Genomic DNA, 57671 nt, shown 5'->3' on the forward strand with positions numbered 1-57671 from the left:
TACCCGTTGCAAAGCTTCCGGCGACAATTTCCCTTCCAATGGCTCGACCGCCATTTTTAACAACCGCTTACGGTTGCCACGGACCAACTTCTCTTCATTATTCGGATTACTTCTGTTATCAGCCCATTGTTGCAATGACAAATGCAGTGCGGCACGTAACACACCTTCATGTTGCAACATGCGCGGATAGGCAAAAGAGAGTAATTCAGCAATGCGCTGCCTTGCATCCGGTTGTGTCGGTTGCCATGCCAATATGGGGCCGAGACTCTCATCGACCATGGCCGAAACCAGTGCACTTTGCGTCGGAAAATAGCGATAGGCCGTCGCTCGGGAAAGCTGGGCAGCAATGGCGACCTCGGTGATCGACGGAAATGCGCCTTGTTCATACATCGCCATTGCAGTATCGATCAGTAACCGCTGGGTTCTGGCCTTGGTGCCAGTTAAGGGTGGAGAGGCGTTGTCTTGCTTATCCTGATGTTTCACGGTCACTCCAGAATCTACAGATCGTCTTTGGGCCCACTATAACAAACCGCCTGCACAAATCTCTATGAAAGCCTTTCACGTGAACATTAATTTTGAGACTGTAGTCTCATATTTGTTCATTGGGCTTTGCAGAAATGATACGCTAGTCTCAATATGACTCCATCTTAACCAGTTCGCTGCTTTGTTCGTCACTAAATAATGATCTGTCACTCAATAATCGTTCGTCGGTAAGTAAAAGAATAAGCGTCCAAATAAAGTGAGCTGCTGACCATTTTTGCGACATTCCGCATTCATAGAAGGATGTTTAGATGCCTCGTCATATTTTTATCGCGACTACCACAGATACCAAAGGCGAAGAGCTGGCCTATGTCAGCGCATTGATTAAAGCCACAGGGTTAACGACCGTTACGGTTGATTTATCGACGAAAGAAGGCATACGCGACGGTGGCGCGGATATCACGGCTGAGACGGTGGCAAGCTATCACCCAGAGGGGCGTCAGGCGGTATTTTGTGGTGATAGAGGTCGGGCGATCAGTGCCATGGCGACCGCTTTCGAACGGTTCATTGCCAGCCGTGATGATATCGCCGCTCTTTTGGGATTGGGGGGCTCCGGCGGGACGGCGCTGGTCACGCCGGCAATGCAAAGCTTACCTATCGGTATTCCTAAGCTAATGGTTTCAACCATGGCGTCCGGTGATGTTTCTGGTTACATCGGTGCCAGCGATATTGCCATGATGTATTCCGTAACTGACATCGCGGGGCTAAATCGTATCTCTCGGCGGGTATTGAGCAACGCCGCTCACCAAATTGCGGGCGCGGTTTATTTCGCCAAAGAAGAGTCGCCAGTCGAGGACAAACCGGCACTGGGCTTGACCATGTTCGGTGTGACCACTCCCTGTATTCAGGCGGTCAGTGCTGCATTATCAGCAGACTATGATTGTCTCGTTTTCCACGCGACAGGCAGCGGCGGCAAAGCCATGGAAAAACTGGCTGAAAGTGGCTTGCTGGCGGGCGCCCTTGATCTCACGACGACAGAAGTCTGCGACCTGTTATTTGATGGCGTATTGGCGTGTGGCCCAGATCGCTTCGATGCCATTGCCCATAGTGAGATTCCTTACGTCGGGTCTTGCGGTGCGTTGGATATGGTTAACTTCGGTAGCCCAACCACCATTCCGGCTAAATATGCCGACCGCCTGTTCTATAAGCACAATGCGCAGGTCACGCTGATGCGCACCACCGAGCAAGAAAATATTCAAATGGCACGCTGGATTGGCGAGAAGCTAAATCGTTGCCAAGGAGAGGTACGCTTCTTAATCCCCGAAGGGGGGTTCTCTGCACTGGATGCACCGGGCCAAATTTTCTGGGATGAAAAGGCGCTGAATGCCTTTATCCATACGCTGGAAGAAACCGTCATTCAGACTGATAAACGCCGCTTGGTTCGTTATCCGTACAATATTAATGACCCTCAGTTCGCACAAGCAGCGGTAGAGAACTTTAAAGAAATTACGAAGAGCCCGTCCTTATAGGGCCAGTTTAATGTGGAGAAGCAGATGCCAAAATTTCAACGCCAGGCCATCTTGGCCAAATTTCGGGAAATGATCGCTCGCCGTGAACCTATTATTGGTGGCGGTGCGGGAACAGGGCTATCGGCCAAGTGTGAAGAGGCTGGTGGAATTGATCTCATCGTTATTTATAACTCAGGCCGCTATCGTATGGCGGGCCGCGGTTCGCTGGCCGGATTGTTGGCCTACGGCAACGCCAATGACATTGTGGTCGATATGGCCAAAGAAGTGCTGCCGGTAGTGAAAAATACGCCAGTGCTGGCAGGGGTGAATGGTACTGATCCATTCTGCCAATTTGACCACTTCCTCGACCAACTGAAAGACTTGGGTTTTTCTGGCGTACAGAACTTCCCTACAGTCGGTTTAATCGACGGTAACTTCCGTGCCAATCTGGAGGAAACCGGCATGGGTTACGGCTTGGAAGTGGACATGATCCGTCTGGCTCATGAAAAAGATTTGCTGACGACACCCTATGTTTTTAGTGCCGCAGATGCTGTTGCCATGACGCAAGCCGGTGCCGATATTATTGTTCCTCATATGGGCTTGACCACGGGCGGCAATATTGGTGCAGATACCGCGCTCAAACTCGCGGATTGCGTACCTTTGATTAACGAATGGGCTGCAGCAGCCAAAGCGGTACGTGACGATGTGATTGTGTTGTGTCACGGCGGACCTATCTCTACACCTGAAGATGCCCAATATATTATGGATAACTGCCCGCAATGTGATGGTTTCTACGGTGCCAGTTCAATGGAACGGTTACCGACAGAGATTGCACTGACGGACACGACCAGACAGTTTAAAAAAATAAAACGCTAATATTCTTACCAACACCAATGGGAAAGCCTGTATATGAATTTGGCGTAATAATCGACTAAATAGTAATGCAGGATACGCAAAACCGAAGTCAGCGATGGCTTCGGTTTTTTTTGATCATCATTCAAATAAAAAACAATAAAGCTCAGATAGTCGCGATGTGAGTATAGTTTTAGTGCGTAATTGTAAATAGACGAAAGTAAATTCATTCAACGACTATTATTGTGAGGATGATATGACGAGAATGATTAAGAAAGTACAATGTGATGGTAAACCGCTAATGAGTATTATCACCGGTTTATATTTATACCCAATCGCAATACTCGCACATCATTTTGGTGTTTTTGAACACATCGCTAAAGGAAATAAAGGGCTATCAGATGTTTGTGCATTTTTGAGTATAAAAAGCAGGGCAGCCAAAGCCATGATGGAGGTTATTCGCGCCTTGGATCTGGTCAAAATTGAAAATAACGTCTACAAATTAACAATGTTAGCCGAAGAGTTTTTACTTAAGAAAAGCCCAAACTATTGCGGTGATGCGTGGGACTTAATTTATACCACGAGCGATAACTTTTCTTTGATACATCTAGAAAAGGTGATGAGAGAAACTGATACCCCAGTTAATCAAGAAACGACATTATTTGAAGAAAGTCTCTATAACGCTGAAAAGGCAGAGGCTTTCACCCACGCCATGCATGGACTCAGTATCGGGGCTGCCAGCGTGTGGCCGGATAAGCTAAATTTAGCTGATTACCATTGTATGTTAGATATTGGTGGTGGTTCAGGTGCACATTCTATTGGTGCCGTGACCCGTTGGCCGCACCTTCGCGGGATTATTCATGATATTGCCGAGGTCAGTCGCGTGGCGGCGAAGGTGATCAAATCCTATGGATTAGAAAAGAATATCTCAATTCATATTGGCGATATGTGGTCTGAGCCATTTCCAGACGCTGACATTCATTTTTATTCCAACGTATTTCATGATTGGCCTGAGCAGAAAGTCATCTTCCTGATCCAAAAAAGTTACGATGCCTTACCTCATGGGGGGCGGATGATTATTCATGAAATGTTATTCAATGATGATGCGCCGGGGCCACTGACGGTCGCAGGATTTAATGTCACGATGTTGAGTTGGAGCCAAGGAAAGAAATATTCTCGCTCAGAAATAAACAAACTGCTTGAGATGGCAGGCTTTTGCGATATCGAAATATTACCTGTGTTTAGCGATTTCAGTATTATGACTGGCGTGAAACCTTAACATCAGGCCTGCGTACTTTTCCCCCTAACTTCCCATTAATTTTTTGTGACGGCCATGCCAAGTTTTTCTGAACGGGGTCGCTTATTCCGGCCCCTATTACCGTCGAGCGGCCGTGATGTTCAGCAATATCAGTATGAACGGGGCAGAATTCCTAACACTCTGTTGACAGTCTTTTTCTTCTCGGCGTAACATGCGCGCACTATTCTTGATGAGGACATTCGCCTTGGACACACCCAGTAGATACTGGCTCAATAATCTGTGCATCAGGTGCAACTTCTAAGGCTATCCTCCTTCTGCTGATAGCCTTCGTGGTTGTCAGCGACCCCCTAAGCTGTCGCTGTGAGTCAGATCTCCTTATGGTCTGAAACATAGAGTATTTCGCAATACCGACGTGTTTCTGTGCTTCAATGCGTTATCCCTATCCAACACCCTAAGGGAGTTTTGGCACATGCTGAGCGCATTTAAATTAAGTAACAATCGCTTATCCCGTTTGGAGCTGGATGAATCAGATGATCTGACCACCTCACTTTGGGTTGATTTAGTCGAGCCAGAAGAGGGAGAGCGTGAGCGTGTCCAGTGTGAGTTAGGGCAGAGCTTGGCGACCCGCCCCGAGCTGGATGATATCGAAGCCTCTGCGCGGTTCTTTGAAGATGAGGACGGCCTGCATATCCACTCCTTCTTCTATTACGAAGATGCGGAAGACCACGCTGGCAACTCAACAGTGGCTTTTACTATTCGTGATGGTCGCCTGTATACCTTGCGTGAACGTGAATTACCGGCTTTTCGTTTGTATCGCATGCGTGCCCGTAACCAGACATTGGTGGACGGTAATGCCTACGAGTTACTGCTGGATTTGTTCGAAACCAAAATTGAACAGCTAGCCGACGAAATCGAGAACATTTACAGCGATTTGGAAGCGTTAAGCCGTGTCATTATGGAAGGACAGCAGGGCGATGAATATGATGCCGCGCTGTCTACGTTGGCAGAGCAGGAAGATATCGGCTGGAAAGTACGATTGTGTCTGATGGATACCCAGCGAGCGCTGAATTTCTTGGTGCGTAAAGCCCGCTTACCGAGTGGCCAGTTGGAGCAAGCGCGTGAGGTTCTGCGAGATATCGAATCCTTGCTGCCCCACAATGAATCCTTGTTCCAGAAAGTTAACTTCTTGATGCAGGCCGCAATGGGCTTTATCAATATCGAGCAGAACCGCATCATCAAGATCTTCTCGGTGGTCTCGGTGGTCTTTCTGCCGCCGACGCTAGTGGCTTCTAGCTACGGGATGAACTTTGAGTTTATGCCGGAATTGCGTTGGTCATTTGGTTACCCAGGGGCGATCAGTTTGATGATTATTGCCGGCCTAGCGCCGTATCTCTATTTCAAACGCAAAAACTGGCTATAAGCTTTCTATTGGCTAAAAGCGTCCAATTGGCTATAAACATCTCATTGGCTACAAACCATCCCCACGATGGCGCCAATACAAAACGCCCGCTGATTACGTCAACGGGCGTTTTGCTTTATGAGTGGCGACTTCTACGTTGGGTGTAGAGTGCATCCAGCGTGAACAACAGCAGAGCCGCCCAGATACAGGCGAACGTCACCATCTTGTCACTGCCAACCGTCTCACCGTAAAACGTGACAGCCAAAATAAACATCAATGTCGGCCCGAGATACTGGAAGAAGCCCAGCGTCGACAGCTTTAAGCGCGTGGCGGCGGCGGTGAAGAACAGTAGTGGGATTGTGGTGATCACCCCAGCAGCGGCCAACAGCACATTCAGTGACCAAGCATTGGCACCCATGTGACTGGTTGGGCTATCGGCAATAAAGAACAGATAAATTGCCGCGACCGGCAATAGCCACATGGTTTCAATCAACATGCCTGTTTGGGCATCAACCCCCAGTTTTTTGCGTATCAAACCATATAACGCGAAGGTGATCGCCAAACTTAGCCCAATCACGGGCAGTGAGCCAAACTGCCACAGTTGGATCAACACACCACCAAATGCTAATGACACGGCAACCCACTGCATGCGGCGAAAGCGCTCGCCAAGAAATAGCATACCAAATAGCACATTCACCAGCGGGTTGATGAAATAGCCCAAGCTGGCTTCCAGCATGTGATTATTGTTCACCGCCCAGATAAAGATGAGCCAGTTACTGGCGATCAATACCGCCGTCACCGCCAGTAATAGCACCCGTTTACCATGCCGAAAGGCACTGCGGACTTGTGGCCAATTTCTGCTAACCGTCAGCAGAATCAGCATAAAGAAAAATGACCAAATGATGCGATGGGTCAAAATTTCATCTGCCGGCACTTCTTGGATGAACTTGAAATAGGCAGGGGCAATACCCCAAATAAAATAGGCAGCCAGAGCAAAAAAGATGCCCTGACGTGTTCGTTGTTTATCCATGATGTGGCTCAGAACAAGAAAGGAGATGCGGTGAGTGTACTCAACTTCAGCCTACGAATCATCACCGCTGAAAAGCGAATTAGCCTACCAGATAGGTCGCCGTTGCGCTGGCAATATGCATTTGTTGGTCATTGTGCAGCTCAACACGGGCAACAGAGACCTTATTGCCACTGCGTAAAATACTGCTGCTGGCGATAAAATGCTCACCACGGCCCGGGCGCAGATAGTCGACACGCAGGTCAATGGTCCCCATTTTGGCTAATTTCATTTGTAATTGTTCTTTAATCAGCGGTTCATGACGGACCAAACTATTGCCGACACAAACTAATCCCGCCGCAACATCCAGCACTGCGGCGATAACACCACCGTGCAAAATACGTTGCGCGATATTACCCACCAGTTTGTCATGATTATCGAAAGTGATTTCTGCGTAATCTTGCTCGAAGCGGGTTAACTGCAGCCCTAACTCACGGTTAAAGGGCATGTGATATACAAAAACTTCACCAATCATCTGGCGAGCTTCATCTAATGTTAAGGGAGTGACAGACATTGCGTGCGATTCTCTTCGATACTACCTTTGGGTAACATCGGTAATAAGTTAACTGATTGTTTATTTTATGCGCCTATTTCGTTGCTTTCCAGTCATTAACTCATAAATCTAAACAATACTAAAACCACATAACATTTGTGTGTAGAATGAGCTGTTTTCATTACAAATAGAAATGATTCGTAAAGGGATAGGGGGATGATAATGGGTAGATTTTTGCGGATATTAATTGGGTTATTACTAGTTCCAACATTAGTACAGGCGGAACCTGCGAAGGTTGAGAAAATTCATGATGCACCGGAAGTCCGCGGCAGTATTATCGCTGCAATGTTGCAGGATCACGATAATCCATTCCTGCTTTATCCGTATGAAACAAACTATTTGTTATATACCTATACCAGCGATATCAATAAAGAAGCGATTAGCTCTTATGATTGGGCTGAACATGCCAAGAAAGATGAAGTTAAATTTCAGTTGAGCTTAGGCTTCCCTATTTGGCGCGGTATTCTCGGTGATAACTCGTTACTGGGCGCGTCTTATACTCAACGTTCTTGGTGGCAGGCGTCCAATAGCGATGAGTCCTCGCCATTCCGTGAAACCAACTATGAACCACAGCTATTCTTGGCATGGGCCACGGATTATGAAGTGGCAGGTTGGACGTTCCGTGAAGTGGAGTTTGGTTACAATCACCAATCTAACGGTAAGGCAGACCCGACTTCACGTAGCTGGGATCGGATCTATACTCGCGTGATGGCACAGCGCGGTAATTTAGAGATTGACCTGAAACCTTGGTACCGCCTACCCGAAAATGATGAGAAAGATGACAACCCCGATATCAATAAATATATGGGTTATTATCGCCTGAAAGTGGGTTACGCCTTGGGCGACAGCGTATTCAGCATCGATGGTCACTATAACTGGAATACCGGTTTCGGTGGCGCGGAAATGGGTTGGAGCTATCCCATCACGCGTCATGTTCGCTTCTACACCCAAGTATTTAGTGGCTATGGTGAGTCAATGATTGACTATAACTTTAGGCAAACACGGGTGGGTGTGGGTATCATGTTGAACGATGTCCTTTAACGTCATCCGGCGTTAGAAAAGTTTCAGACACAGGCCGGTTAACCGGCCTGTGCAGATCTTATAGTTGGGGAACAGTGTGTCGACCGCAGCAGTGATAAATCGGGAATTACTGGCAGTGCAAGTTTTGCGAGATACTTTCGGCTATCAGCAGTTCCGGCCCGGACAACAAGAAATTATCAACGCCACTTTATCAGGGCAAGACTGTCTGGTCGTGATGCCCACTGGCGGGGGGAAATCCTTGTGTTATCAGATTCCGGCACTGGTAACCGACGGGCTAACGCTCGTCGTTTCGCCCTTAATCTCTCTGATGAAAGACCAAGTTGACCAACTGCTCGCCTACGGTGTTGGTGCGGGGTGCTTAAACTCATCTCAAACGCGCGAACAACAATTGGCGGTGATGGATGGCTGCCGCACGGGTCAAATTAAGCTGCTGTATATCGCCCCTGAACGGCTAGTGATGGAAAGTTTCCTCGATCAACTGCATCAATGGCGTCCTGCGTTGTTGGCGGTAGATGAGGCACATTGCATCTCCCAGTGGGGGCATGATTTCCGCCCTGAGTACCGCGCCCTTGGGCAATTGAAGCACCGTTTCCCGAATTTACCGGTCGTTGCACTGACCGCCACCGCTGATGAAGCGACGCGTGGTGATATTGTGCGTTTGCTCAATCTGGACCAGCCATTAATTCAGGTCAGCAGTTTCGACCGGCCCAATATCCGCTATACCTTGGTGGAGAAGTTTAAACCGCTCGATCAACTCTGGCGTTTTGTCCAAGACCAACGTGGCAAAAGTGGCATTATTTACTGCAATAGCCGCGCGAAAGTGGAAGACACCACTGCCCGTTTGCAAAGTCGCGGACTTAGCGTTGCTGCCTACCACGCAGGGTTGGATAACGAACGGCGAGCACAGGTGCAAGAGGCTTTTCAGCGTGATGACTTGCAAGTGGTGGTGGCGACGGTCGCTTTTGGCATGGGGATTAATAAGCCCAATGTCCGTTTTGTGGTGCATTTTGATATCCCGCGCACCATTGAATCGTATTATCAAGAAACAGGGCGTGCAGGGCGTGATGGCTTACCAGCCGAGGCAATGCTGCTGTATGACCCGGCAGACATGGCGTGGTTACGCCGCTGTCTGGAAGAAAAACCCGCGGGTGCACAGCAAGATATCGAGCGGCATAAATTAAATGCCATGGGCGCGTTTGCTGAAGCACAAACCTGTCGTCGGCTGGTGTTGCTCAACTATTTTGGTGAGGGCAAACAGCAATCATGCGGTAACTGCGATATCTGCCTTGATCCTCCTAAGCGCTACGATGGATTGGCCGATGCACAAAAAGCGCTTTCCTGCGTGTATCGGGTCGGTCAGCGTTTTGGTCTCGGGTATATCGTCGAGGTATTGCGTGGGGCGAATAACCAACGTATCCGCGAATTCGGCCATGACAAACTGTCGGTCTATGGCCTAGGCCGTGAGCAAAGCCACGAACACTGGGTGAGCGTCTTACGCCAACTGGTTCATCTGGGGTTATTGAGTCAGAACATTGCGCAGTTTTCTGCCTTACAACTGACCGAGGCCGCGCGTCCGGTCTTGCGAGCTGAATTGCCGTTACAATTGGCTGTGCCGCGCATTCAAAGTTTGAAAGTGCGCAGCAGTGCCAATCAGAAATCCTATGGTGGCAATTACGACCGTAAATTGTTTGCCAAATTGCGTAAGCTGCGCAAATCTATTGCTGACGAAGGCAACATTCCGCCTTATGTCGTATTTAATGACGCCACCTTGCTGGAGATGGCAGAACAGATGCCGATAACGGCCAGCGAACTGTTGAGTGTCAATGGCGTCGGGCAACGTAAACTGGAGCGCTTTGGTGCACCGTTTATGGCGATGATCCGCGACCATGTGGACAACAACGATGATTAACGCCCCATTTTTACTGTCATGAGAGTCTCTCCATGCTAATGCTATTTCTGACCGTTGCACTGGTTCACTTGGTCGCACTAATGAGTCCTGGTCCTGACTTCTTTTTTGTCTCGCAAACGGCCGCGAGTCGATCACGTAGTGAAGCGATGAAAGGCGTGATAGGGATTTCCCTTGGCATCGTGGTCTGGGCGGGAGTGGCCCTCATGGGGCTGAATCTTATTTTGCAGAAAATGGCGTGGTTGCATCAAATTATCATGGTTGGCGGCGGGCTATATCTGTGCTGGATGGGTTGGCAACTGCTGAAGTCTGCTCGAGCCAAACGCCATGGGACCGAAAGCGGCGAGCTAGTAGAGCTGCCCGCTCGTGGACGGACTTTCCTGCGGGGTTTCCTGACCAATCTTTCGAACCCGAAAGCCGTTATCTATTTCGGCAGCGTGTTCTCACTTTTTGTGGGCGATGATGTCAGTGCCAGTGTGCGTTGGGGCTTGTTCGTGCTCATCGTGGCTGAGACTTTTATCTGGTTCAGCGTGGTGGCTTGCGTGTTTGCTCTACCGGTCATGCGCCGAGGCTATCAGCGGTTATCTAAATGGATTGATGGGCTGGCGGGGGTATTGTTCGCCGGTTTTGGTATCCACCTTATCCTTTCCCGCTAATGAATATCGCGCCGAAAATGCCCCAATCAGTGGTTTTTACCGGTTGGGGCATCATACTTTGAGCGGTGCTTTACACTTTTCTGGCGGTCGCTAATAGCGCGCCGATCAGCATGAATAAGCCACCAAAGATGCGGTTTAACAATTTCATTTGATGGGGTGATTTTATCCAGCCAGCAATACGTGTGGCGAGGGTGGCATAACCAATCATCACAATGATATCGACGATCACGCTAGTACTGCCGAGAATCAAGTATTGTGCGACTTGTGGTTGATGCGGCAAAACAAACTGCGGAAACAACGCCGCCAGAAAAACAATGCTTTTGGGGTTGGTCAGGTTCACAAAGACAGCCCGCTTAAACAGCTTTCGCCGAGGCATGCTATTGGCCAGTGCATGTAAATCCAGTGCGCCAGCGGCTCGCCATTGCTGAATACCTAGCCAGATTAAGTAGGCCGCCCCCAGCCATTTTAATATTTCAAATGCGAGCAGGGACTGTGAAATGAGGGCGCCAAGGCCCACGCCAACCAGTACAATATGCACAGCCAGCCCCAGTTGTAAGCCACAAATTGAGGCAATGACCCCGCGCGTACCGTGGCTAATGGTGGTGCTCATGGTGTTAATGGCACCAGAACCGGGCGATAGACTGAGGATAAGGGTTGTAAGTAGATAGGTTAACCACCAGTCTAAGGTCATCGGCAAAGTTCCCTGAACGTGTCATTTTATGTCACAATACTCCATTGCTAATCATTGTGCTATGGCTCACAAAATCGTAGCTTTCACCAGTGACAGGATGCAATCAATCACACCATGCCGTTAGACAACCAAACATGCCATTAGATAACCAAAAAATGCCATCAGGGAATCACATGCATCATTGGCTTAATCGCGAAGCGCAGTTTGCCGCTTTTGTGAATGGGCCATTATTGGATTTCTGGCAGCAGCGGGATGAAGCCGAATTTATTGGGGTCGATAATATCCCCATTCGTTATGTCCGCTTTCGTGCGCCGCAACATACGAGTGTGGTGGTGGTGGTGCCTGGCCGCATTGAAAGTTACGTTAAATATCCTGAAGTCGCTTATGATCTGTTCCAGCAAGGCTATGATGTTATTGTGCTGGATCATCGTGGGCAGGGCCGATCAGGGCGAATGCTTGACGATCCCCATCGCGGCCATGTGATTAAGTTCGATGATTATATTGAGGATTTTGCGCAGTTAGTTCAGCGTGAAATCACCAGCAGTCATTATCAGCATCGGTTTGCGCTTGCCCATTCAATGGGCGGTGCCATTTTGACCCGCTTTTTGGCGCGAGAACCGAACGTATTTGATGCGGTCGCATTATGTGCGCCGATGTTCGGTATCCATTTACCCATGCCGGGTTGGCTAGCACACCGCATTGTCGATTGGACCGAACGGCATCAGGCGCTGCGTAATTATTACGCAATAGGGACAGGGCAATGGCGGCCACTGCCCTACTTGGTGAATATGCTCACCCACAGCCGTGAGCGATATCGCCGCTATTTACGCCAATACGCCGACGCACCTGAAATCCGTGTAGGTGGGCCAACCTATCATTGGATCCGTGAGAGTCTGCTGGTGGGAGAGCAAATCATTGCGCAGGCAGACAAAATTACGACACCGGTACTGTTATTACAGGCCAGTGAGGATCGGGTCGTTCATAACCCGGCCCAGAATGCATTTTCTCAGGCAATGACGCTGGCGGGGCACCCTTGCGAAGGGGGGCAGCCTAAGGTCATTCAAGGCGCACGCCATGAGATCCTGTTCGAGCGGGACACACTGCGTGCCGAGGCGTTAAGCGCCATATTGCGCTTTTTTGCGCAACATCAATCATCAGTCGGCCATGAAGGTTCCGACGCCACCAGAGGTTAGAACATACCGCTATGTATCATGTCGTTGCTTCCGATTTAGATGGCACGCTGCTATCACCTGACCACCTTTTGACGCCATATACCAAAGAAACACTTAAGTTGCTGACTCAGCGTGATGTGCACTTTGTGTTTGCCACCGGCCGTCATCATATCGATGTAGCGCAAATCCGTGACAGCTTGGAGATCAGCGCTTTTATGATCACCTCCAACGGCGCACGCGTACACAACACGGCAGGGGAGCTGATTTTCAGCCATAACCTCGACGCGGATATTGCCCGCGATTTGTACAACATTGAACACCATAATACGGATATCTTGACCAACGTTTATCTGAATGATGAATGGTTCATGAACCGCGAAAGTCCTGCGCAGAAAGAATTTTTCCGCGAATCGGTCTTTAACTATCAAGTATTTGAACCGGCGTTGCTGCCAACGGAAGGGGTATGCAAGGTTTACTTTACTTGCGAAGATCATGACAAGTTATTGATTTTGGAAGAGGCCATCAACGCACGTTGGGGCGATCGCGTGAATGTCAGTTTCTCCTTCCCAACTTGCTTAGAAGTGATGGGCGGTGGTGTCTCTAAAGGCCACGCTCTCGAGCAAGTGGCAAAAATTATCGGTTATTCGCTAAAAGAATGCATCGCCTTTGGCGACGGCATGAATGACTTAGAAATGCTGTCCATGTCAGGTAAGGGCTGCATTATGCAAGACGCTCATCAGCGTTTAAAAGACATGCTGCCAAACTTAGAAGTGATCGGTTCGAATGCGGATGATGCGGTACCACACTATCTGCGTAAAATGTTTTTAGGCACAGATAAGTAAGCATCAGCATATAAAAAGTGGGGAGATAACCGTTATCGCCCCACTTTTTTTACGTATTAATGTTAGCTTGCGGACATTAAGTTACTGATGCTGCCCCTGCTTTTGCAGGAACTGCACGCCAGTATCTGGGAAGTCAGTAAACACCCCATCGACCTGTGCTTGGTTGTAGATGATATCGAATAGCTGATTAACATCAGTAGCGTATTTAGGCAATCTATCCGTGCGGATCGTGAACGGATGAACCATCATGTTGCTGGCATGGGCTTCCTTGACCATATTTGTCAGCTTGATGTTATTTGGCGTGGAGCTTTCGACCACCAGCATATGGTAGTCAGGGCCAATACCATCAGCATATTGCGCCACTTGTTTCATCGCGCCGGGTTTGAACATCCAGTCATAGTTGTAATTCACCCACTTACCATCAGGTTTTTGTTCGTAGGTTTCATTCCAATCGGTATAAGCCACCAGTTGAACCAGTTTCAGGTCCATACCCATCTTCGGTTCCAGCTCATTCTTAATGCGTTTGAGTTCATTGGCATCAAAACATTGCAGATAAACTTTATCGGCTTTGCTGGTGTAACCGTACTGCTTGAGCACTTCCAACACCTTGGTGGAGATGTCTTTGCCTTCTTGTTTATGGAACCAAGGCGCTTTGATTTCAGGATAAATACCGATGTTCTTACCGGTCGAATGATTCAGCCCTTGAACAAATTCAATCTCTTCCTGGAAGGTATGCACACGGAAGTCAGATTTGCCCATCGGGAAGCGACCCGGATAGCTCTGCACTTTGTTACCGTTTTTATCAATATCGAAGCCTTCGGTAAATTTCAGTGACTTAATTTCTGGCAGCGTAAAGTCGATAGCGTAATAGCGGCCATCTTGACGTGCGCGATCAGGGAAGCGATCGGCGACATCCGTCACTCGATCCAGATAATGGTCGTGCAGAACCACTAACTCATTATCTTTGGTCATGACCAAATCTTGCTCTAAATAATCAGCGCCTTGCGCGTAAGCCATGGCTTTGGCGGGCAGCGAGTGCTCAGGTAAATAGCCACTGGCACCGCGATGCGCGATAACGACTTTGTTTGCAGAAGGTTTGGTCAGTACAGATTTATCCGCAGTTGCTGACTCTGCAGCTTGCGCCATGCCAGCGACAGAGGATGCCAGAATGATACTCGCTACCAGTGTTTTGATTTGGGTTTGCATTGATAGTGCTCCATTTGTCCCTCCATTTCTCAAGTTGCAACGGTGTAAACGGCATCTTGAAATCTTTTGGGTGTAGGTTCTGGGGTGTAAAAAAGGCTATGTCGCTATCTAATCCATAAATAACGGCACAGCCTGTGTACAACTTAACCCCTTGTCATTGCCGCCACAGTCAAGCACTGCAACACCAATGACGCTGGGTTTATCTAAAGATTACAAGTCCTGCTTTCTCGCCATCTCTTCGTGGTGTTTTTTCTCGCTAAGCATCACGACGATCAGTAACAACACGGCGATGATGCTACCGCCGATCATGACCATAAAGCCGCCGTCCCAACCGAAGTAGTCAACGGTATAACCCACGATGGCACTGGCTGCGACCGAGCCACCTAGATAACCAAACAGACCGGTAAAGCCAGCTGCCGTCCCTGCTGCTTTCTTCGGTGCTAATTCAAGGGCGTGCAAGCCAATCAGCATGACTGGGCCATAGATCAGGAAGCCGATGGTGATCATACACGCCATATCGATACCCGGATTACCGACAGGGTTCAGCCAGTAAATGATGGTCGCGATAGTCACCAGTGTCATAAAGAACACACCTGTTGCGCCACGGTTGCCTTTGAACACTTTGTCTGACATCCAACCGCACAGCAGCGTCCCCGGAATACCAGCGTATTCATACAGGAAATATGCCCATGATGATTTATCGAGCGCGAAGTGCTTCACTTCTTTCAGGTAGGTCGGTGACCAGTCGAGGATGCCGTAACGCAGTAAATAAACGAAAACGTTCGCAATGGCGATATACCACAGCAGTTTGTTGGGGAACACGTATTGCATGAAGATCTGTTTTGCGGTCAGTTCTTCTTCTGCTTTGTCAGTGTAATCGTCTGGGTAGTCGTTTTTGTACTCTTCAATCGGCGGCAGACCCACAGATTGAGGAGTATCGCGCATTAGGCCCAATACGATAAGTGCGACCAAGATAGCCGCGAAAGCAGGCATATAAAGTGCCGCTTTCCAGTCGTTAAACCATGCCATCCCTAACAGGAACAGCAATGGCGGCAAGCCCCCACCGACGTTATGGGCGCAGTTCCAGATAGACACTATCCCGCCACGTTCTTTCTTCGACCACCAGTGAACCATGGTACGGCCACATGGCGGCCAACCCATTCCTTGGAACCAACCGCACAAGAACAGCAGCACAAACATGATGGCGATGCTGGAGGTTGCCCAAGGGACAAAGCCCATGAACAGCATCACGGCTGCGGAAAGAATCAAACCTGCAGACAGGAACACCCGTGGGTTGGAACGGTCAGAAACCGAACCCATGATGAATTTTGAGAAACCGTAAGCGATGGAAATACCAGATAAAGCGAAACCCAGATCCCCACGAGAGAATCCTTGTTCGATCAAATAGGGCATCGCCAAGGTAAAGTTTTTACGCACGAGGTAATAGGCGGCATAACCGAAGAAAATGCCCATGAATATTTGCCAGCGTAAGCGGCGGTAAGTGGGGTCGACCTGGTCTGCGGGAAGCCTTGCCACATGTGGCGCGGGCTTAAAAATACTCAACATGAGTGCCTCCGATGGCTTTTTTGTAGTTTTTTACCCCGGTGTCTCTGCAACCGGAGGTTAAACGGCTAACGTGCTCTCGTTTATGTTCTATAACGAACGGCATACTAGATAAATTCACTCGATTTATCTGTGAGTGATGGCGCATTTGTTACAGTTATATGAAAGCGGGGGCAATTTTGAGCGATTGGTTAACATTTTGAAACCAGTATTCAGAAATTACCTGTGACTTTGATCACAATCATGGTTTTAAAACACCATGTTACTTTCGTTTTTAGTTCGTTTTTGTTCCTTATCAAACAATACCCATAAAGACTGTGGCTCAATAGAGCCATAATGAGCCGCCAGACGGCTGTCTGATAAAGTGGGGTCTTTCATGACGAACAGTTCTCCTTACACAGAAACGGATGTCATCATCATCGGTGGGGGCGCGACCGGCGCAGGGATTGCTCGAGATTGCGCGCGTCGTGGCTTGGCGTGCACGTTGTTAGAGCGGCATGACATTGCCACCGGCGCGACGGGTCGTAACCATGGCTTACTGCACAGTGGCGCTCGCTATGCGGTGACTGATGGGGAGTCCGCTCGAGAATGTATTGAAGAAAACCGAATACTAAAACGTATAGCGCGCCACTGTATCGAGCAAACCGACGGCCTGTTTATCACGCTGCCGGAAGATTCACTGGACTATCAGCAGCAATTTATAGCTCGCTGTCAGGAGGCAGGGATCGAGGCTGAAGCAATCGATCCCAAGCAGGCATTACGTCTGGAACCCGCCGCCAACCCTGCGCTCATTGCTGCGGTTCGTGTACCTGATGGCACCGTGGATCCTTTCCGCTTAACCGCCGCCAATATGCTGGATGCCCGTGAGCACGGCGCGAATGTATTGACTTATCACGAGGTTATCGGGCTATTACGCCAAGGCGATCGTGTGAGCGGCGTGCGCGTTTTCGATCATAAAAACAACCGCCAATACGAAATTCATGCGCAAATTGTGGTCAATGCGGCAGGGATCTGGGGGCAACACATTGCCGAATATGCCGATCTTCGTATTCGCATGTTCCCCGCCAAAGGTGCGCTGCTGATCCTGGGTCATCGCATCAATAACATGGTGATCAACCGCTGCCGTAAACCGGCGGATGCTGACATTTTGGTCCCCGGCGACACCATTTCATTGATCGGCACTACCTCTACGCACATCGAATATGACCAAATAGATAATATGGTGGTCACGGCGCAAGAAGTGGACACCTTAATCCGCGAAGGCTCTAAACTCTCGCCGCAACTGGCACAAACCCGTATTTTACGGGCCTACGCCGGTGTTAGGCCGCTGGTCGCCAGCGATGATGATCCATCAGGGCGTAATGTCAGCCGCGGCATCGTATTGCTGGATCATGCTAGTCGTGACGGCTTGGAAGGGCTTATCACCATTACCGGTGGCAAGTTAATGACCTACCGGCTGATGGCAGAGTGGGCTACCGATAAAGTCTGTGAAAAGCTCGGTGTGAACGCTGCTTGTACCACAGCCCAAACACCACTGCCTGGTTCACAGCAATCGGCGGAACAAACCCTCAGCAAAGTGATTTCTCTGCCCGCCAGTATTCGCGGTTCAGCGGTTTATCGCCACGGCGACCGTGCCACACAGCTCTTGGCGGGGAACCGACTCGATAACAGCTTAGTGTGCGAATGCGAAGCGGTGACGGCGGGTGAAGTACGTTATGCCGTTGATTCTCTGTCGGTGAACAACTTATTAGACTTACGCCGCCGCACTCGGGTCGGTATGGGAACCTGCCAAGGGGAACTCTGCGCCTGCCGAGCCGCTGGCTTGCTTAACCGCTTTAAAGTGACAACACCGCAACAATCCCGTGAGCAACTGACGCAATTTCTCAATGAGCGCTGGAAAGGTGTGCGCCCGATAGCTTGGGGTGATGCGTTAAGGGAGAGTGAGTTTACCCATTGGGTTTATCAAGGATTGTGTGGTTTGGATGACACCCTTTCCGTGGCCCCTATTCAGGAGAAACGCGATGAAATTTGATGTCATTATCATCGGTGGTGGGCTGGCAGGTCTGGCCTGCGGGATACGTCTGGCAGAGCAGGGTAAATATTGTGCCATTGTCAGCGCGGGCCAAAATGCGTTGCATTTCTCCTCTGGCTCACTGGATTTATTGGCAAAATTACCTGATGGACGGGCTATTGGTCAGCCACTCTCGGCCATGGATGCACTGGCTGAAATGGCCCCTGAACATCCCTACAGTAAAATGCGGCAATTCGGACCGGCGGGCGAATTAAGTGAATTGGCCCCGCAAGCTGAAGCGCTACTTCAGCGTTGTGGCCTAAAACTGGTGGGGAGTGCGGCAAAAAACCACTTGCGGCTAACACCATTAGGGGGTTGTCGACCTACTTGGCTTAGCCCCATCGATATCCCTGTGGCCCCGTTGGAAGGTCCGTTGCCATGGCAAAATGTCGCGGTGATTGGCATCGAAGGCTTCCTCGATTTTCAGCCGCAGATGGTCGCCAGTGCTTTGCAAGATCAAGGTATCGAGGCCACGGCTGACTACCTGCATTTACCGGCACTTGATCGCTTGCGCGATAATCCGAGTGAATTCCGTGCTGTGAATATTGCTCGCGTATTGGACCTACCGGAGAACCGGCAAACGCTAGCTGATGAACTCTCCCGTTTATCTTGTGAAGCCGACACCATTTTACTGCCCGCCTGTATCGGGCTGGATGAGTCTGCGCCGTTAGACGCCCTGCGTGCGGCGGTAGGCAAACCGATTCAACTGTTGCCGACACTGCCCCCTTCCTTGCTCGGCATTCGCTTACACCAAGCACTGCGTCAGCGTTTTCAGCAACTCGGCGGCATGACGATGCCGGGTGATGCCGTCTTACGTGCCGAAATGGTCGATAACCGCATCACTGGGCTGTATACCCGCAATCACGGAGACATTCCGTTGCGTGCGGCTCAGATGGTGCTCGCCAGTGGGAGTTTCTTCAGTAATGGGCTGGTCGCCACCTTCGAACGGGTCTACGAGCCGATACTGGATCTGGATGTCTTATCGTTGCCGAATCGCGCGGATTGGAGCCGTAGCAATATGTTTGCTCCGCAGCCTTATTTGCAGTTTGGTGTCAATACCGATAACCGGCTGCGGGCGTTACGTGGCGGTATTGCCTTGGAGAACCTATACGTCATCGGCGCGGTACTGGGGGGATACGATCCCTTGCAGCAAGGCTGTGGCGCGGGGGTTTCACTGACGAGCGCCTTATTCGCCGCAGATCAGATTGTCAGCGCCATGGAGGTGACATTATGACGTGGTTGCCACAGCACGGAGACAGTGACACTTTTTCTCAAGATCTATCGCAGGATAAGCATTTGGCTCGGGATAACAGTTTTGAAAGTTGCATCAAATGCACGGTTTGCACCACCTATTGCCCTGTGGCGAAGGTTAACCCACTCTATCCAGGGCCGAAACAGGCAGGTCCTGATGGTGAGCGCTTACGCCTGAAAGACCCTGCGCTGTACGATGATGCATTAAAATATTGCACCAACTGTAAACGCTGTGAGGTTGCCTGCCCGTCAGATGTCAAAATTGGGGACATCATCCAGCGCGCAAAAGCCAATTACAGCAGCAATAAGCCCAAACTGCGTGATGCGATCCTCAGCCATACCGACATTATGGGCACGCTCTCGACGCCTTTCGCGCCCGTGATCAATGCCGTAACCGGGTTGAAACCGGTACGAACCTTACTGGATAAGGCCCTGAAGATAGATCACCGCCGTGAACTGCCGAAATATTCCTTCGGTACGTTTCGCCGTTGGTATCACAAACAGGCTGAAAAACAGCAGCAATATGCGGAGCAAGTCGCGTTCTTCCACGGCTGCTTCGTTAACTACAATCACCCGCAATTGGGCAAAGATTTAGTCAGTGTATTCAATGCGATGAATATTGGTGTTCAGTTGCTAAAGCGGGAAAAGTGTTGTGGTGTACCGCTGATCGCCAATGGATTTATCGCGCAAGCGAAGAAACAGGCGCAGGTCAATTTGGCATCACTAACAGATGCGGTGATTGAACGAGATATCCCCGTCGTGGCCACCTCTTCAAGCTGTACTTTTACGTTGCGTGATGAGTATCCGCACTTACTGGATGTCGATACCAGCCCCGTGCGCGATAAGGTGGAGTTAGCGACACGTTACCTTTATCGCTTATTGGATCAGGGCCGTGAGCTACCGCTTAAGCCACTCTTTTCTGCCGAAAACAAGCCGCTGCGCATTGCCTACCACACACCATGTCATATGGAGAAAATGGGTTGGACTGCCTATACCTTGGCGCTGTTACAGCGCATCCCCAATATTGAGCTGGTGGTGCTGGATTCTCAGTGTTGTGGTATCGCAGGCACTTATGGTTTTAAATCAGAGAATTACGCTACCGCACAAGGGATTGGGGCATCGCTATTCCAGCAAATAGAGGACAGCGGTGTCGATCTGGTCATTACCGATTGCGAAACCTGTAAATGGCAGATTGAGATGTCGACGAGTAAGCGGTGTGAGCATCCGATTACTTTACTAGCATTAAGTTTATCGCAGGCGTAGGACTTATGTTGGGCAGAGCGCAAGAAGTTGCGCTCTGCTGAGGACGGGTTATTTCAGGGTCAAGGTGCTGATGATAGATTCGGCTTCAGTTTGCGCTTGCTGCTGGTTTTCAGCAGGCAGGGTGATTTGCAATGTCATCAAATGGTTACCGACATTACCGATCACCACTGAAGAATACGCTTTCTGGCCACCGCTGGTAATAATGCTGTCTAACTGCTGGAAAGGTTGTCCATCAATTTTAATCGCTTTATTTGTGATCACTTGCAAGTTGGCATCGCGCACACGCTGTTGTTCAGCTAAGCGGCCAGTCAACACATCCAACGCCTCGTTGGTGCTATCGCCTAAAATCACAATCACTGCTTTATCGCCGGTTTTATTGGCGTAAACGTACATATTATTGGCTTGATTGCCCATCTTCCCGCTTTGATCGGATAAATCAGTGGGTAAACTCAACGCGACTTTGCCATCCATCAAACTGATTGGTTGGCCCACATTGCTATCGCTGCCACTATCACAGGCGCTTAGTCCTACAACCAGCAGACCGACGGCGAGAAACTGAGTGATTCTATGCATGGGTGTTCCTTATTGATGCTGAGCGCGTGTTAGATGTGATGGATAACTGACGACAATAACTCATCAGCTATTATTGATTAATGAGTATATCGCACCTTATTCGATGGCTAAAAGCAACCATTGTTCAATAAGGGAATGGGGGGAAGGTGGTTTTAGGAACAATCTAGAGCAGAGAAAGGCAACCACAACGTGTGGCTGCCTAACGGAACCTTATCGTGCTGCGGATTGAGCCGTAGCCAAGTCTTGTTGGCGAGTCTTGCGGGCAAAGTATTTCAGCAGCACATTGAGCATCACGCCATAAGCTGGCAAGAAGAACAACATACAGATCAGCAGCTTGAAGCTGTAATCAACCAAGGCGATTTCCACCCAATTGGCGGCCATAAAGGGATCAGTACTGCGATAAAACGCAATAAAGAAGAACGCCATGGTATCGCTGATATTGCCAAAGAACATCGCCGCTGTTGGCGCAACCCACCAAGCACTGCGCTGGCGCAGCCGGTTAAACACCTGAACATCCAGAATCTGACCGAGCACATAAGCCATAAAGCTCGCCGCAGCAATACGGGCCACGAACAGGTTGAAAGTGGTTAACGCTGGGAATCCTTGCCAACTCCCCTGATAGAACAGGGCTGAAATCAGGTAGGAAATCAGCAACGCAGGCACCATGACAGACAAAATGATCCGGCGTGCCAAGGGCGCACCAAAAATCCGCACAGTCAGGTCGGTCGCTAAAAAGATAAATGGAAAGGTAAATGCCCCCCAAGTCGTGTGAAAACCGAAAATAGCGATCGGTAATTGCACCAAATAGTTACTGGAGGTAATGATGACAATATGGAATAGCGAGAGCCATACCAAAGCGGTCATCCGCTGTTGGGGTGTAAACGAAAACATAAATGTGACCTTTTTGGTTATTGGGGTGAGGGAACCCAAACAAAATGTACCGTAATTTTACGGCGCGGCGGCATGATACCCGTTTGCGCAACGAATGCAATGGTTAATTTTAACGCAAACGTTAGCGCTACTTGCACCTAAAAATCGACGGGGTAAACTGTCTCGTTTAATAAAGGCAGTCGCTTCGTAAAGACAGTCATTTCAAAAAGACAGCCGTTTCGTAGACCCTACTGCCGCATAAAGCGTGATGCGTTTTCGTCAGGAAGCTTATCTTTACCTTTTAGTATTACGCTGCCACGTGCTGACCGACAAGAGAACCGCCATGACCGATATTTTTGCTCATCCCGATAAAACACTCGATGCATTGGGCCTGCGCTGCCCAGAGCCGGTGATGATGGTCCGTAAAACGGTCCGGCACATGGAAGACGGCCAAACGCTGCTGATCATCGCTGATGATCCCGCCACCACCCGTGATATCCCCGGTTTCTGTCGCTTTATGGATCATCAGTTGTTAGCCCAAGATACTCAGCAGACACCCTATCGCTACCTGCTCAAGAAAGGGGCAAAGGTTGCCTGAGATAGCTGACAAAGTGTTGATTGCGGCGAGGACAAGCAGATCGTAAAGACGCCGTAAAATCATCCCTGATGGCTCGAGCCGCGCCATCCTTGGCGCGGACGCTTTACTCTTCTGCCTGTCCTCACCGTTCTAAGTCGGGTCATCGGTGTTTGTCAGCAGTCTGGGGCAAAAGTCGCCTGATTTGCCCCTCGGCTGATGAGACTTAATTATCCTTTTTGCGTAGTAATCTCAGCGCATTGGCAGTGACTAAAGCTGTGGCACCTGAATCGGCTAATACCGCCATCCACAAGCCGGTTAAGCCTAGCAGTGTGGTGACCAAGAAAACCCCTTTCAACCCTAACGCGATAGCAATATTCTGGCGGATATTGGTGTTAGCGGCGCGGGATAACAGAATAATGTCCGCCAACCCAGTGAGCCGATTATGGGTCAGCGCGGCATCAGCGGTTTCCAACGCCACATCAGTGCCACTGCCCATGGCAATACCAATACTGGCGGCTTTCATCGCTGGCGCGTCATTGATGCCGTCCCCGACCATCACCGTCGGCTGGGCCTCGTTTAGTGCCATCACGGCCTGAACCTTATCGGCTGGCAACAGCCCCGCACGGTAATCAATCCCCAGTTCGTTGGCGATAGCTGCCGCGGCTCGTGGGTTATCACCCGTTAACATCACGCCTTGAATGCCCAAGTTTTTGAGCGAATCAATGGCGAGTTTAGCATCGGCGCGCAGTGTGTCACGTAGCGCCAGTAAGCCAATAAATGCCTCGTTTTCCAGCACCGCGACGGCTGTTTTACCCTGGCTCTCGAGCTTGTCGAGTTGCTCCTGCCATTCACCTGATAATAGCCCTGTAGGGAGTTTACTCGGCGCACTGACACGCACGAGAAGCCCGTTGACCTGGCCTTCAACCCCCACGCCTGCCAGAGCGCGGCGCGCTTCAGCCAGTGGCAACAGTGGGGTGTTTTGTTGCGCTCGTTGCATAATTGCGATGGCTAATGGATGTGGGGAACCGGCTTCGACCGCTGCTGCCAATGACAACAGGCGAGTCTCACTGACACCTGCCACCGGCAGAATATCGGTCACTTTCGGCTTGCCTTCTGTCAGCGTACCGGTTTTGTCGAAGGCCACGGTTTGAATGCGCCCCAGTTGTTCCAGTGCGGCTCCACCTTTGATCAGAGCACCGCGCCGCGTGGCGGCTGCCAAGGCAGAAGTAATGGCCGCTGGCGTAGAAATAACCAGTGCACAGGGACAACCAATCAACAGTAAGGTTAACCCACGGTAAATCCAGCTCTCCCAAGGTTCAGCGAAGGCTAATGGCGGGATGAGTATCACCAGTACGGCAAGAAACATAATCGCTGGCGTATAAATACGGCTGAAACGGTCAATGAAACGCTCAATCGGGGCACGACGTTCTTCCGCTAATTCAATAAGTTGCAGAATACGGTCAATGGCATTATTCCCAGGCTCCGAAATCACCCGCATCTCAGTGGCGCGATCAACAGATAAACATCCTGCGGCAACTTTCTCACCTTGCAAACGTTCAACCGGAATTGACTCCCCGGTCAGGGCGCTTTCATCGAAACTGGCGAACGAAGTGATTAGTTCGGCATCTGCGGGTAGGCGGCCACCTGGGGCGATCTCAATGATATCGCCGGGGCGCAAACTGGCCACTGGAACCATGACTCGCTCACCGTTTTTCAACAACAATGCTTCTTCCGGCACCAGTGCCATGAGTGCTTTGACGCCACGGCGCGCGCGGTTTGCCGCGTAGGACTCCAGCAACTCGCCAATCATAAACAGCAGCAATACCATCGCGGCTTCGGCAGTTGCACCAATAAATAAGGCCCCGATAGCCGCAACGCTCATCAAAGTTTCGATGGCAAAAGGTGTGCCTGAGCGAATGAGTTTCCATGCTTTGCTGGCGATAGGAATCAGCCCGACAAGAGTCGTGGCAGCGAAGGCTATCTCAGCCCATTCGGCGCTGTAAAAAGAGATTCCCCAACTGATGAGCATCAAGAGGGTTAAAAATGCGATTGGCAAATATTCGCGTAGGCGCGATTCGGACGCTGCGGCCTTGTTCTCAGCCGGTGATTGGGCATCGACTAAACTGAAACCGGCCTGCTTGACGGCTTGCTGGACTTGAGGACGGATATCCATGCGCGCATCAACCACTAATTTTTCTGTGGCAAACAGCACTTTGACATTTTCAATGTCAACCTGACTACTGATGGCATTTTCAATTTTTCTAGCACAGCTTGGGCAGTCCATCCCTTTGACCTGCCAGCTAAAACGCTGGCTGCCAGCGGGCGTCGCTGCCGTCAGTATGTCGCTTTCGTCATCGCCTTCTTCGGTATGGCTCTGACTACAGCAACCTCCATTGCTATGTGAGTGCTCACTTACTGAGCTTGTGCTGTCAGTGCTGGTATTAGTTGCTGCTGAGCTGCTACAACCCACCTGCTTTTTAGCGTGAGTATGGCCACAGCCACAGTTTTTCTGCGTATCCGCTGAGTGGTTATGTTCAGAATGTGAATGCATCGTAGCCCCCTTGGCAGGATTTGTTCGGTGTAAGAGCACTCTACACCTTAGAGTCAACTCCAGAGTCAATAGCGCGAATGATAAGTATCACTCAATAGGGGGTCTGATATCAGGAAGGGATGATTAAGGGGGGATGTCACTTGTATCTCAATAATGAGTTCCTTCCTTGGAACCCTGTGCCGTATCAATCTATTTAACCGTGTTACGGCACTCACCTATTTATTCGTTTTCTAATGACTCACTCACTCACTCACTAACAATGCAAACTGATAGCGAGAGGGACTTTATAAATACAGCGACCGGACAATCAAGAAATGCCCGACAAAATAGCAACCTGCGACAATGGCATCTGATGCACGGAAAGAAAAACGATAGCGATTCAACAACCAAATGCTATAGGAAACCAGTAAGAACAACGTCCCTGCCAGTAACGAGAAACTCATGTCTGTACTGCGGGCGAAGTATTGCTCACCTGCCATCCAAACCATTAATAACGTCATACCAACCAAGGCAACGACGGGCCAGCGCATCTCATCCAATTTGGTCCAGACAGTCGCGAGCAGTAAGGCGCCGATGATGATTAAAACCAAAGGCAACGGCCAGAAGAACGTAAAGGTCATCTGGCTGGCAAAGCTGATGGTATACAGTAAATGGGATAGGAAGAACGCGCCTAGCGCATAAAGTAAGCGCTCACTGGGTAGCAGCAATAAGGCATCGGCAACTAAGGTCGCCAGCAAGCCTAGTACGATAAGATAACCGGCAGGGCCAAGAACGGGGGCTTGCCAAGCCAGTAAGAGCAACAGTAACAGGGTGACGGGTTTGAATACCCAACGCTGCCAGCGTGGGCCACGGTAAGTTGCATCGACAAACAACCAACCAGAAAAGAATACGGCAAGGAATGGCCAGCTCATTATTTATCCTTTTTTCTATGCAGGTTTCAGCGAGATACCTGACTTGTCATAAAAAAGACGCAACGGCAATAACATCAAATATATACCTGAATAAGTGTAAAGGATGGAGGGCAAGAGCGATAGAGACGAGATGCAGGATTTGTCTGTTTTATGACACATAATGCGTAGCAGTACGCATAATCAGATATCGCGGTTGAATCAGCCTGTGTGGGTCTTGGTCTTGTTTGACCCACATGATATGTTAACGCCGATTTCATTCCGCTAAATCAAGGGATAGAGGCAGATAACGCCATGGCTAATGAACAGTTACTTTATCGTATTCAATTTATTAATAACGGTAAGAATTATCAGCTCTATGTTCGAGAAATCGGGCCGAGTACCCTATTTGGATTTATTGAGATTGCTGATTTTGTCTTCGATAGCCAATCAACACTGCTGGTGGACCCTTCAACAGAAAAACTGAAAACAGAGTTTTCGGGCGTTAACCGTAGCTATATCCCTCTGCATTCCGTGATTCGTATTGATGCTGTGACGGAAAAAGGCAGCGCGCGGATCTCTGAATTGGGCAGCAATGTGATGAGTTTCCCCTATTTACCCGGCAATAAGCCCTAAGGGCTGTCAAAAAACTCATTACTCACGTTTGAACAAGATTTTTCAGGTAATACCGTATGAGCAAACCGCCCTTATTATTGATTGCAGTCGTGGTGTTGATCGCGGTTCTAGCGACTCGCCAGTATTGGCAGAAAAAAAAGCAGGATGCAGAAAACGATCGTTCGCCAGTACGTAGTTTGCAAGTCGAAGTAGCGGAAAAGCGGGAAGTGTTGGCACCTAATCGCCGCTCCCGTCAGCGTGAAGAGATTGTTGCAGAAGAAAAACGCTATGAGGTGTATTTCCAGCCGCTTCTCAGCAGCATCGATGCTTCAACTGACAGTAAAATCAAAATGATCGTACCGCAGCAGGAATTCAACCGTATAGAGCAAGGTGCAAAGGGAACATTACGTTTACAAGGCACCCGCTATATTGGTTTTGTCCCAAACTAAATCGCGACAACAGTTAATTACATGACAACAGTTAATCACATGGTAACAGCCTAGAAATAATCGTTCAGAACGTTGTTATGTCACGGCGGATTATTTTTTAGGCAGTGGTGGTTGTTTCTTTTGCCAAGCCAGTAATTCGAATACGCCGAACACAAAAATTTTAAACTGTTGCAAGCCGCTGATCGGTTGGTCTTTCGGCTGAGTTGACTTGAGCAGAACCAGTTGCAGGCCATGCATCAACACCATGAATATCATGGCAACATTGATAAAATACTTTAAGGGGGAAGGGAACGGCTGAAACAGATTCAGCAGTAAGAAGAACCATACCCCTAACATCAATAAGCGACCGAGATTAATCCACATGGTGTTGCTCCTGTTCTTCAACTGAGTCCGCGTTTCGGTGAGTCTCTTGGTGGCGTATATAGAGGCGATAGGCCACTTGTCCCGCAATCTTCTCACGGTGCAATTGCCAATTGGCCGGAACATCGGTGGCCGCGCTTTCGGCCTCGGCTTCGACATAAATCCAAGCCTCGGGAGTCAGCCAGTTAAATTGTTCCAGCAGATTGATGGTTTCAGCTAACAAGCCTTGGCGAAAAGGGGGGTCAAGGAAGACCAAATCGAAAGGTTGCCCTGGTTGAGCTAACCACTGAAGCGCGTTGGTATTCACAACTTGCCCATTTTCGGCGCTCAGTAACGACAGATTATTGCTCAATTGTTTCGCAACGTACCGGTCAGATTCCAGCAGCGTAGCTTCGCGAGCATAACGGGATAACGCTTCTAGCCCCAAAGCACCGCTACCGGCAAAGCAATCAAGGCAGCGAACACCCTGAATCATAGGGGCAAGCCAGTTAAATAGCGTCTCCCTGACGCGATCTGTGGTGGGGCGCAGGCCTGGGCTATTGGGGACAGGTAATTTACGCCCCCGCCATTTGCCACCAATGATACGGATTTGTCCTGCGGACTGTTGTGGTGCTTGTTTGTCTTTTGCTGTTGGTCGCTTTGCCATAAGTCGCTTTGCTTGAAAATTGGCCAGTATTGCAGCACTGAATAAATGAATTGGTTCTATTCTACCTATGTGTGCAGTGCTGAGGAAAGGTTATATCCTCGTCGACCATGAAGCGTGATGGGGTGAGTTGCTTATCAACAGCGTTAATCCGTTTCGAGAAGGTTTTCCTGATTGAATTCACAATAGAAAGCAGCATCGTGCGCGTGTTGCTGTTCAGGGGAAAGTGATAGACTGGCGAACTATTATCTTATTTATGTAAACCCAAAGTAATTAGAGTCCAAAATGGCAAAAGAAAAAAAACGCGGATTTTTTTCCTGGCTGGGTCTTGGCCGTCAGAGTGAAGAACAAACAGCAGAGCCATTGGCTACTGATAAAGAGAGTGTTGCTGGTGAAGCTGAGCAGCAGCCTATCCACGAACAGCGGCCGATCAACGAACAAGCGCCGATCACCAATGAGCAAGCTATCCGCGATGAACATGCTGAAGCTGTTCCTGAAAGCGCCTCCGTTGAAGACGCTGAATCACGCGAACCGATAGCCGAACATTCCGCAGTCACACTAGGTGAGTGGGACAGTGCTGTTATCAGTGAAGCCGCCGCCGAAACGTTGCCGGAAGTCGAGGTTGAACCAACAGCACAAGTCGTTGATGAGCCGATTGATTTCTCTACCGAACCTGAGTATTTGCAGCATCATTTTTCTGCAAATCAGCAGGAGAGCGATAATGTTGCACAGTGGGATGAAGGCACGGTTAGCGCGCCAGAATTGCCAATAACAGAAGAGAATATTGTTATCGATGTGGCCGAAACATCGGCATCGCAAGCGATTGTTGGCGACGTTATCGCCGAAGAAGACGTAGAAGAAGATATTGAACCAGAAGAAGAACCTGAACACGTCCTTGCCTCAGTTGCCGTACAGGAACAGGAGCGGCCAACGAAAGAGGGTTTCTTCGCGCGATTAAAACGCAGCTTAATTAAAACCAAACAGAATCTCGGTTCTGGTTTTATGGGGTTGTTCAGTGGTAAGAAAATCGACGACGATCTCTTTGATGAGCTGGAAGAACAGCTCCTGATCGCCGACGTTGGCGTTGAAACGACCCGCAAAATCATTTCCTCGTTAACTGAGCATGCTAGCCGGAAGCAATTAAAAGATGCCGAAGCACTCTATGGCAAGCTCAAAGAGGAAATGTCCGAAATTCTGGCTAAAGTAGATAAACCATTGGATGTCCGTGGCAAAAATCCGTATGTCATCTTAATGGTCGGCGTCAATGGCGTGGGTAAAACAACCACCATCGGTAAGCTGGCGCGTCAATTCCAAGCAGAAGGTAAATCGGTGATGTTGGCTGCGGGTGATACATTCCGCGCCGCGGCGGTAGAACAGCTTCAAGTCTGGGGTGAGCGCAACAAGATTGCCGTGGTTGCTCAACATACCGGTGCAGACTCAGCGTCGGTCATTTTCGATGCCATTCAGGCGGCTAAAGCCCGTGGTATTGATGTGTTACTGGCCGACACCGCAGGGCGTTTACAGAATAAAGCGCATCTGATGGAAGAGCTGAAGAAGATTGTCCGCGTGATGAAAAAGCTGGACGGCGATGCCCCACATGAGGTTATGCTGACGTTAGATGCCAGTACCGGACAAAATGCGGTCAGTCAGGCAAAACTCTTTAATGAAGCAGTGGGTCTGACTGGGATTACACTGACTAAACTGGATGGTACCGCTAAAGGCGGGGTTATCTTTGCTATTGCAGACCAGTTTGGTATCCCTATCCGTTATATCGGTGTTGGGGAAGGTATAGAAGATTTACGGCCATTCAAGGCTGACGATTTTATTGAGGCTCTTTTTGCCCGAGAGGATTAATACGGATGATTCGCTTTGAACAGGTCAGTAAAGCTTATCTAGGCGGACGGCAGGCGCTGCAAGGGGTCGATTTTCACCTGCGTCCAGCGGAAATGGCGTTTTTAACCGGCCATTCAGGGGCAGGGAAAAGTACGCTGCTGAAACTGATTTGTGGTATCGAGCGCCCCAGTGCTGGCCATATTTGGTTCGGTGGTCACGATATCAGCCGCTTGAAAAACCGCGAAGTGCCGTTCTTGCGCCGCCAGATCGGGATGATCTTCCAAGATCACCATCTGCTATTGGACAGAACGGTTTACGACAATGTTGCTATGCCTCTAATTATCGCCGGTGCGAGCACGGAAGATATTCGCCGTAGGGTGTCTGCGGCGCTGGATAAAGTTGGTCTGCTGGATAAAGCGAAGAACTTCCCGATTCAGCTTTCCGGTGGTGAGCAGCAACGTGTCGGTATTGCTCGTGCGGTAGTGAATAAACCCGCGGTATTACTGGCGGATGAACCCACTGGTAACTTGGACGATGCACTTTCTGAAGGCATTTTGCGCTTATTTGAAGAGTTTAACCGTGTGGGTGTGACTGTCTTGATGGCGACTCATGATACGTCGTTAATTGCTAGGCGGCGCTACCCCATTCTGACGTTAAGTCAGGGGCGGATGTTAGGAGCGCATCATGGCGAATAATGCACAAAAAGCAAAAACCAAGGCGCTGAAAGGCGGGTGGCGCGAACAGTGGCGCTATTCTTGGGTCAATGCGATTGCCGATATGATGCGTCAGCCCTTAGCAACGCTGCTAACGGTGATGGTTATTGCTATCTCGCTGACACTGCCAAGTGTCTGTTATATCGTGTGGAAAAACGTCAGCCAGGCAGCGGATCAATGGTATCCAACCCCACAATTGACGGTTTATCTGGATAAGGCACTGGATGATAACGCGGCTGAAAATGTTGTCACTACACTGAAAGCAGAAGCCGGTGTTGAGAAAGTCAATTATCTGTCGCGAGAAGAAGCGATGGGTGAGTTCCGTAACTGGTCAGGTTTTGGCGGTGCGCTGGATATGCTGGAAGAAAACCCGTTGCCAGCGGTTGCCATCATCACTCCTAAACTGGATTTCCAAAGCTCGGGCACACTGGACACCTTGCGTGACAGAGTGAGCAAAGTCGAGGGTGTCGCTGAAGTTCGCATGGATGACAGTTGGTTTGCCCGCTTGGCTGCGTTGACGGGGTTAGTGGGTCAAGTTGCGGCGATGATTGGCGTCTTGATGGTGATCGCAGTGTTCTTGGTCATTGGTAACAGTGTGCGGCTCAGTATCTTCAGCCGTCGCGATACCATCAATGTGATGAAGCTCATTGGCGCGACTGATGGATTCATTTTACGGCCCTTCCTGAACGGTGGGGCGATGCTGGGCTTCGGTGGTGCGGTGCTGTCGCTGATTCTGTCTGAAGCACTGGTGTGGAAGTTAGGCTCGGTGGTCACGCAAGTGGCGACGGTGTTCGGCACGAGCTTTACACTACATGGCTTAAGTTGGGATGAATCCCTACTGCTGGTGTTGATCTCCGCCATGATTGGCTGGATCGCTGCTTGGTTGGCAACGGTGCAACATTTACGCCGATTTACACCGCAATAAAGAATGTTTGTTATACTCTTTTCCTGCGGTGCTCAGTTAACGCAGGAAAAGAGGCTCTGTTTACCACTAAATGATATCGATGTTTCCTGCTACACACAGCCAGTTTCCTGTGACGATCCACTGCAAAAAATGTGATCCAGTTTGAACTTTTATGGCAACATCCGGTCGAACAACACAGTGAAATGATAAGGTGCCCAGCGCTTGAATCTGCATAAGCAGATGCTAAAATATCTGCGCTGAGAGAAATCTGCACTATAAGCCAAATGCAATGAGAGGGTTTTGAATGACCAAAGAAATGCAAACTTTAGCCTTAGTACCCCAAGGTAGTCTGGAAGCCTATATTCGGGCTGCCAACGCCTATCCAATGCTGACAGCAGAGGAAGAGCGGGAGCTGGCTGAACGGCTGCATTACCAGGGCGATCTGGGAGCGGCTAAACAGCTTATCCTGTCTCACCTGCGCTTTGTCGCTCATGTTGCCCGTAATTATTCTGGGTATGGTTTGCCACAAGCTGACCTTATCCAAGAAGGTAATATTGGCTTGATGAAAGCGGTTCGTCGCTTCAACCCTGAAGTTGGGGTGCGTCTGGTGTCCTTCGCGGTACATTGGATCAAAGCAGAAATTCACGAATATGTTCTGCGTAACTGGCGGATTGTTAAAGTCGCAACCACAAAAGCTCAGCGTAAGCTGTTCTTTAATCTGCGTAAAACCAAACAGCGTCTGGGTTGGTTTAACCAAGATGAAGTCGAGTTGGTTGCCAAAGAGCTGGGTGTGACCAGTAAAGATGTTCGCGAGATGGAATCACGTATGTCCGCTCAGGATATGACGTTCGATCCTTCTCCAGATGACGAAGCACGTGATGGCCAATCTATGGCCCCAGTCCTGTATTTGCAGGATAAAACCTCTGATTTTGCCGATGGTATTGAAGAGGATAACTGGGATAACCATGCAGCAGACAAACTGGCTTATGCGTTGGAAGGCTTGGACGAGCGGAGCCAGCATATTATCCGCGCACGTTGGCTAGACGATGAGAACAAGTCTACGTTGCAAGAATTGGCCGATCAGTACGGCGTTTCTGCCGAGCGTGTTCGCCAGTTAGAAAAAAATGCGATGAAAAAATTACGTATGGCAATTGAAGCCTAATAGGGCGTAACAGCGATTGTGATATGACAAAGGGCGATAGTGATATCGCCCTTTTGCTTTTCTGATATTGGCGGCTAATTATCGCTGCCATCCCTGATTATCACGGCTAAATCCGCAGGCGAGCATAAAACCCTCAAGGGCCGCGAGATTTTCAGCGGTGACCTGCTCGTCACTCATCACCCAGTGTTGAGTTGATGGTAGCTGGCGTAGCGCCTCTTCAATTAGGTATAACCCTACACCCCGACGACGAGTCACCTCCCTGACACATAAATCCTCTAGTCTGGCCTCTTGGCCATCCACGACAATTTTCACAGCTCCGAGTAGACGCTCATTGAACCGTGCCGCAAAGAGTGGCTTACCATCGCTAATCCACTGTTGCCAGTTAGCTTGCTGCTGCTCCGGCCAAATCTTGGCTAAATCGATAAGATCTTGATGAGTAAGGGTGGTGAGTCGTTCAATTGTCAGTTTCATCGTCGAGAGACCATAAAAAAGTAAAGGATATTGTGCTGTGGTTTATTGTACTAGATCACAGACCAGAGTGTTGTGTAAGTTTTTCTGTACGTCAGTGGGAGAAAATGTTTTTTCGATACTGCATTTTCCGAGTTTTAACTGAGTAAATGATCACATAAGCAGCATAAGCCACTATCATTTGAGTAAAACCCATTCAATTTAATCCTAATTTTATGCTGTTTACACCGCTTGTTTCTGCTTGTCTTAGTTGATTTACAGCATAAAACTCCTGTTTAATGACATGAAAAATAAAGTCTTATTAGAAAAAAGCTACACTTTTGAGACTAAATCATTATTACATATGAATAAAACGTTGCAGCACGATAAAACGTTAAGACCAACACAACAAGCACGTTCACAATGACAGATGGGGAATTCGCGGATGAAATTAACGAAAGGTAAAATGTTGCTGGCTGGGTGTATCGCGATGGCGATGAGCCATTCTGCTCTGGCGGAAGACATTAAAGTTGCCATTGTTGGCGCAATGTCCGGTCCGGTTGCCCAATACGGTGACATGGAATTTACCGGTGCACGTCAAGCTATTGCTGACATCAATGCCAAAGGTGGAATTAACGGCAATAAACTGGTCGGCGTGGAATACGATGATGCCTGCGACCCAAAACAAGCTGTTGCTGTCGCGAACAAAGTCATTAACGACGGTATTCGTTATGTTATCGGCCACCTGTGCTCTTCTTCTACTCAGCCTGCTTCAGATATTTATGAAGATGAAGGCGTGATTATGATCACCCCAGCCGCGACAAACGCTGATCTGACCACTCGTGGTTACAAAATGATTATGCGCACCACCGGCTTGGATTCTGATCAAGGCCCAACTGCCGCCAAATACATCCTTGAAACCATCAAACCTAAACGTATCGCGGTGGTTCACGATAAGCAGCAGTATGGTGAAGGTCTGGCGCGTTCAGTGCGTGATAGCCTGAAAAAGCAAGGTACAGAGCCTGTGCTGTTTGAAGGTGTGACTGCCGGTGATAAAGATTTCTCTACATTGGTCGCTCGTCTGAAGAAAGAAAACGTCGATTTCGTCTACTTCGGCGGGTACTACCCAGAAATGGGTCAAATCCTGCGTCAGGCTAAGCAAGCAGGTCTGACCGCTCGCTTTATGGGACCAGAAGGCGTGGGCAACTCCTCACTGTCTAACATTGCGGGTGACGCTTCTGAAGGCATGCTGGTGACATTACCGAAACGTTATGACCAAGTTCCGGCTAACCAACCTATCGTTGACGCGCTGAAAGCGAAAAAACTGGATCCAACTGGCCCGTTCGTCTGGACCACTTATGCCGCACTGCAATCGCTGACAACCGCGATGGACCGTGCCGGTAGCCAAGAACCAGCCGATTTGGTCAAAGATCTGAAAACCGGCAAACCGGTTGAAACGGTAATGGGTCCATTGAGCTGGGATGAGAAAGGCGATCTGAAAGGGTTTGAGTTCGGTATTTTTGAATGGCATGCGGATGGTTCATCTACCGCAGTCAAATAACAATAATATTAGAAACATCAAGTTATAGGGTTGTTTATGTAACAACCCGTCCCCTTCAACCAATTGCATCCCCCCACGTTCCGGGGGGATTTTTCTCTTCTGCACACAGTAGATTAGACGCGATTGGCTAGGGCAGCCAGGTAAGTGAATCAAAGGGTTAGGGTATGTCAGAGCAGTTTCTTTATTTTCTGCAGCAAATGTTCAACGGCGTGACGTTGGGCAGCACCTATGCGCTGATCGCCATCGGTTACACCATGGTGTACGGCATCATTGGCATGATCAACTTTGCTCATGGCGAAGTGTATATGATCAGCAGCTACGTCTCATTTATCGTGATCGCCGCGTTGATGATGATGGGGATCGATGCAAGCTGGCTATTGATCGGCTGTGCGTTCTTGGTCTCCATTGTGATTGCCAGTACTTATGGCTGGAGCATCGAACGAGTGGCCTATAAGCCGGTTCGCAGCTCTAAGCGCTTAATTGCGTTGATCTCTGCGATCGGGATGTCTATTTTCCTGCAAAATTACGTCAGTTTGACGCAAGGTTCACGAGATCTGGCGCTACCAAGCTTGGTGACGGGGCAGTGGACATTGGCTGAGGTCAATGGTTTCGCTGCGACCATCAGCACCATGCAGTTGACGATTTGGATTGTCACCTTCCTCGCCATGTTGGCGCTGACGCTATTTATCCGCTATTCCCGTATGGGCCGCGCTTGCCGCGCCTGTGCTGAAGATTTGAAAATGGCCAGTTTGCTGGGCATCAATACGGATCGGGTTATCTCGCTGACGTTTGTTATCGGGGCATTGATGGCCGCGGTTGCAGGGGTGTTGCTGGGTCAGTTCTATGGCGTGATTAACCCATACATTGGCTTTATGGCCGGTATGAAGGCATTTACTGCGGCAGTCTTGGGCGGTATCGGCAGCATTCCAGGTGCGATGATTGGCGGCTTGATTTTGGGCGTAGCTGAAGCACTGACCTCTGCATATCTCAGCACTGAATACAAAGATGCAGTGTCATTTGCATTACTGATTGTTGTGTTGTTAGTCATGCCAACTGGGATCTTAGGCCGTCCGGAGGTTGAAAAAGTATGAAACAACTCAACTTCGTTAACGCCATTATCTCCAGCTTTGTTTTGCTCGTTCTCGCCTCGTTCGTGATGGGGCTACAGTTGCAGTTAGATGGCACTAAACTGATTGTGCAAGGCGCGTCAGAAGTCCGTTGGTTGTGGATTGGCGCAGCATGTATGGTAGTCTTTTTCTTCCAATTGGTGCGTCCAGTCATCCAACAAGGTATCAAAAAAATCTCAGGCCCCGCATGGGTACTGCCTAGTTTCGACGGCACCACCCCTCGCCAAAAACTGATAGCCGCAGCGATTATTGTTGCCGCGATCGCATGGCCATTTTTGGTGTCTCGAGGTTCAGTCGATATTGCCACTTTGACGCTGATTTACGTCATGCTCGGGCTAGGATTGAACGTCGTCGTGGGCCTGTCTGGTTTACTGGTTTTGGGTTACGGTGGCTTTTACGCCATTGGTGCCTACACCTATGCGTTACTCAATCACTATTACGGCTTAGGTTTCTGGGAGAGTTTACCTCTAGCAGGGATTGTCGCCGCGCTGTCTGGTTTCTTATTGGGCTTCCCAGTATTACGTTTGCGTGGGGATTATCTGGCGATCGTAACACTCGGCTTTGGTGAAATTGTCCGTATTTTACTGCTCAATAATACAGAAATTACCGGTGGCCCAAATGGGATCAGCCAAATTCCTAAGCCTACGCTGTTCGGCTTAGAATTTAGTCGCACGGCAAAAGACGGCGGTTGGGATACCTTCCATAATTTCTTTGGCCTGACATATGACCCAAGTGATCGCATCATTTTCCTGTATATGGTGGCGCTGTTACTGGTGATTTTGACCTTGTTCGTGATTAACCGACTGCTACGGATGCCATTAGGCCGGGCATGGGAAGCATTGCGTGAAGATGAGATTGCCTGTCGCTCACTGGGCCTGAGTCCAACCAAAATTAAGCTGACGGCATTTACCATCAGTGCTGCTTTTGCTGGCTTTGCGGGGACATTATTTGCCGCACGGCAAGGTTTTGTTAGCCCTGAGTCCTTTACGTTTGTTGAGTCAGCCTTCGTACTCGCGATTGTGGTTCTTGGTGGGATGGGGTCACAGTTCGCGGTTATTTTGGCTGCGATATTGCTGGTGGTTTCACGTGAATTAATGCGTGACCTCAATGCTTATAGCATGTTGTTGTTAGGTGCATTGATGGTGTTGATGATGATCTGGCGTCCGCAAGGGTTGTTACCGATGAAACGGCCACAACTGAAGTTGAAAGTTGCTGATATTGACGCGAAACAAGGGGAGAAAGCATGAATACGCAACCTTTGTTAGCTGTTGAAGGGCTGTCAATGCGGTTTGGCGGATTGCTGGCGGTCAACAACGTGGGATTGACCCTTAATCAGGGGGAAATTGTCTCGCTGATTGGCCCGAATGGAGCGGGTAAAACCACCATTTTTAACTGCCTGACCGGATTTTATCGTCCGACGGGCGGCACGATTAAGTTACGTGATCGTCATTTGGAAGGGCTGCCAGGCCAGGTGATTGCCCGTATGGGCGTGATTCGGACTTTCCAGCACGTGCGTTTATTCCGTGAAATGACGGTGATAGAGAACCTGCTGGTGGCGCAACATCAGCACCTGAAAAGTGGCATATTTGCCGGTTTGCTGAAAACGCCAGCATTTAGACGTGCGGAAGCTGACGCACTAGAACGTGCAGCAACTTGGCTAGAGCGAGTCGGGTTACTCGACTTGGCAAACCGACAGGCGGGGAATCTGGCCTATGGTCAGCAACGCCGCTTGGAAATCGCTCGTTGCATGGTCACTCGTCCCGAGTTATTGATGCTTGATGAACCCGCGGCAGGCCTGAACCCAAAAGAAACGGATGAACTCAATCAGTTGATTATGGAGTTACGAGGCCAGCATCAAGTTTCAGTGCTGCTTATTGAGCATGATATGAAACTGGTAATGGGTATCTCTGACCGCATCTATGTCGTGAATCAGGGAACGCCGTTGGCGCAAGGCAAACCCGCTGAAATCCGTGATAACCCGGATGTGATTCGGGCCTATTTAGGTGAGTAAGCTTATGTTGGGTAAATGGAAAGCGGGCGAGGCATAATCATAACATGTTGTCATTTAATCAAGTTTCAGCCCATTACGGCAAAATTCAGGCGCTACATCAGGTGAGTTTGCATATTCAGCAGGGCGAGATCGTTACCCTGATTGGTGCCAACGGCGCAGGTAAAACGACCTTGCTGGGGACCTTGTGCGGCGAACCTCGCGCGACTGAGGGCAGTATCATCTTCGGTGAGCAGGATATTACCGACTGGCAGACAGCTCGCATTATGCGCGAAGCGATCGCGATTGTACCGGAAGGTCGTCGCGTCTTTTCTCGGATGACAGTGGAAGAGAACCTGGCGATGGGCGGTTTTTTTGCTGATCGCCAGCAGTATCAGCAGCGCATTGAGCGGGTCTACGATTTGTTTCCACGGCTGTTTGAGCGCCGTATTCAGCGGGCAGGAACGATGTCCGGTGGTGAACAACAGATGTTGGCGATAGGTCGTGCTTTGATGAGCCAGCCTAAGTTGCTGCTCTTGGATGAGCCGTCTCTGGGGTTAGCGCCGATTATCATCCTGCAAATATTTGATACTATTCAACAGTTAAGGGAAGAAGGTATGACCATCTTCTTGGTTGAGCAGAACGCAAATCAGGCGCTAAAATTGGCTGACCGGGGCTATGTGCTGGAGAATGGGCGTATTGTTTTGGAAGATACCGGCGCAGCTTTACTGGCAAATGAGGCCGTGCGTTCAGCGTATCTTGGCGGTTAAAAATTTGGTTTAGCATCCTTCACTGATAAGGCCCGTTTTCGGGCCTTATGGTTGTTACCAACGTGAATACCTTTTGAAATTTTGCTGCGGCGACTTGTTTGCTGACCTATTTTAGGACTAGCGTACATTACGCTTCAGGGGTGATGGTAAAATTCAGCGTATCGCTATAATGGCCTATATTGGTGCTGGTATCTGTAGGGTAAAGTCGCATTCTGGGTGACCAGCACATCTGTTCCATATCGCTATTTTTATCTAACCGAATGAATTTTTGGTCTTTTGGCAACTCGAAGTTTGCTTCAGTATTGTCAGCATTTTTCATTCTCACTTTGTAGTGAATAGTGTGATGGCCTTCTTTTTCTTTTAATTGAAAATACTGATTATTCCCCGCTAACCCATTTAGATTACTAGCCTTAATCATATAGCGATAACCGCTGACTCCCATAGAACGATAATGGAGACAAAACCTACTTACTATTGGGTTAACGAGTGGGGCGTGAAAGGATTGACCATTGGCAATGCTATCAAGCAAATGGTCCAAGTCTACTGGTTTTAATTGCCATGTTTCCGAGGTTAAGCGGAATTTTGGATCAACGCTTAATGTCGGTGGCGCAATACCGAGTTGTGGATCAAATGATTCGCATTGATTACCTAATGAGTTAAATGAAACGCCTTTTGATGAGAGCAGAAAATATTCTTGCTTAGTTGAGCTGGCAATGAGAATACCGCCCACCGTCGCTCCGACTCTAATGCTCTTGAGTACATTGGCTGCCACGTTGAATGACACAGAATAGTAGGGTTGGTTGAATGCAGCAGAACCACTATGAAATATAATTTGTTTGAGGGTATTATTTGATTTTTCAGGTGAAACACCATTGATCTTTAGATCACGGATATCACCAAATTGAGTATTTAATACTGGCGAACCGTCGGTATTATAGAAATACAGTGAAAGCAGCGCATTGTTACGGCTCAATGGGATAATTCTTTCTGACTTGATTAATTCTTGCCACTGGCGTAAATGCTTTCCTGCTTTTTGGAGATTAAAAAGATTATCGGCTAGATTTACCCGAAAAGAAATGTCCACGCTATTATCATCTAATACCTTTATTGAGCAATTGGAATAACTTTTGACATAGTTATTGTAAAAGTAGGGCTCCGCCATCGCCGTGGGGGCGACTATTGAGAGTATTAGACCAATAAATAAGTATTTATTCTTAACTTTCACTTTGTGTCACTCCATGACGATTAGCTGTTTGTTTCAAATATTAATGTAAGCTGCCCATGATATTTACCCGCAATATCTTGTCCATTGGGGGCTAATGCTGAAATATGCAATAGATAATCAGTCATAGTCTGCCCTGCAGAACCTTTATTTATCGTGAATACTTCTGGCGTAACCGATAATAGTTTTAAATTGGCTCGATCTTTCCCCCAGCTTATTTTGGCTGGTGAGAAAAAGTGTTGTGCTGAATGTGCAGTTTTTGTTTCCTGACAGAGTATTAATGGTGCTTTGATTGAAACCTTGAATCCGTCTTGCCGTCGTAGTTTTACCCTGACAGGAACCTCCGCCTGAAATAGACGTATATTTTCTGGGTGATGGCTTAGCTTTATATGGTTATACCAGCCACCCGTGGGTTTTTCGATCTCGATTCTGGGTTTTGCGGTAACGTCTAATTTGACCTCAATCTCCCCTAGTTGAATCGGTACCACAGCTAACACGGGCTGCCAAAAGAAGAGTAGGAATAAGGTGCCTATTTTCATTATCTTCATCACGTTCCTTACTTTAATCCGCGGTGTTCGATTCAACATTGCATTGTAAGTTAAAGGGTTCATCCTCAATCATGCCTTTGATCCTATCGGTTTCCAGTTGTCGGCGTTGATCGGGATAGAGGTTAAAATCATCTATTTTTTGGTCTTTAACATTGAGCTTGTGCCACCGTAAGCGGGAGTTTCCCGAGTTGTGTAATTCGACTGATCCATTGATACAGCGGTGCTTCCACTGGTGTTTTAGTGAGGTCGGTAAATACCGGACCAATCCCATATAGCTTAGTTGCACCCCTAAGACCGCCCCATGGCCTCCACTTATATGCAGGTTTTTTTCAGGCGCCACAGATAACCGATAGACCTGTTCTTTTTCCGGAGTCTTGAGGGCTTTCAGCACTATTCTTCCACTTTGTTTAGGACCCAAGATTAACTTAGCGGGAGCCGCAAATAGCGACGGTTGTAACTGTTCGCCAACAGGGGTTAATGACTCTTGATCGGGTGATACGCCGGGATTATTGATCTGATACAACTGAACAGTGACATACTCGGTCGTCAGGCTGTGATTGATAACATTCACCACCGCATTGGCTTGCCGCATCTCCAGCACATGGGGTTGAATATCGATTGCCCCAAAAGCGCAAAATGGCAGCAAACTAGCTGCAACGAAGATCAAAAGGTTCATTGTTTACCCTCCCGCTAAGCTGTTTGACTGGCAAGGTAATCGGTGTACTGGCGTATACATTCAAGCTATTCGCTATTTTGGTTTTATCTTGAGAGGTGAGTTCTGTAAATTTACTGTGAACGTTGCCCGTAGAGCTGAGTATTAGGCTGTTGTCAGGCAAGCATTGATGTTGCCAATGGCGTGTTTGTGCTGATAACGGCGGCACATGGTGAATGAGGACACCGTAACCAATACTGATGGTCATGGGCGCGTGAATCTTGTTTTTATCTGTGCTGCTGCCAGTGACTTTAGTTTCGACAATTGGCTCTATATAAAGTCGATATAGGGTTTCCTGTTCCGGTGATATTAGTGGTAACAGCTTGATATCTCGTTTCTGTTTGGGCCCTAACGTAATTCGACTAGGGTTAAAAATGATTTCAGGTTGAGAAATATGACTGATTGGCGTTTTTTTCTCTGAATTTGCGCCGGGATTATCAACCCGTAATAGCGAGATATCTAAATAAAGGGGCTTATCACCGCTATTGTAAACTTGAATTGTGCGGTGTTGATCAAGTGCTTCAACTGTTGTACGGGTAGGGATCGCCACTAGCTGGGCATAAGCCGTGGTTATCGGGTTGAACAGCAAAATAGCGATTGATAATAACTTAATATTTTTCATGGTAATTCCTGTTGAGACTGAGCGAGGTCGCAGCGATAAACATGATCACGCTGTTGGCGCATATCGCAGCGATATAAGGTTGAACCGTTTTGGACAGTAATGTTGCTTAAAAGGGTGTTGGAACTGATTGAGAACAACCCATTTGGGTGGACGTTATCACCTGTTTCCTGAATGACCCCTGTCACCGGTAACCCATTAACATCTTTGAGGAATCCGTTATAAAGCAGCTCTAACGTAATATCTGCTTTGCTGGAAAAGACTTGCCCTGGATGAGCGCGCACGATATTGACGGGCACCTGGATATGCATATCGAGGTCGCTGCGGTCATTATGGGTCCGGATAAAGTAGCGGTCCTGATAGCGGGGAAGGGGAATGGCGTAAAGGCCTCCACCATTGATGGGATAACCTTCAGCCTGAAAACTATAAGGCGTACCCAATAATTCAGGCGTTTCAATCAGTAAGGCAGAGCCGCTATAACTGCTACGGCCCAGAGCCATCCCTTGCGGACTAATGGCTAACATCCCGTTGTAACTGAACCCACCATTGGCTATTTTGCTATCGATACCTGCTCGGGCGGAAACATCGCCACGGCTACCAGTACGATGCACAAAGCTACCGATACTTTGGCTATTCCTGCTGGTACTGCCATCAATGCCAAAAGAGCTGCTGCCATGACTATCAGTGAATTCCTTCTGATAACTGGCACTGGTGGTCAATTGCTGTTGCGCATAAGCGCTGTTGATATTGGCACTGCTTTGGCGTAGCGAGAGCGTCGTGTTGAGAAAAACACTGTAATCGTTAGTACGGCCGCCACTCGCACTATTTAGGCTGATCCATTGGCTCCCTTTCTGTATGCCGAGCGATAAATTCAGGCCAAATTGTGGTTGCCGCCAATCCCAACTGCTTTGAACCCGATGCTGTCTATTATGCTGATATTGGTTAAATTGATAGCTGAGTTGAGTCGGGCCAAAACGGCGACTATAAGAAACCGATGTACTGCCGTAGTTTGGCGCATAGATAGATACATCGGGAGTCTGATAGCGGGCGACAGAGAAATACCCTAATGTTGTATTCCCGCCGTTTAAGCGCAGATAACCACCACCGTGTTTTTCACCTGACATCATGCCGAGACTAGGGGTGATAGTTAGGTCAGCGAAACCCCATGGGCGAGATATATTCCCTTCAGCAGCCCAGTGCTGGGCATTGTCTTTAAGCAGCGAGATATTGGTTTGCAGGTTTTCAATCTTCATACTGCGACCAAATTGCACTAAGTAAGGGGGGGTTTGATGATTGCGAGTACTGCTTTTACCCATAGTGACAAACCAGCCATAGTGGGTTTGTGCACTGATATTACTGATGATTTGGCTTTCTTGACTGACGATGCGGCCAGTGTGGCCCACTAAACGAATGTTAACGTTGTAATAGCCACCTGGGAGCTGGTTATAGTTAATTTCATTGCGGCCCAACTGGGCTGGAATACGGCGAATAAGCTGGTTATCGCGGTAAAATTCATAATCCCCCTCTGCAGTGGCATATAACACCAAGCTGCCTATAGAAGGTTTATCTAGCGCTAAATAGCTTTGGCTGCCCAAGGTAATAAATTGGTTTAAGGCTGGATTAATGAGGGTATTGATACTCCCTGCGCTGTTATCCAGATTGTTTTGCTTCCCTACTCGCAAATAGAGTGCTTTAAAATTCTTCTGTAGATAGCCACTATCAATGCCTTTTTGGGTGTAGTGCTGATACTGAGGATGATTCCACTGCTGATAATTATTCTTCGAGCGGGTGGTGTTATAAAACCAATTAACAAAGCCATAAGATTGCAAAGGTAAACCAATATAACCTTGCCCACGACCCGACATAGCACGGTAGTTTTTTGCCGTCATACGCAGGTCAAAAGATTGGTTATGCACCAACCCCCATGTCGTGGATGGCATCAGATAGCGGTTGTTATTATTATTGATAGTGATGACATTATTAACTTTATCTAGCATGATGTTATGACCTGACAAAATATAGTCACAACCCGTTTTGCACTGTAAATATGGAATCTGAGGTAAGATCTCGCTTAATAGCAATATTGATTTATCATCTATCTTGTTAAGCTGATACTTTTTCTTATCGAAGGCTAATTGTTGCATTTCTTCTGAGTAAACAATTGGCGCGGGAAGTGTTTTACCATCCAATATACCCAGTAATTGCAATGTATTGTGCTCTTCAACCGGTGAGAACCCTGGCGGGATGAGATGCTCAATGGTGATGTCTTCGGCATGGGCTGGGCTTAGTATAAGAAATAATACCGTTGAAAATATTATTTTATTGGTTTTATTTTTCACTGGATTCCATTCCGTTTACAAGATTAATAATATGATTAAGCATCTCCCTAATAGACGTGTTGTTGATCTTGTTGATGATCAAAATTGGGTTTGCAATCGTATTTTTATGTCAAAAGGAGCAAACAGCCAAGAGACTAACTCCTGGCCGTATGTTATCTGTAATTAAGTTAAGCGGCTTTTCACTTAATTAAGCCCCTGATTCAAGAACCAATTTGAGCGTGCCGGAATAAGTGCCTGCTGCTACGGCCGGTTGCTTGGCAGTGATGGTTAAATCACCTTCAAACTGCTTCGCTGCTATATCAAACCTTTTATCAGCGGTAGTTAGATCCTCACCATGCAACGTGACGCTGTAATCAGTGAATTTGTCGTTGCCCCCGGCAGTGCTAACTAACTCAAAGTCTTCTGCAAGCTTAATATTTATCTTAGAATCTGTATTGGTGAGTATTATTTTAACACCAGTGGTGTTTGTATAAGAGCCATCATTTTTGGCAAAGTCATAACCTAGTTTTATATTTTCAAGTTTCGCGCCATTGCTTTTGGTTAACGTTAAAGTATCGACAATTTTTGCTTCAACAGTAATGTCTTTGCTTACAGGACCAGCTGCTGCTGAGGCAAACGTTGCGCTAACTAATGCTGTCATAGCCATTATTGACAATAGTGTCTTTTTCATCATGAATATCCAAAGTCCTTTATATAATTAAGCTATATTCTAATAGGTGAGTTTTAATGTGATAACTTTTTTTGAGCCACATATGTAAAACAACGATGAGGTAGGGTGTTAATAGCGTCGCGTTTATATATTGACTGTCAAAAAAGTGGGGTAACACTAGCATGGCATGTAAGTTGGCTCAATAATGAAATCCTTAAATTAAGTTAAAGAAACAACTTAAATAAATAGATTAAATTAATGATATAGAATTAATTCACTAGATATGGTGATAATTATAGGTGAACTTAAATTCACTATGCGGTCAATTAAACTCACTATAAATAAGAACTGTCATTTGATTTTGGTAGAGCTGCCATCTTTCCGTCATATAAAAGTTATATTTCTGTCATGAAAGGGTGTCATGTTTGCTTGCGAACAAAAACTGATTTATTTCGCTCACCGACGCCTATTCATTGATGTGAGCCAGACAGATTTATTCAGGGGCTAGATATGTTTAACAATACCATTCGTAAAACGTCGATTTGTGTCGCACTGACTTTGGCTTTTAGCGCTAATGCCATGGCCGTGACTGAAATCCCTTTCTGGCATTCAATGGAAGGGGAATTGGGTAAAGAAGTTGATTCATTAGCTAACCGTTTTAACCAGTCACACAGCGATTATAAAATCATCCCTGTCTATAAGGGTAACTACGAACAAAGTCTAGCTGCTGGCATCGCAGCCTTCCGTTCTGGTAAAGCACCGGCAATCTTGCAAGTTTATGAAGTGGGTACGGCAACCATGATGGCGAGCAAGGCGATTAAGCCTGTCTTCCAAGTCTTTAAAGACGCCAATATCAATTTTGATGAGTCTGTTTTCGTGCCGACGGTCGCGGGCTATTACACCGATGCCAAAACAGGTCATTTGTTGTCGCAGCCATTTAACAGCTCTACGCCAGTGCTGTACTACAACAAAGATGCCTTTAAGAAAGCAGGTTTGAATCCGGACCAACCGCCTAAAACGTGGCAAGAGTTGGCGGAAGATACAGCCAAACTCCGTGCTGCGGGTTCAAGTTGTGGCTACGCCAGCGGTTGGCAGGGGTGGATCCAAATTGAGAACTTCAGCGCATGGCATGGTCAGCCAATCGCTAGCCGCAATAATGGTTTCGAAGGCACCGATGCTGTATTGGAATTCAATAAACCTTTGCAGGTTAAGCATATTCAACTGCTGTCGGATATGAATAAGAAAGGCGACTTCACCTATTTCGGCCGTAAAGACGAATCAACCGCGAAGTTTTATAACGGTGATTGTGCCATCACCACCGCTTCTTCGGGTTCGCTTGCCGATATTCGTCAATACGCGAAATTTAACTACGGTGTCGGCATGATGCCTTACGACGCAGATGCGAAAGATGCGCCGCAAAACGCCATTATCGGCGGTGCCAGCCTGTGGGTGATGGACGGTAAAGATAAAGACACTTACAAAGGCGTGGCTGAATTCTTGCAATATCTGGCTCAGCCTGAAATTGCCGCCGAATGGCACCAGAAAACAGGTTACCTACCGATTACCACTGCCGCCTATGAGTTGACTAAGCAGCAGGGCTTCTATGAGAAGAACCCTGGTGCTGATGTCGCCACTCGCCAAATGCTGAATAAGCCACCATTGCCTTATACCAAAGGGTTACGTCTGGGCAATATGCCGCAGATTCGTACCGTGGTTGATGAAGAGCTAGAAGGGGTGTGGACGGGTAAAAAAGCCCCTCAAGAAGCATTGGACAGCGCAGTGAAACGGGGTGACGTGTTACTGCGCCGCTTCGAACAGGCGAATAAATAGCAATATTGAGCAGTGAACTTGCCAGTTTGGGGTGCGCATTGGCCCTCAAACTGGCAATACCAAACGGCTCTCTACCGCAACACGCACCTTGTTAGATAAACGGTTAATTCTATGTCATCTTCCCGTCCCGGTTTCTCCTGTAGTGGATTACCTTATCTGCTGGTTTTACCTCAGTTAGTCATTACCGTCGTTTTTTTCCTGTGGCCTGCCGGTGAGGCACTGTGGTATTCCGTACAGATGTTGGACCCGTTTGGTCTCTCCAGTGAGTTTGTTGGGCTGAGCAATTTTATTCAGCTATTTCAGGATGAATACTATTTAGCCTCGTTTTACACCACGTTGATTTTTAGCTCATTGGTGGCCGGTATTGGCCTGATCGTGTCATTGTTTTTGGCCGCGATGGTGGATTACGTGGTGCGCGGTAGTCGCATTTATCAAACATTAATGATTTTGCCTTATGCCGTGGCTCCTGCGGTAGCTGCTGTTCTGTGGATATTTTTGTTCAATCCAGGGCTGGGGTTGATCACCCACTTCCTCGCGACGCTGGGCTATGACTGGAATCATGCGCAAAATAGCGGGCAGGCCATGTTTCTGGTGGTGTTAGCCTCAGTCTGGAAGCAAATCAGCTATAACTTCTTGTTTTTCCTTGCCGCATTGCAATCTATTCCCCGTTCACTGGTTGAAGCTGCCGCGATTGATGGTGCTGGGCCAGTACGCCGTTTCTTTAATTTGGTGCTGCCGCTGATATCACCGGTCAGCTTCTTCTTGCTGGTGGTGAATCTGGTTTATGCCTTCTTCGATACATTCCCGGTCATTGATGCTGCAACGGGCGGCGGCCCTGTTCAGGCGACTACGACCCTGATTTATAAAATCTATCGCGAAGGTTTTGCCGGATTGGACTTATCCAGCTCTGCCGCGCAATCGGTGGTGCTGATGTTGCTGGTGATGGGTCTGACAGTGATTCAGTTCCGTTATGTTGAGCGTAAGGTGCGTTACCAATGATTGAGAATCGTCGCGGACTCGATATTTTTTGTCACATCATGCTGATGATTGGCGTGCTATTAATCTTATTCCCATTGTATGTGGCTTTCGTGGCGGCATCTTTGGATGACACACAAGTGTTTCAAGTGCCGATGACCTTAATCCCTGGACCACATTTGTGGCAGAACATCAGCCATATCTGGCACTCAGGTGTTGGCAATAACAGCGCACCTTTTGGCTTGATGCTGTTTAACAGTTTCGTGATGGCGTTGGCGATTACGATTGGCAAAATTACCGTATCGATGCTGTCTGCCTATGCCATCGTTTATTTCCGTTTTCCTCTGCGTAATCTATTCTTTTGGCTGATCTTCCTCACCCTTATGTTGCCCGTCGAAGTGCGTATCTTCCCTACTATTCAGGTGATTGCGAATCTGAACATGCTGGACAGCTACACGGGCCTAACGTTGCCATTGATGGCCTCTGCCACCGCAACATTCCTATTCCGGCAATTTTTTATGACCTTGCCAGATGAGCTATTGGAAGCCGCGAGAATCGATGGCGCAGGGGCGATGCGTTTTTTCTGGGACATCGTTTTACCGCTGTCAAAAACCAATTTGGCAGCGCTATTTGTTATCACCTTTATCTATGGTTGGAACCAATATCTCTGGCCCATTTTGATTACCAGCGATGCGTCTATGGGTACGGCGGTGGCGGGAATTCGCAGCATGATTTCGAGCTCTGGCGCACCAACGCAATGGAATCAGGTAATGGCAGCGATGATTCTGACCTTAATTCCACCCGTGGTGGTGGTCCTTCTGATGCAGCGTTGGTTCGTGCGCGGCTTGGTAGACAGTGAGAAGTAATTTGATATGGCATGTTTAAAACTTCAGGCAGTCACTAAATCTTATGACGGCGTGACGCCGGTGATTAAGCAAATTGATCTCGATGTCGCCGACGGTGAATTTATCGTCATGGTCGGCCCCTCAGGATGTGGCAAATCAACGCTGCTGCGCATGGTGGCGGGGCTAGAACGCACCACCAGTGGCGATATTTACATTGATAATCAGCGTGTCACTGAACTGGAACCTAAAGATCGTGGCATCGCTATGGTTTTTCAAAATTACGCGCTTTATCCGCATATGAGCGTGTTCGACAACATGGCATATGGCCTGAAAATTCGTGGCTTCGGTAAAGAGCAAATTCGCCAGCGCGTGGATGAAGCCGCCAGAATTCTGGAATTGGAGCCACTGTTAAAACGTAAACCGCGCGAGCTTTCTGGCGGGCAGCGACAACGGGTCGCGATGGGGCGAGCTATCGTGCGTGAGCCTGCGGTTTTCTTGTTTGATGAACCGTTGTCTAATCTGGATGCCAAATTGCGTGTACAGATGCGGCTTGAATTACAACAGCTCCATCGTCGGTTAAAAACCACCAGTTTATACGTGACCCATGATCAGGTTGAGGCGATGACGCTTGCTCAACGCGTGATTGTGATGAACAAAGGCGTTGCTGAGCAAATTGGTACACCAAGCGAGGTATACCAACGTCCTGCATCGCTGTTTGTGGCCAGTTTTATTGGGTCACCGGCGATGAATTTGTTCGCTGGCACTGTCAGTACAGACGGTTACGCATTTATTTTACCGGATGGTATGCGCTTGCCTTTGGCTGTCCCACAACCACAATGGGCAGACCGGCACTTGACCCTAGGTATCCGCCCGGAGCATATTCAGCAGACAACTTCAGCGCAGGGTGTGCCGATGACCTTATTGACCTTGGAATTATTGGGTGCTGATAATTTGGCGCATGGTCAATGGGGTGGGCAGAGTATCATTGCTCGTTTATCCCACGAAGAGATGCCAGCAGCGGGCAGTCAGCTGCATTTATCTCTCCCGTTTGCAGCACTGCATTTCTTTGATTCAGAAAGCGGATTACGGATGGAATCATGAGTAAAAACTGGCCTTATCCTCCCATTGTGGCTCATCGGGGTGGCGGTGCGTTAGCACCAGAAAATACACTGGCTGCGATTGATGTCGGGGCGCGTTACGGCCATACGATGATCGAGTTCGACGCCAAATTATCCCATGACGGCCAGATATTTTTGCTACATGACGACACGCTGGAACGGACCAGTAATGGCTGGGGAGTCGCCGGTGATTTACCTTGGGAGAAGCTGATTCAGTTGGATGCTGGCGACTGGTATAGCACAGAGTTTCGGGGTGAGCGCTTACCACTGCTCAGCGAAGTCGCAGCTCGCTGTGCGCAGCATGGGATGGCCGCAAACATCGAAATCAAGCCAACCACAGGCGCGGAAACCATCACGGGGCAGGTCATCGCGCTGGGGGCTCGCCAATTATGGCAAGGTCAGACGATACCGCCCCTGTTGTCCTCGTTCTCATTCGACGCCTTAGTTGCCGCGCAGCAAGCGGCACCAGAGTTACCGCGAGGGCTACTACTGGATAAATGGGATGAAAATTGGCGGGCACTGACTCAGCGATTGGATTGCGTCTCTTTACATATCAACCATAAACAATTGACGGCAGAGCGTGTGGCATTGCTCAAAGCGGCGGGGCTACATATTTTGGTCTATACCGTCAATCAAACGGCACGCGCGCAGGAATTGTTAAATTGGGGCGTTGACTGCATCTGTACTGACCGTATAGATTTGATTGGTCCCGATTTTTACTCTCATACTTAACCTGACTGGGTGTTTGCCATGTGCGCTGGCCTCAATGACGGACGTGAGTATGTTCATCGGGGTTGGCTCACTTGCCGCCTACCTGTCACACCAATGATGTTGGGATAAACAGAACAGGAAACGGAACAGGTCAGTCATTCTTACACTTATGGGCAGATCTGGCCCAGTTTGACAGGATGTGACCCATGCCCGCCTTTGTTATCTCGCTCTGGCACCAGATAGTATTGTCTTCACCATTATTTGTTTTGCTCGCACTTGGATACGGTTTAGTGCGGTTTGGTAAATGGCCCTCGACCATCACGGATGGCCTGACCCGCTTTGTTTTTTCCCTCGCCTTACCTGCCATGCTGTTTCGTATGATGTGCGATTTCTCCGAACGTCCGGCAGTAGATGCGCGCCTATTGATTGCCTTTTTTGGTAGCTGTCTGGTGGTATTTGTACTCGGGCGCATTATCGCCAATCGAGTGTTTCATCTGGACGGTGTCTCCGGTTCGGTATTCGCCCTCGGTGGGATTTTCTCCAATAACGTGATGCTTGGATTACCTATCGCCACTATCATGCTGGGGGAGAAATCCATTCCAGCCGTCGCGCTAGTATTGGTATTTAACGGATTGATATTGTGGACTTTAGTCACGATTTCAGTTGAGTGGGCGCGCAATGGTTCACCGACAATGGCAGGGTTTGCGAAGACGGCGCGTAGCGTACTGACTAACCCGCTGATTATCGGGATTATCTCCGGCACGCTATTTAGCTTAACCGGGCTGCAACTGCCACAGTTTATCGACCAACCTGTCACCATGTTAGGGCAGGTCGCACCACCACTTTCGTTGATTGTGCTGGGAATGGGGCTGGCCGAATACCGTGTCACGGAAGGCTGGCAAATCAGCAGCGCCATCTGTTTCCTGAAACTGATTGTCCAGCCGATGGTGATTTGGGCGATGGCATGGGCGATGAATCTACCAGTGCTGGAAACACAAGTGGTGGTATTGCTGGGATCAATGGCAACAGGCGTGAATGTTTATCTGATGTCTCGGCAATTTAATGTGTTAACTGGCCCTGCCGCCGCCAGTTTAGTCATGTCTACTGTGTTGGCTGCTGTCACGACCCCGTTAATCCTGACCATCATTGGCGTTGGGATGTCATCAGCAAGATAAAAAGCGCTGCAAAAAACCAATGGGTTTATATTTAACCAAATGTAAACCCAGTTAACGCAAAATTTGTCTCTCACTTCCGTTACAATCGCCCTTTATCACCTCAATGAGCCAAATTATCGTGCCGTTACTGGTCATTACCACCATTTTGTGGGCATTTTCGTTCAGCCTAATTGGCGAATATCTGGCAGGGCAGGTGGACAGTTGGTTCTCCGTGCTGATGCGAGTTGGCCTCGCTGCGCTGGTTTTTTTACCGTTTCTGCGTTGGCGTAATATCCCTTGGCGGGTCATCCTGCTGTATATGATTGTGGGCGCCATTCAACTCGGCATCATGTACTTATTCAGCTTCCGCGCATACCTCTACCTGACGGTGCCAGAGTTTTTGCTGTTTACCGTGATGACCCCGCTGTATGTCACCTTAATTTATGATTTGTTGCGCCGTCAGCGCCTGCGTTGGGGCTATGCTCTCAGTGCTCTTTTGGCTGTCGTCGGGGCAGCAATCATCCGTTATGACCACTTGAGTGAGCATTTTTGGTGGGGGTTGGTGTTAGTTCAGGCTGCCAACATCTGTTTTGCTATCGGGCAAGTAGGATACAAGCGGCTGATGGAAGTCCACCCGATCCCGCAACATGTGGCATTTTCATGGTTCTACGTTGGGGCACTGTTGGTCGCGGTCTTTGCGTGGTTTGCCTTTGGCAATCCCGAAAAACTGCCAACGACTCAATTACAGTGGGGCGTGCTGGTATGGCTTGGTGTCGGCGCATCTGGCCTAGGCTATTTCATGTGGAACTATGGTGCGACACTGGTCGATGCTGGCACCTTGGGTATCATGAATAACGTGCATGTACCGGCTGGGTTACTGGTGAATTTGGCCATCTGGCAAGAAAAACCCCATTGGCCCAGCTTTATCATTGGGGCAATTGTGATAATGGCCTCGCTATGGGTACACCGGCGTTGGGTCGCTCCGCATTCTTTACAAAAGGCAGATGATCGCAAGCGTGCTGCCGAGCCGAACGAATAAACGCTTCTGTGACCGGTTGGCGCTGCTCTCCATCACGGACGGCAGCGTATAACCGGCTCCACAAGCCATTCCCCAATGTTTTGGTGGTGACTAACCCCTGACGCTCGAAGCTCTCTACCACCCAATGCGGCAGTGCGGCGATCCCCATGCGAGCGGATACCATTTGAATCAGTAGCAACGTGTTATCGACATTTTTCAGTACCGGATTCACTCCCGCAGGTTGCAAGAAGTGCCGCCAGATATCTAAACGCTGACGTTGCACTGGGTAAATCATCAAGACTTCTTCGGTTAAATCCTCTGGCTCGATACGGGCTTTATTCGCCAATGGGTGGTCCGGTGCCAAGACTAATCGCACCTCAAAATCAAACATCGGCGAATAGTGCAAACCACTACGCGGCAAAATATCTGACGTTAACACCAAATCCAGTTCGCCTTGCTGCAAGGCGGGCTGTGGATCGAAAGTCACACCGGACTGGAAATCCATCGCGACTTGCGGCCAGCTTTTGTGGAAGTTATCCAACGCAGGTGTCAGCCATTGAATGCAGCTATGGCACTCGATAGCAATGCGCAGTGCGGTTTGATGTGGCTCGTTGCAGGTTTGCAAAGCCTGTTTGATTTGTGGCAGCACTTGTTCAGCCAACTGAAGCAGGATCTCTCCTTGTGTGGTGAAACGCAGCGGCTGGCTTTTACGCACAAACAGGCGAAACCCCAGACGTTGCTCCAGATCGCTGAATTGATGGGACAAGGCCGATTGGGTCTGATGAAGTTGTGTCGCCGCCGCCGCCAGTGAGCCGGTATTACGCAAAGCTTGCAGGGTGCGTAAGTGTTTCAGTTCGATCATGAGAGTCCTTCACAGTGACAGTGAACAAATTGCGCTTGTGGAATATACAGTACCTGCTGATTATGGATGTGTAAACATCTGGATGGCTAAATGGGAAATATGACGATGACAATTTTAAATCACACACTGGGTTTTCCGCGTGTTGGACTGAAACGTGAACTGAAAAAGGCACAAGAAAGTTACTGGGCTGGCAACTCCACGCAAGAAGAATTGCTCAATGTGGGTCGTGAATTGCGCGCCCGCCATTGGCAACAGCAACAACAAGCTGGCATTGATTTAGTGCCAGTGGGTGACTTTGCTTGGTATGACCATGTATTGACCACCAGTTTGCTGCTGGGTAACGTTCCAGAACGCCACCAAAATGCGGATGGCTCGATTGACTTGGACACTTTATTCCGCATCGGCCGTGGCCGTGCACCGACCGGTAAACCGGCGGCAGCGGCAGAAATGACCAAATGGTTTAACACCAACTATCACTACATGGTGCCTGAGTTCCAACAAGGCCAGCAGTTTAAGTTGGGTTGGACTCAGCTACTGGATGAAGTCGATGAAGCGCTGGCGTTAGGCCATAAAATTAAGCCGGTACTGCTAGGGCCAGTGACTTATCTGTGGCTGGGCAAAGTGAAAGGGGAGCAGTTCGATCGACTCTCTTTGCTAAAAGACATTCTGCCAGTGTACCAACAAGTCTTGGCTGAACTGGCTAAACGTGGCATTGAATGGGTGCAGATTGATGAACCCGCGCTGGTGCTGGAATTACCAGCAGAGTGGCTGGCGGCCTTCCAACCAGCATATCAGGCGCTACAAGGTCAGGTTAAGTTGCTGCTGACCACCTATTTCGACAGTATCGGCCATAATCTTGACACTATTCGCGCGTTGCCAGTGCAGGGGCTGCATGTTGATGTGGTCGCAGGTCAAGATGATATTGCGCAGTTGAATGCACAGTTGCCCGCCACATGGGTACTCTCTCTGGGGGTGATTAATGGTCGTAACGTTTGGCGAGCCGACCTCAGCCAGTGGTTCGAGCGCCTCAAACCACTGATAAATGGTCGCCCATTATGGCTGGGCACCTCTTGCTCCTTATTGCATAGCCCGATTGATTTAAGTGAAGAGACGCGTCTCGATGCCGAAGTCAAAAGTTGGTTCGCCTTTGCCCTGCAAAAATGTGCTGAATTGGCACTGCTAACACATGCGCTAAATGAACCGAGTGACGCCAAGTTGGCTGAGTTGGCCGCTTACAGTGCACCTATCCGTGCTCGCAAAGCTTCTAGCCGTGTTCATAATCCACAGGTGGAACAACGTCTGGCGGCCATTACGGCGCAAGACATCGAACGCCAACAGCCTTATGAAGCGCGTGCAGAAGCGCAGCGCCTACGCTTTAACTTGCCAGCTTGGCCGACCACCACTATCGGCTCCTTCCCACAAACCACCGAGATCCGCGGCCTGCGTCTGGACTTCAAACAAGGCCGCTTGGATGGTAAAAACTATCGCACCGGTATCAGTGAGCATATCAAGCAAGCTATCGCCGAACAGGAACGCTTGGGGCTGGACGTGCTGGTACACGGTGAAGCTGAACGTAATGACATGGTGGAATACTTCGGCGAACATCTGGACGGTTTTATCTTCACGCAAAACGGTTGGGTGCAGAGCTACGGATCGCGTTGTGTGAAGCCGCCAGTGATCATTGGTGACATCAGCCGCCCTGAAGCTATCACGGTTGAATGGGCCAAATATGCTCAATCACTGACGGACAAACCGGTGAAAGGCATGTTGACGGGGCCGGTCACCATTCTGTGCTGGTCATTCCCGCGTGAAGATGTGAGCCGTGAAACCATTGCTAAGCAAATTGCATTAGCGCTGCGTGACGAAGTGGAAGATCTTGAAAAAGCAGGTATTGGTATCATTCAGATTGATGAGCCAGCACTGCGTGAAGGGCTGCCGCTGCGCCGCGCTGATTGGCAAGCATACCTGCAATGGGCCGTTGATGCCTTTAAATTGAATGCTGCGGTCGCGCAAAATGACACCCAGATCCACACGCACATGTGTTATTGCGAGTTCAATGACATCATGGATTCCATTGCGGCACTGGATGCGGACGTGATTACCATCGAAACTTCACGTTCAGATATGGAATTGCTGGAATCATTTGAAGATTTCGCGTATCCGAATGAAATTGGCCCCGGTGTTTATGACATTCACTCACCGAATGTGCCAAGTGTGGAATGGATTGAGGCGCTGTTACGTAAAGCCGCCCAACGCATCCCAGCAGAACGTTTGTGGGTCAACCCCGACTGCGGCCTGAAAACACGTGGCTGGCCGGAAACTCGTCAGGCATTGGCTAACATGGTGCTGGCTGCACAGCGCCTACGTGAAGAACGCGCTTAATTTGCGATTCGTCTATTTAGCAAGGATTGACTCTGTGTTGTGAGATTTGGGCGCTTAATGCGCCCTTTTTTTATGGTGGTTATTGATCACTTTCAGGCACCGGGTTGGCGGCTACGCCGTGCTGGGCAAACCAGTCAAGCATGCGTTGCCAGCCATCAAGAGCAGACTCGGCGTGATAGCTAGGGCGATAGTCAGCGTTAAATGCATGCCCCGCCTCTGGGTAAACAATGATTTCGGCATCAGCATTCGCGGCGCGCAATGCTTGACGCATGATGTCGACATGTTCCTGCGTGATACTGCCATCTTTACCGCCATACAGCCCTAGCACAGGCGCACTGAGATCGATCGCGACATCAACAGGATATTTCGGGAGCAGTAAGGTCTTTTCGCCCACCAATTTACCATACCAAGCTACGGCAGCCTTTAGTTGTGGATTGTGGGCGGCATACAACCACGCAATTCGGCCGCCCCAACAAAAACCGGTGATGGCTAATTTGCTGGTATCGCCGCCATGTCGAGAGGCCCAATGTGCAGCATGATCAAGGTCGACCATTACTTGGCGGTCTGGCACTTTACTCACCAGATTTTTGACTAACGCATTGATATCTTCATATTCTTTAGCATCACCTTGACGAAAAAAAAGCTCAGGTGCGATAGCCAGATATCCCTGTTTCGCTAATCGACGGCAGACATCTTGGATATGTTCGTGCACGCCAAATATTTCTTGAACAACAATCACGACAGGATAAGGGCCCGTATGCTGGGCGGGCTTGGCAATATAAGCGGGCAATTCATCACCCTGAGACGGGATCGTGGTTTCTCCGCAGTGAATACCTTGGTGATCGGTATGGCGGGTCGTCGAGGCCAGTGGTGCGACGGCGGGTGTGAAGCCACCTGCTGCCTGTCTGAGTGTCATCAATAGATCAGTTTTCACTGTGGTCTCCTTGTATATGAAGAGAATTACCCAATACAAAATAACGGCTTTGTTTTCTGCTATCGACTTTAACTATAGGTAATCTTTGAGATTAATGAGATCAGGTTTTGTCGTGATTGATGACTTCACTGTGACATAGCAGGCATTTGATAAGTCATACTGGCCAATATCGATAAGATATTGCGACAAGATTAATTAATGAGTTCTATCATTGCTATTTACGTACAAAATAGCTGCTAGCACTGGCTATTCTTGGTTAAAAAAGCATCTTAATAAATCATTAGTGTGATTATCATCGCGAATTAAATGTATTAAGCATCATCATTTCTTTTATCAAGGTGACTATCATCACGAAATAATGTGATGATTTTGAGTAAAGTCGTTACCTGTACCTCCCTACAACATCTCTCATGAAAGAGGAGTCTCACACATGGCTAAATCTGACGTTTTTCACCTAGGCTTAACTAAAAATGATCTGCAAGGGGCAACTCTGGCAATTGTTCCAGGTGATCCACAGCGTGTTGAGAAAATCGCTAAATTGATGGATAACCCAGTACATCTGGCTTCCCATCGTGAATTTACCTCATGGCGGGCAGAATTAGACGGTAAAGCCGTGATTGTTTGCTCAACGGGTATTGGTGGTCCATCGACTTCAATCGCCGTTGAAGAGTTGGCGCAACTCGGTATTCGTACCTTCTTACGTATTGGTACAACTGGGGCTATCCAATCACATATTAATGTCGGTGATGTCTTGGTCACCACTGCCGCGGTGCGTTTAGACGGTGCCAGCTTGCACTTTGCGCCAATGGAATTCCCTGCGGTGGCGGATTTTGATTGCACAACTGCGTTGGTTAACGCTGCAAAATCAGTGGGCGCAACAACTCATATTGGTGTCACCGCTTCTTCAGATACTTTCTATCCAGGCCAAGAGCGCTATGACACTTTC

General features: G+C 48.8%; 55 protein-coding genes (1 of these 55 cut by a window edge). 33 read left to right on the plus strand and 22 right to left on the minus strand.

Annotated features, from left to right (window positions below; genetic code table 11):
* Window positions 1-483, minus strand: a 483-nt coding sequence (locus BN68_RS21065) for a TetR/AcrR family transcriptional regulator (RefSeq protein ID WP_019213164.1), incomplete at its 3' end; no start/stop codon positions are given.
* Between the two features lie 308 nt (window positions 484-791).
* On the opposite strand from BN68_RS21065, the gene BN68_RS21070 reads away from it, so the two are divergent.
* From BN68_RS21070 to corA, 4 genes are all read left to right on the plus strand, one after another.
* Window positions 792-2009: a Tm-1-like ATP-binding domain-containing protein gene (locus BN68_RS21070; protein WP_019213165.1), complete on the plus strand. Its 1218-nt coding sequence runs from the start codon at window positions 792-794 to the stop codon at window positions 2007-2009.
* 24 nt (window positions 2010-2033) lie between these two features.
* Entirely contained in the window at window positions 2034-2864 is an 831-nt protein-coding gene (locus BN68_RS21075) for a phosphoenolpyruvate hydrolase family protein (protein ID WP_019213166.1), read from the plus strand.
* A 241-nt stretch (window positions 2865-3105) separates the two neighbouring features.
* Window positions 3106-4119, plus strand: a complete 1014-nt coding sequence (locus BN68_RS21080; protein WP_019213167.1) for a methyltransferase — start codon at window positions 3106-3108, stop codon at window positions 4117-4119.
* Between the two features lie 448 nt (window positions 4120-4567).
* Window positions 4568-5518, plus strand: coding sequence for a magnesium/cobalt transporter CorA (gene corA, locus BN68_RS21085; RefSeq protein WP_019213168.1), 951 nt, complete (start codon window positions 4568-4570; stop codon window positions 5516-5518).
* Window positions 5519-5633: 115 nt separating this feature from the next.
* Here corA and rarD read toward each other — a convergent pair whose 3' ends face one another.
* Together rarD and BN68_RS21095 are read right to left on the minus strand one after the other, a co-directional pair.
* The gene (gene rarD, locus BN68_RS21090; protein ID WP_019213169.1) at window positions 5634-6527 is read right to left on the minus strand and encodes an EamA family transporter RarD; all 894 of its coding nucleotides are present in this window, start codon (window positions 6525-6527) and stop codon (window positions 5634-5636) included.
* A gap of 79 nt (window positions 6528-6606) precedes the next feature.
* Entirely contained in the window at window positions 6607-7077 is a 471-nt protein-coding gene (locus BN68_RS21095) for a thioesterase family protein (protein WP_019213170.1), read from the minus strand.
* 201 nt (window positions 7078-7278) lie between these two features.
* Between BN68_RS21095 and pldA the strand changes: the two genes are divergently transcribed.
* The 3 genes from pldA to rhtC all read left to right on the plus strand — a co-directional run bounded on the left by pldA (window position 7279) and on the right by rhtC (window position 10719).
* Window positions 7279-8157, plus strand: coding sequence for a phospholipase A (pldA, locus tag BN68_RS21100; protein ID WP_019213171.1), 879 nt, complete (start codon window positions 7279-7281; stop codon window positions 8155-8157).
* 76 nt (window positions 8158-8233) lie between these two features.
* Entirely contained in the window at window positions 8234-10066 is a 1833-nt protein-coding gene (gene recQ, locus BN68_RS21105; protein ID WP_019213172.1) for an ATP-dependent DNA helicase RecQ, read from the plus strand.
* Window positions 10067-10098: 32 nt separating this feature from the next.
* Entirely contained in the window at window positions 10099-10719 is a 621-nt protein-coding gene (gene rhtC / locus BN68_RS21110; RefSeq protein ID WP_019213173.1) for a threonine export protein RhtC, read from the plus strand.
* Between the two features lie 70 nt (window positions 10720-10789).
* Here rhtC and rhtB read toward each other — a convergent pair whose 3' ends face one another.
* On the minus strand, window positions 10790-11410 hold the full coding sequence (gene rhtB / locus BN68_RS21115) for a homoserine/homoserine lactone efflux protein (RefSeq protein ID WP_019213174.1): 621 nt from the start codon (window positions 11408-11410) through the stop codon (window positions 10790-10792).
* A gap of 155 nt (window positions 11411-11565) precedes the next feature.
* On the opposite strand from rhtB, the gene pldB reads away from it, so the two are divergent.
* Together pldB and yigL are read left to right on the plus strand one after the other, a co-directional pair.
* Window positions 11566-12603: a lysophospholipase L2 gene (gene pldB / locus BN68_RS21120; RefSeq protein ID WP_042807073.1), complete on the plus strand. Its 1038-nt coding sequence runs from the start codon at window positions 11566-11568 to the stop codon at window positions 12601-12603.
* An 11-nt stretch (window positions 12604-12614) separates the two neighbouring features.
* Complete coding sequence (yigL, locus tag BN68_RS21125) at window positions 12615-13424, plus strand: sugar/pyridoxal phosphate phosphatase YigL (protein ID WP_019213176.1); 810 nt, start codon at window positions 12615-12617, stop codon at window positions 13422-13424.
* Between the two features lie 81 nt (window positions 13425-13505).
* Here yigL and glpQ read toward each other — a convergent pair whose 3' ends face one another.
* The 3 genes from glpQ to BN68_RS24455 all read right to left on the minus strand — a co-directional run bounded on the left by glpQ (window position 13506) and on the right by BN68_RS24455 (window position 16571).
* Complete coding sequence (gene glpQ, locus BN68_RS21130) at window positions 13506-14630, minus strand: glycerophosphodiester phosphodiesterase (protein ID WP_019213177.1); 1125 nt, start codon at window positions 14628-14630, stop codon at window positions 13506-13508.
* A 210-nt stretch (window positions 14631-14840) separates the two neighbouring features.
* Complete coding sequence (gene glpT, locus BN68_RS21135) at window positions 14841-16196, minus strand: glycerol-3-phosphate transporter (protein ID WP_019213178.1); 1356 nt, start codon at window positions 16194-16196, stop codon at window positions 14841-14843.
* 246 nt (window positions 16197-16442) lie between these two features.
* Entirely contained in the window at window positions 16443-16571 is a 129-nt protein-coding gene (locus tag BN68_RS24455) for a hypothetical protein (RefSeq protein ID WP_019213179.1), read from the minus strand.
* Between BN68_RS24455 and glpA the strand changes: the two genes are divergently transcribed.
* The 3 genes from glpA to glpC are packed head-to-tail and all read left to right on the plus strand — an operon-like array spanning window position 16570 to window position 20778.
* Window positions 16570-18225 (plus strand): anaerobic glycerol-3-phosphate dehydrogenase subunit A, encoded by a 1656-nt coding sequence (gene glpA, locus BN68_RS21140; RefSeq protein ID WP_019213180.1) that lies wholly within the window; start codon window positions 16570-16572, stop codon window positions 18223-18225. The genes BN68_RS24455 and glpA overlap by 2 nt on opposite strands.
* Window positions 18215-19498, plus strand: a complete 1284-nt coding sequence (gene glpB, locus BN68_RS21145; RefSeq protein WP_019213181.1) for a glycerol-3-phosphate dehydrogenase subunit GlpB — start codon at window positions 18215-18217, stop codon at window positions 19496-19498. The genes glpA and glpB overlap by 11 nt, the downstream gene beginning before the upstream one ends.
* The gene (gene glpC, locus BN68_RS21150) at window positions 19495-20778 is read left to right on the plus strand and encodes an anaerobic glycerol-3-phosphate dehydrogenase subunit GlpC (RefSeq protein ID WP_019213182.1); all 1284 of its coding nucleotides are present in this window, start codon (window positions 19495-19497) and stop codon (window positions 20776-20778) included. Before glpB ends, glpC begins: the two co-directional genes overlap by 4 nt.
* 48 nt (window positions 20779-20826) lie before the next feature.
* On the opposite strand, the gene BN68_RS21155 is transcribed toward glpC, so the two are convergent.
* Entirely contained in the window at window positions 20827-21351 is a 525-nt protein-coding gene (locus BN68_RS21155; RefSeq protein ID WP_019213183.1) for a DcrB family lipoprotein, read from the minus strand.
* Between the two features lie 210 nt (window positions 21352-21561).
* The gene (locus tag BN68_RS21160) at window positions 21562-22242 is read right to left on the minus strand and encodes a 7-cyano-7-deazaguanine/7-aminomethyl-7-deazaguanine transporter (RefSeq protein ID WP_019213184.1); all 681 of its coding nucleotides are present in this window, start codon (window positions 22240-22242) and stop codon (window positions 21562-21564) included.
* A 322-nt stretch (window positions 22243-22564) separates the two neighbouring features.
* Here BN68_RS21160 and tusA point away from each other — a divergent pair, with 322 nt between their 5' ends.
* Window positions 22565-22819: a sulfurtransferase TusA gene (gene tusA, locus BN68_RS21165; protein WP_019213185.1), complete on the plus strand. Its 255-nt coding sequence runs from the start codon at window positions 22565-22567 to the stop codon at window positions 22817-22819.
* A 202-nt stretch (window positions 22820-23021) separates the two neighbouring features.
* Here tusA and BN68_RS21175 read toward each other — a convergent pair whose 3' ends face one another.
* The gene (locus BN68_RS21175; RefSeq protein ID WP_019213186.1) at window positions 23022-25349 is read right to left on the minus strand and encodes a zinc/cadmium/mercury/lead-transporting ATPase; all 2328 of its coding nucleotides are present in this window, start codon (window positions 25347-25349) and stop codon (window positions 23022-23024) included.
* A gap of 284 nt (window positions 25350-25633) precedes the next feature.
* Window positions 25634-26260 carry a lysoplasmalogenase gene (locus BN68_RS21180; protein WP_019213187.1) on the minus strand — a complete coding sequence of 209 codons (627 nt, stop codon included), beginning with the start codon at window positions 26258-26260 and terminating at the stop codon, window positions 25634-25636.
* 291 nt (window positions 26261-26551) lie between these two features.
* Here BN68_RS21180 and BN68_RS21185 point away from each other — a divergent pair, with 291 nt between their 5' ends.
* Window positions 26552-26872 carry a DUF1820 family protein gene (locus BN68_RS21185; RefSeq protein ID WP_004391329.1) on the plus strand — a complete coding sequence of 107 codons (321 nt, stop codon included), beginning with the start codon at window positions 26552-26554 and terminating at the stop codon, window positions 26870-26872.
* Window positions 26873-26928: 56 nt separating this feature from the next.
* Window positions 26929-27300 (plus strand): DUF2500 domain-containing protein, encoded by a 372-nt coding sequence (locus BN68_RS21190; RefSeq protein ID WP_042807068.1) that lies wholly within the window; start codon window positions 26929-26931, stop codon window positions 27298-27300.
* A 90-nt stretch (window positions 27301-27390) separates the two neighbouring features.
* Here BN68_RS21190 and BN68_RS21195 read toward each other — a convergent pair whose 3' ends face one another.
* A complete protein-coding gene (locus BN68_RS21195; protein WP_019213188.1) occupies window positions 27391-27663 on the minus strand; it encodes a DUF1145 family protein in 273 nt (90 codons plus the stop codon).
* On the minus strand, window positions 27653-28306 hold the full coding sequence (rsmD, locus tag BN68_RS21200; protein ID WP_019213189.1) for a 16S rRNA (guanine(966)-N(2))-methyltransferase: 654 nt from the start codon (window positions 28304-28306) through the stop codon (window positions 27653-27655). Before rsmD ends, BN68_RS21195 begins: the two co-directional genes overlap by 11 nt.
* Before the next feature lie 282 nt (window positions 28307-28588).
* On the opposite strand from rsmD, the gene ftsY reads away from it, so the two are divergent.
* From ftsY to rpoH, 4 genes are all read left to right on the plus strand, one after another.
* A complete protein-coding gene (gene ftsY, locus BN68_RS21205) occupies window positions 28589-30157 on the plus strand; it encodes a signal recognition particle-docking protein FtsY (protein WP_019213190.1) in 1569 nt (522 codons plus the stop codon).
* A gap of 5 nt (window positions 30158-30162) precedes the next feature.
* Window positions 30163-30831 (plus strand): cell division ATP-binding protein FtsE, encoded by a 669-nt coding sequence (gene ftsE, locus BN68_RS21210; RefSeq protein ID WP_019213191.1) that lies wholly within the window; start codon window positions 30163-30165, stop codon window positions 30829-30831.
* Entirely contained in the window at window positions 30821-31774 is a 954-nt protein-coding gene (ftsX, locus tag BN68_RS21215; protein ID WP_019213192.1) for a permease-like cell division protein FtsX, read from the plus strand. The genes ftsE and ftsX overlap by 11 nt, the downstream gene beginning before the upstream one ends.
* A 283-nt stretch (window positions 31775-32057) precedes the next feature.
* Window positions 32058-32915, plus strand: coding sequence for an RNA polymerase sigma factor RpoH (gene rpoH / locus BN68_RS21220; protein WP_019213193.1), 858 nt, complete (start codon window positions 32058-32060; stop codon window positions 32913-32915).
* A gap of 78 nt (window positions 32916-32993) precedes the next feature.
* On the opposite strand, the gene panM is transcribed toward rpoH, so the two are convergent.
* A complete protein-coding gene (gene panM / locus BN68_RS21225; protein WP_019213194.1) occupies window positions 32994-33386 on the minus strand; it encodes an aspartate 1-decarboxylase autocleavage activator PanM in 393 nt (130 codons plus the stop codon).
* Between the two features lie 421 nt (window positions 33387-33807).
* On the opposite strand from panM, the gene BN68_RS21230 reads away from it, so the two are divergent.
* From BN68_RS21230 to livF, 5 genes are all read left to right on the plus strand, one after another.
* Window positions 33808-34923, plus strand: coding sequence for a branched-chain amino acid ABC transporter substrate-binding protein (locus BN68_RS21230; protein ID WP_019213195.1), 1116 nt, complete (start codon window positions 33808-33810; stop codon window positions 34921-34923).
* A gap of 164 nt (window positions 34924-35087) precedes the next feature.
* Window positions 35088-36014, plus strand: a complete 927-nt coding sequence (gene livH / locus BN68_RS21235) for a high-affinity branched-chain amino acid ABC transporter permease LivH (RefSeq protein WP_019213196.1) — start codon at window positions 35088-35090, stop codon at window positions 36012-36014.
* Window positions 36011-37297: a high-affinity branched-chain amino acid ABC transporter permease LivM gene (locus tag BN68_RS21240; RefSeq protein ID WP_019213197.1), complete on the plus strand. Its 1287-nt coding sequence runs from the start codon at window positions 36011-36013 to the stop codon at window positions 37295-37297. The genes livH and BN68_RS21240 overlap by 4 nt, the downstream gene beginning before the upstream one ends.
* The gene (gene livG / locus BN68_RS21245; RefSeq protein WP_019213198.1) at window positions 37294-38061 is read left to right on the plus strand and encodes a high-affinity branched-chain amino acid ABC transporter ATP-binding protein LivG; all 768 of its coding nucleotides are present in this window, start codon (window positions 37294-37296) and stop codon (window positions 38059-38061) included. Before BN68_RS21240 ends, livG begins: the two co-directional genes overlap by 4 nt.
* A gap of 44 nt (window positions 38062-38105) precedes the next feature.
* On the plus strand, window positions 38106-38807 hold the full coding sequence (livF, locus tag BN68_RS21250) for a high-affinity branched-chain amino acid ABC transporter ATP-binding protein LivF (protein WP_019213199.1): 702 nt from the start codon (window positions 38106-38108) through the stop codon (window positions 38805-38807).
* A 127-nt stretch (window positions 38808-38934) separates the two neighbouring features.
* Here the strand turns inward: livF and BN68_RS21255 are convergent, their stop codons facing one another.
* The 6 genes from BN68_RS21255 to BN68_RS21280 all read right to left on the minus strand — a co-directional run bounded on the left by BN68_RS21255 (window position 38935) and on the right by BN68_RS21280 (window position 44917).
* Window positions 38935-40032 (minus strand): hypothetical protein, encoded by a 1098-nt coding sequence (locus BN68_RS21255; RefSeq protein ID WP_019213200.1) that lies wholly within the window; start codon window positions 40030-40032, stop codon window positions 38935-38937.
* Window positions 40033-40052: 20 nt separating this feature from the next.
* The gene (locus tag BN68_RS21260; protein WP_019213201.1) at window positions 40053-40577 is read right to left on the minus strand and encodes a hypothetical protein; all 525 of its coding nucleotides are present in this window, start codon (window positions 40575-40577) and stop codon (window positions 40053-40055) included.
* 13 nt (window positions 40578-40590) lie between these two features.
* A complete protein-coding gene (locus tag BN68_RS21265) occupies window positions 40591-41253 on the minus strand; it encodes a hypothetical protein (RefSeq protein WP_019213202.1) in 663 nt (220 codons plus the stop codon).
* Entirely contained in the window at window positions 41225-41911 is a 687-nt protein-coding gene (locus BN68_RS21270) for a fimbrial biogenesis chaperone (protein WP_019213203.1), read from the minus strand. The genes BN68_RS21265 and BN68_RS21270 overlap by 29 nt, the downstream gene beginning before the upstream one ends.
* A complete protein-coding gene (locus tag BN68_RS21275; RefSeq protein ID WP_019213204.1) occupies window positions 41908-44247 on the minus strand; it encodes a TcfC E-set like domain-containing protein in 2340 nt (779 codons plus the stop codon). The genes BN68_RS21270 and BN68_RS21275 overlap by 4 nt, the downstream gene beginning before the upstream one ends.
* A gap of 187 nt (window positions 44248-44434) precedes the next feature.
* Window positions 44435-44917 (minus strand): CS1 type fimbrial major subunit, encoded by a 483-nt coding sequence (locus tag BN68_RS21280; RefSeq protein WP_019213205.1) that lies wholly within the window; start codon window positions 44915-44917, stop codon window positions 44435-44437.
* A 489-nt stretch (window positions 44918-45406) separates the two neighbouring features.
* On the opposite strand from BN68_RS21280, the gene ugpB reads away from it, so the two are divergent.
* The 7 genes from ugpB to BN68_RS21315 all read left to right on the plus strand — a co-directional run bounded on the left by ugpB (window position 45407) and on the right by BN68_RS21315 (window position 52568).
* Window positions 45407-46726, plus strand: coding sequence for a sn-glycerol-3-phosphate ABC transporter substrate-binding protein UgpB (gene ugpB, locus BN68_RS21285; protein ID WP_019213206.1), 1320 nt, complete (start codon window positions 45407-45409; stop codon window positions 46724-46726).
* Between the two features lie 111 nt (window positions 46727-46837).
* Entirely contained in the window at window positions 46838-47725 is an 888-nt protein-coding gene (ugpA, locus tag BN68_RS21290; protein ID WP_019213207.1) for a sn-glycerol-3-phosphate ABC transporter permease UgpA, read from the plus strand.
* The gene (ugpE, locus tag BN68_RS21295) at window positions 47722-48567 is read left to right on the plus strand and encodes a sn-glycerol-3-phosphate ABC transporter permease UgpE (RefSeq protein WP_019213208.1); all 846 of its coding nucleotides are present in this window, start codon (window positions 47722-47724) and stop codon (window positions 48565-48567) included. The genes ugpA and ugpE overlap by 4 nt, the downstream gene beginning before the upstream one ends.
* Before the next feature lie 6 nt (window positions 48568-48573).
* The gene (locus BN68_RS21300; protein ID WP_019213209.1) at window positions 48574-49647 is read left to right on the plus strand and encodes a sn-glycerol-3-phosphate import ATP-binding protein UgpC; all 1074 of its coding nucleotides are present in this window, start codon (window positions 48574-48576) and stop codon (window positions 49645-49647) included.
* Entirely contained in the window at window positions 49644-50396 is a 753-nt protein-coding gene (gene ugpQ / locus BN68_RS21305) for a glycerophosphodiester phosphodiesterase (protein WP_019213210.1), read from the plus strand. The genes BN68_RS21300 and ugpQ overlap by 4 nt, the downstream gene beginning before the upstream one ends.
* 185 nt (window positions 50397-50581) lie before the next feature.
* The gene (locus BN68_RS21310) at window positions 50582-51550 is read left to right on the plus strand and encodes an AEC family transporter (RefSeq protein ID WP_019213211.1); all 969 of its coding nucleotides are present in this window, start codon (window positions 50582-50584) and stop codon (window positions 51548-51550) included.
* A gap of 118 nt (window positions 51551-51668) precedes the next feature.
* A complete protein-coding gene (locus BN68_RS21315; RefSeq protein WP_019213212.1) occupies window positions 51669-52568 on the plus strand; it encodes a carboxylate/amino acid/amine transporter in 900 nt (299 codons plus the stop codon).
* Here the strand turns inward: BN68_RS21315 and metR are convergent.
* The gene (gene metR / locus BN68_RS21320) at window positions 52456-53409 is read right to left on the minus strand and encodes an HTH-type transcriptional regulator MetR (protein ID WP_019213213.1); all 954 of its coding nucleotides are present in this window, start codon (window positions 53407-53409) and stop codon (window positions 52456-52458) included. The two genes, BN68_RS21315 and metR, sit on opposite strands and share 113 nt — an antisense overlap.
* A gap of 105 nt (window positions 53410-53514) precedes the next feature.
* On the opposite strand from metR, the gene metE reads away from it, so the two are divergent.
* A complete protein-coding gene (gene metE / locus BN68_RS21325; protein WP_081578878.1) occupies window positions 53515-55791 on the plus strand; it encodes a 5-methyltetrahydropteroyltriglutamate--homocysteine S-methyltransferase in 2277 nt (758 codons plus the stop codon).
* Between the two features lie 79 nt (window positions 55792-55870).
* Here the strand turns inward: metE and BN68_RS21330 are convergent, their stop codons facing one another.
* Window positions 55871-56725 (minus strand): dienelactone hydrolase family protein, encoded by an 855-nt coding sequence (locus BN68_RS21330; protein WP_019213215.1) that lies wholly within the window; start codon window positions 56723-56725, stop codon window positions 55871-55873.
* Between the two features lie 430 nt (window positions 56726-57155).
* On the opposite strand from BN68_RS21330, the gene udp reads away from it, so the two are divergent.
* Window positions 57156-57671 carry the 5' portion of a uridine phosphorylase gene (gene udp / locus BN68_RS21335; RefSeq protein WP_019213216.1) on the plus strand. It continues 246 nt past the right edge of the window, so 516 of the gene's 762 nt are visible here — the first part of the coding sequence; it begins with the start codon at window positions 57156-57158; its stop codon lies beyond the right edge, outside the window.

Source organism: Yersinia massiliensis CCUG 53443 (assembly GCF_000312485.1).
Classification (GTDB): domain Bacteria; phylum Pseudomonadota; class Gammaproteobacteria; order Enterobacterales; family Enterobacteriaceae; genus Yersinia; species Yersinia massiliensis.

What these genes read in the sequence shown, in the direction of transcription:
- BN68_RS21070 (WP_019213165.1), top strand. Translation starts at nt 792, where the DNA reads ATGCCTCGTCATATTTTTATCGCGACTACCACAGATACCAAAGGCGAA.
- BN68_RS21075 (WP_019213166.1), top strand. Translation starts at nt 2,034, where the DNA reads ATGCCAAAATTTCAACGCCAGGCCATCTTGGCCAAATTTCGGGAAATG.
- BN68_RS21080 (WP_019213167.1), top strand. Translation starts at nt 3,106, where the DNA reads ATGATTAAGAAAGTACAATGTGATGGTAAACCGCTAATGAGTATTATC.
- corA (WP_019213168.1), top strand. Translation starts at nt 4,568, where the DNA reads ATGCTGAGCGCATTTAAATTAAGTAACAATCGCTTATCCCGTTTGGAG.
- rarD (WP_019213169.1), bottom strand. Translation starts at nt 6,527, where the DNA reads ATGGATAAACAACGAACACGTCAGGGCATCTTTTTTGCTCTGGCTGCC.
- BN68_RS21095 (WP_019213170.1), bottom strand. Translation starts at nt 7,077, where the DNA reads ATGTCTGTCACTCCCTTAACATTAGATGAAGCTCGCCAGATGATTGGT.
- pldA (WP_019213171.1), top strand. Translation starts at nt 7,279, where the DNA reads ATGGGTAGATTTTTGCGGATATTAATTGGGTTATTACTAGTTCCAACA.
- rhtC (WP_019213173.1), top strand. Translation starts at nt 10,099, where the DNA reads ATGCTAATGCTATTTCTGACCGTTGCACTGGTTCACTTGGTCGCACTA.
- rhtB (WP_019213174.1), bottom strand. Translation starts at nt 11,410, where the DNA reads ATGACCTTAGACTGGTGGTTAACCTATCTACTTACAACCCTTATCCTC.
- pldB (WP_042807073.1), top strand. Translation starts at nt 11,566, where the DNA reads ATGCCATCAGGGAATCACATGCATCATTGGCTTAATCGCGAAGCGCAG.
- yigL (WP_019213176.1), top strand. Translation starts at nt 12,615, where the DNA reads ATGTATCATGTCGTTGCTTCCGATTTAGATGGCACGCTGCTATCACCT.
- glpQ (WP_019213177.1), bottom strand. Translation starts at nt 14,630, where the DNA reads ATGCAAACCCAAATCAAAACACTGGTAGCGAGTATCATTCTGGCATCC.
- glpT (WP_019213178.1), bottom strand. Translation starts at nt 16,196, where the DNA reads ATGTTGAGTATTTTTAAGCCCGCGCCACATGTGGCAAGGCTTCCCGCA.
- glpA (WP_019213180.1), top strand. Translation starts at nt 16,570, where the DNA reads ATGACGAACAGTTCTCCTTACACAGAAACGGATGTCATCATCATCGGT.
- BN68_RS24455 (WP_019213179.1), bottom strand. Translation starts at nt 16,571, where the DNA reads ATGAAAGACCCCACTTTATCAGACAGCCGTCTGGCGGCTCATTATGGC.
- glpB (WP_019213181.1), top strand. Translation starts at nt 18,215, where the DNA reads ATGAAATTTGATGTCATTATCATCGGTGGTGGGCTGGCAGGTCTGGCC.
- glpC (WP_019213182.1), top strand. Translation starts at nt 19,495, where the DNA reads ATGACGTGGTTGCCACAGCACGGAGACAGTGACACTTTTTCTCAAGAT.
- BN68_RS21155 (WP_019213183.1), bottom strand. Translation starts at nt 21,351, where the DNA reads ATGCATAGAATCACTCAGTTTCTCGCCGTCGGTCTGCTGGTTGTAGGA.
- BN68_RS21160 (WP_019213184.1), bottom strand. Translation starts at nt 22,242, where the DNA reads ATGTTTTCGTTTACACCCCAACAGCGGATGACCGCTTTGGTATGGCTC.
- tusA (WP_019213185.1), top strand. Translation starts at nt 22,565, where the DNA reads ATGACCGATATTTTTGCTCATCCCGATAAAACACTCGATGCATTGGGC.
- BN68_RS21175 (WP_019213186.1), bottom strand. Translation starts at nt 25,349, where the DNA reads ATGCATTCACATTCTGAACATAACCACTCAGCGGATACGCAGAAAAAC.
- BN68_RS21180 (WP_019213187.1), bottom strand. Translation starts at nt 26,260, where the DNA reads ATGAGCTGGCCATTCCTTGCCGTATTCTTTTCTGGTTGGTTGTTTGTC.
- BN68_RS21185 (WP_004391329.1), top strand. Translation starts at nt 26,552, where the DNA reads ATGGCTAATGAACAGTTACTTTATCGTATTCAATTTATTAATAACGGT.
- BN68_RS21190 (WP_042807068.1), top strand. Translation starts at nt 26,929, where the DNA reads ATGAGCAAACCGCCCTTATTATTGATTGCAGTCGTGGTGTTGATCGCG.
- BN68_RS21195 (WP_019213188.1), bottom strand. Translation starts at nt 27,663, where the DNA reads ATGTGGATTAATCTCGGTCGCTTATTGATGTTAGGGGTATGGTTCTTC.
- rsmD (WP_019213189.1), bottom strand. Translation starts at nt 28,306, where the DNA reads ATGGCAAAGCGACCAACAGCAAAAGACAAACAAGCACCACAACAGTCC.
- ftsY (WP_019213190.1), top strand. Translation starts at nt 28,589, where the DNA reads ATGGCAAAAGAAAAAAAACGCGGATTTTTTTCCTGGCTGGGTCTTGGC.
- ftsE (WP_019213191.1), top strand. Translation starts at nt 30,163, where the DNA reads ATGATTCGCTTTGAACAGGTCAGTAAAGCTTATCTAGGCGGACGGCAG.
- ftsX (WP_019213192.1), top strand. Translation starts at nt 30,821, where the DNA reads ATGGCGAATAATGCACAAAAAGCAAAAACCAAGGCGCTGAAAGGCGGG.
- rpoH (WP_019213193.1), top strand. Translation starts at nt 32,058, where the DNA reads ATGACCAAAGAAATGCAAACTTTAGCCTTAGTACCCCAAGGTAGTCTG.
- panM (WP_019213194.1), bottom strand. Translation starts at nt 33,386, where the DNA reads ATGAAACTGACAATTGAACGACTCACCACCCTTACTCATCAAGATCTT.
- BN68_RS21230 (WP_019213195.1), top strand. Translation starts at nt 33,808, where the DNA reads ATGAAATTAACGAAAGGTAAAATGTTGCTGGCTGGGTGTATCGCGATG.
- livH (WP_019213196.1), top strand. Translation starts at nt 35,088, where the DNA reads ATGTCAGAGCAGTTTCTTTATTTTCTGCAGCAAATGTTCAACGGCGTG.
- BN68_RS21240 (WP_019213197.1), top strand. Translation starts at nt 36,011, where the DNA reads ATGAAACAACTCAACTTCGTTAACGCCATTATCTCCAGCTTTGTTTTG.
- livG (WP_019213198.1), top strand. Translation starts at nt 37,294, where the DNA reads ATGAATACGCAACCTTTGTTAGCTGTTGAAGGGCTGTCAATGCGGTTT.
- livF (WP_019213199.1), top strand. Translation starts at nt 38,106, where the DNA reads ATGTTGTCATTTAATCAAGTTTCAGCCCATTACGGCAAAATTCAGGCG.
- BN68_RS21260 (WP_019213201.1), bottom strand. Translation starts at nt 40,577, where the DNA reads ATGAAGATAATGAAAATAGGCACCTTATTCCTACTCTTCTTTTGGCAG.
- BN68_RS21265 (WP_019213202.1), bottom strand. Translation starts at nt 41,253, where the DNA reads ATGAACCTTTTGATCTTCGTTGCAGCTAGTTTGCTGCCATTTTGCGCT.
- BN68_RS21270 (WP_019213203.1), bottom strand. Translation starts at nt 41,911, where the DNA reads ATGAAAAATATTAAGTTATTATCAATCGCTATTTTGCTGTTCAACCCG.
- BN68_RS21280 (WP_019213205.1), bottom strand. Translation starts at nt 44,917, where the DNA reads ATGAAAAAGACACTATTGTCAATAATGGCTATGACAGCATTAGTTAGC.
- ugpB (WP_019213206.1), top strand. Translation starts at nt 45,407, where the DNA reads ATGTTTAACAATACCATTCGTAAAACGTCGATTTGTGTCGCACTGACT.
- ugpA (WP_019213207.1), top strand. Translation starts at nt 46,838, where the DNA reads ATGTCATCTTCCCGTCCCGGTTTCTCCTGTAGTGGATTACCTTATCTG.
- ugpE (WP_019213208.1), top strand. Translation starts at nt 47,722, where the DNA reads ATGATTGAGAATCGTCGCGGACTCGATATTTTTTGTCACATCATGCTG.
- BN68_RS21300 (WP_019213209.1), top strand. Translation starts at nt 48,574, where the DNA reads ATGGCATGTTTAAAACTTCAGGCAGTCACTAAATCTTATGACGGCGTG.
- ugpQ (WP_019213210.1), top strand. Translation starts at nt 49,644, where the DNA reads ATGAGTAAAAACTGGCCTTATCCTCCCATTGTGGCTCATCGGGGTGGC.
- BN68_RS21310 (WP_019213211.1), top strand. Translation starts at nt 50,582, where the DNA reads ATGCCCGCCTTTGTTATCTCGCTCTGGCACCAGATAGTATTGTCTTCA.
- metR (WP_019213213.1), bottom strand. Translation starts at nt 53,409, where the DNA reads ATGATCGAACTGAAACACTTACGCACCCTGCAAGCTTTGCGTAATACC.
- metE (WP_081578878.1), top strand. Translation starts at nt 53,515, where the DNA reads ATGACAATTTTAAATCACACACTGGGTTTTCCGCGTGTTGGACTGAAA.